General features: G+C 39.6%; 35 protein-coding genes and 6 pseudogenes (1 of these 41 running past the window's edge). 35 read left to right on the top strand and 6 right to left on the bottom strand.

The features are described from left to right. The 22 genes and pseudogenes from V7K32_RS15125 to mtnC form a co-directional block, all read left to right on the top strand. On the top strand, window positions 1–1,410 hold a 1,410-nt coding region (locus tag V7K32_RS15125; RefSeq protein ID WP_334994528.1), incomplete at its 5' end, for a glycosyl hydrolase family 18 protein. Between the two features lie 352 nt (window positions 1,411–1,762). Beyond that, window positions 1,763–3,118 carry an AAA-like domain-containing protein gene (locus V7K32_RS15130; protein ID WP_334994530.1) on the top strand — a complete coding sequence of 452 codons (1,356 nt, stop codon included), beginning with the start codon at window positions 1,763–1,765 and terminating at the stop codon, window positions 3,116–3,118. A gap of 25 nt (window positions 3,119–3,143) precedes the next feature. After that, window positions 3,144–3,367, top strand: a pseudogene (locus V7K32_RS15135) (DUF4158 domain-containing protein); the annotation flags it as partial. A 261-nt stretch (window positions 3,368–3,628) separates the two neighbouring features. Then, a pseudogene (locus tag V7K32_RS15140) lies at window positions 3,629–3,889 on the top strand (Tn3 family transposase); the annotation flags it as partial. Between the two features lie 826 nt (window positions 3,890–4,715). Then, a complete protein-coding gene (locus tag V7K32_RS15145) occupies window positions 4,716–5,225 on the top strand; it encodes an acyl carrier protein (protein WP_334994532.1) in 510 nt (169 codons plus the stop codon). 39 nt (window positions 5,226–5,264) lie between these two features. Then, window positions 5,265–6,461, top strand: a complete 1,197-nt coding sequence (locus V7K32_RS15150) for a DUF3419 family protein (protein WP_334994534.1) — start codon at window positions 5,265–5,267, stop codon at window positions 6,459–6,461. Between the two features lie 34 nt (window positions 6,462–6,495). Continuing rightward, on the top strand, window positions 6,496–7,479 hold the full coding sequence (locus V7K32_RS15155; protein WP_334994536.1) for a Rieske 2Fe-2S domain-containing protein: 984 nt from the start codon (window positions 6,496–6,498) through the stop codon (window positions 7,477–7,479). A 57-nt stretch (window positions 7,480–7,536) separates the two neighbouring features. Continuing rightward, window positions 7,537–8,658 carry an acyl-CoA dehydrogenase family protein gene (locus V7K32_RS15160; protein WP_334994538.1) on the top strand — a complete coding sequence of 374 codons (1,122 nt, stop codon included), beginning with the start codon at window positions 7,537–7,539 and terminating at the stop codon, window positions 8,656–8,658. A gap of 64 nt (window positions 8,659–8,722) precedes the next feature. Further along, window positions 8,723–10,810, top strand: coding sequence for an AMP-binding protein (locus V7K32_RS15165; protein ID WP_334994540.1), 2,088 nt, complete (start codon window positions 8,723–8,725; stop codon window positions 10,808–10,810). A 106-nt stretch (window positions 10,811–10,916) separates the two neighbouring features. Beyond that, on the top strand, window positions 10,917–11,960 hold the full coding sequence (locus V7K32_RS15170) for a 3-oxoacyl-[acyl-carrier-protein] synthase III C-terminal domain-containing protein (protein ID WP_334994542.1): 1,044 nt from the start codon (window positions 10,917–10,919) through the stop codon (window positions 11,958–11,960). 368 nt (window positions 11,961–12,328) lie between these two features. Next, a complete protein-coding gene (locus V7K32_RS15175; RefSeq protein WP_334994544.1) occupies window positions 12,329–14,947 on the top strand; it encodes an aminotransferase class III-fold pyridoxal phosphate-dependent enzyme in 2,619 nt (872 codons plus the stop codon). Between the two features lie 99 nt (window positions 14,948–15,046). After that, window positions 15,047–16,507 carry an NAD(P)-binding domain-containing protein gene (locus tag V7K32_RS15180; protein WP_334994546.1) on the top strand — a complete coding sequence of 487 codons (1,461 nt, stop codon included), beginning with the start codon at window positions 15,047–15,049 and terminating at the stop codon, window positions 16,505–16,507. 46 nt (window positions 16,508–16,553) lie between these two features. After that, a complete protein-coding gene (locus V7K32_RS15185) occupies window positions 16,554–17,249 on the top strand; it encodes a methyltransferase family protein (RefSeq protein ID WP_334994548.1) in 696 nt (231 codons plus the stop codon). Window positions 17,250–17,267: 18 nt separating this feature from the next. Continuing rightward, window positions 17,268–18,920, top strand: a complete 1,653-nt coding sequence (locus V7K32_RS15190; protein WP_334994550.1) for an acyl-CoA dehydrogenase family protein — start codon at window positions 17,268–17,270, stop codon at window positions 18,918–18,920. A gap of 50 nt (window positions 18,921–18,970) precedes the next feature. Further along, on the top strand, window positions 18,971–19,816 hold the full coding sequence (locus V7K32_RS15195; protein ID WP_334994552.1) for an alpha/beta fold hydrolase: 846 nt from the start codon (window positions 18,971–18,973) through the stop codon (window positions 19,814–19,816). Between the two features lie 86 nt (window positions 19,817–19,902). Continuing rightward, complete coding sequence (locus V7K32_RS15200) at window positions 19,903–20,580, top strand: Coq4 family protein (RefSeq protein ID WP_334994554.1); 678 nt, start codon at window positions 19,903–19,905, stop codon at window positions 20,578–20,580. A gap of 110 nt (window positions 20,581–20,690) precedes the next feature. Then, complete coding sequence (locus tag V7K32_RS15205) at window positions 20,691–21,167, top strand: DUF3237 domain-containing protein (RefSeq protein ID WP_334994556.1); 477 nt, start codon at window positions 20,691–20,693, stop codon at window positions 21,165–21,167. Window positions 21,168–21,332: 165 nt separating this feature from the next. Next, window positions 21,333–21,464 carry a ParA family protein gene (locus V7K32_RS28780; RefSeq protein WP_442938749.1) on the top strand — a complete coding sequence of 44 codons (132 nt, stop codon included), beginning with the start codon at window positions 21,333–21,335 and terminating at the stop codon, window positions 21,462–21,464. Between the two features lie 805 nt (window positions 21,465–22,269). Continuing rightward, window positions 22,270–22,920, top strand: a complete 651-nt coding sequence (mtnB, locus tag V7K32_RS15215) for a methylthioribulose 1-phosphate dehydratase (protein WP_334994558.1) — start codon at window positions 22,270–22,272, stop codon at window positions 22,918–22,920. An 82-nt stretch (window positions 22,921–23,002) separates the two neighbouring features. Next, the gene (locus tag V7K32_RS15220; protein ID WP_334994560.1) at window positions 23,003–23,506 is read left to right on the top strand and encodes a 1,2-dihydroxy-3-keto-5-methylthiopentene dioxygenase; all 504 of its coding nucleotides are present in this window, start codon (window positions 23,003–23,005) and stop codon (window positions 23,504–23,506) included. Window positions 23,507–24,072: 566 nt separating this feature from the next. Further along, window positions 24,073–24,945 carry an S-methyl-5'-thioadenosine phosphorylase gene (locus V7K32_RS15225; RefSeq protein ID WP_334994562.1) on the top strand — a complete coding sequence of 291 codons (873 nt, stop codon included), beginning with the start codon at window positions 24,073–24,075 and terminating at the stop codon, window positions 24,943–24,945. Window positions 24,946–25,008: 63 nt separating this feature from the next. Beyond that, the gene (mtnC, locus tag V7K32_RS15230; protein WP_334994564.1) at window positions 25,009–25,758 is read left to right on the top strand and encodes an acireductone synthase; all 750 of its coding nucleotides are present in this window, start codon (window positions 25,009–25,011) and stop codon (window positions 25,756–25,758) included. A gap of 302 nt (window positions 25,759–26,060) precedes the next feature. Here mtnC and V7K32_RS15235 read toward each other — a convergent pair whose 3' ends face one another. From V7K32_RS15235 to V7K32_RS15245, 3 genes and pseudogenes are all read right to left on the bottom strand, one after another. Next, a complete protein-coding gene (locus tag V7K32_RS15235) occupies window positions 26,061–26,351 on the bottom strand; it encodes a helix-turn-helix domain-containing protein (RefSeq protein ID WP_334994566.1) in 291 nt (96 codons plus the stop codon). A 99-nt stretch (window positions 26,352–26,450) separates the two neighbouring features. After that, a pseudogene (locus V7K32_RS15240) lies at window positions 26,451–26,723 on the bottom strand (IS1634 family transposase); the annotation flags it as partial. 3 nt (window positions 26,724–26,726) lie between these two features. Further along, window positions 26,727–27,107: a hypothetical protein gene (locus V7K32_RS15245; RefSeq protein WP_334994570.1), complete on the bottom strand. Its 381-nt coding sequence runs from the start codon at window positions 27,105–27,107 to the stop codon at window positions 26,727–26,729. Between the two features lie 12 nt (window positions 27,108–27,119). Here V7K32_RS15245 and V7K32_RS15250 point away from each other — a divergent pair, with 12 nt between their 5' ends. Both V7K32_RS15250 and V7K32_RS15255 read left to right on the top strand, forming a co-directional pair. Beyond that, entirely contained in the window at window positions 27,120–28,748 is a 1,629-nt protein-coding gene (locus tag V7K32_RS15250) for a hypothetical protein (protein WP_334994572.1), read from the top strand. A gap of 32 nt (window positions 28,749–28,780) precedes the next feature. Beyond that, on the top strand, window positions 28,781–29,536 hold the full coding sequence (locus tag V7K32_RS15255) for a TIGR04283 family arsenosugar biosynthesis glycosyltransferase (protein ID WP_334994574.1): 756 nt from the start codon (window positions 28,781–28,783) through the stop codon (window positions 29,534–29,536). On the opposite strand, the gene V7K32_RS15260 is transcribed toward V7K32_RS15255, so the two are convergent. Continuing rightward, window positions 29,521–30,222 carry a DUF547 domain-containing protein gene (locus tag V7K32_RS15260; RefSeq protein ID WP_334994576.1) on the bottom strand — a complete coding sequence of 234 codons (702 nt, stop codon included), beginning with the start codon at window positions 30,220–30,222 and terminating at the stop codon, window positions 29,521–29,523. The two genes, V7K32_RS15255 and V7K32_RS15260, sit on opposite strands and share 16 nt — an antisense overlap. A 675-nt stretch (window positions 30,223–30,897) precedes the next feature. Here V7K32_RS15260 and V7K32_RS15265 point away from each other — a divergent pair. Together V7K32_RS15265 and V7K32_RS15270 are read left to right on the top strand one after the other, a co-directional pair. Next, window positions 30,898–31,038 (top strand): annotated as a pseudogene (locus V7K32_RS15265) (SDR family NAD(P)-dependent oxidoreductase); the annotation flags it as partial. A 127-nt stretch (window positions 31,039–31,165) separates the two neighbouring features. Beyond that, window positions 31,166–31,864: an HAD family hydrolase gene (locus tag V7K32_RS15270; protein WP_334994578.1), complete on the top strand. Its 699-nt coding sequence runs from the start codon at window positions 31,166–31,168 to the stop codon at window positions 31,862–31,864. A gap of 255 nt (window positions 31,865–32,119) precedes the next feature. Here the strand turns inward: V7K32_RS15270 and glgX are convergent, their stop codons facing one another. Next, window positions 32,120–34,246, bottom strand: coding sequence for a glycogen debranching protein GlgX (glgX, locus tag V7K32_RS15275; RefSeq protein ID WP_334994580.1), 2,127 nt, complete (start codon window positions 34,244–34,246; stop codon window positions 32,120–32,122). A 565-nt stretch (window positions 34,247–34,811) separates the two neighbouring features. Between glgX and V7K32_RS15280 the strand changes: the two genes are divergently transcribed. From V7K32_RS15280 to V7K32_RS15295, 4 genes and pseudogenes are all read left to right on the top strand, one after another. Further along, on the top strand, window positions 34,812–38,978 hold the full coding sequence (locus V7K32_RS15280; protein WP_334994582.1) for a non-ribosomal peptide synthetase: 4,167 nt from the start codon (window positions 34,812–34,814) through the stop codon (window positions 38,976–38,978). A gap of 732 nt (window positions 38,979–39,710) precedes the next feature. After that, window positions 39,711–40,601, top strand: a complete 891-nt coding sequence (locus V7K32_RS15285; RefSeq protein WP_334994584.1) for a LysM peptidoglycan-binding domain-containing protein — start codon at window positions 39,711–39,713, stop codon at window positions 40,599–40,601. A 341-nt stretch (window positions 40,602–40,942) separates the two neighbouring features. Beyond that, window positions 40,943–44,224 (top strand): annotated as a pseudogene (locus tag V7K32_RS15290) (non-ribosomal peptide synthetase); the annotation flags it as partial. 555 nt (window positions 44,225–44,779) lie between these two features. Then, entirely contained in the window at window positions 44,780–46,309 is a 1,530-nt protein-coding gene (locus V7K32_RS15295; protein ID WP_334994588.1) for a glycosyltransferase, read from the top strand. A 268-nt stretch (window positions 46,310–46,577) separates the two neighbouring features. Here the strand turns inward: V7K32_RS15295 and V7K32_RS15300 are convergent, their stop codons facing one another. Continuing rightward, on the bottom strand, window positions 46,578–47,678 hold the full coding sequence (locus tag V7K32_RS15300; protein WP_334994590.1) for an alpha/beta fold hydrolase: 1,101 nt from the start codon (window positions 47,676–47,678) through the stop codon (window positions 46,578–46,580). A 234-nt stretch (window positions 47,679–47,912) separates the two neighbouring features. On the opposite strand from V7K32_RS15300, the gene V7K32_RS15305 reads away from it, so the two are divergent. The 5 genes and pseudogenes from V7K32_RS15305 to V7K32_RS15325 form a co-directional block, all read left to right on the top strand. Beyond that, window positions 47,913–52,625 (top strand): amino acid adenylation domain-containing protein, encoded by a 4,713-nt coding sequence (locus V7K32_RS15305; RefSeq protein WP_334994592.1) that lies wholly within the window; start codon window positions 47,913–47,915, stop codon window positions 52,623–52,625. Window positions 52,626–52,915: 290 nt separating this feature from the next. Then, window positions 52,916–53,270: pseudogene (locus tag V7K32_RS28785) on the top strand (transposase); the annotation flags it as partial. A 46-nt stretch (window positions 53,271–53,316) separates the two neighbouring features. Further along, window positions 53,317–54,504 (top strand): sigma-70 family RNA polymerase sigma factor, encoded by a 1,188-nt coding sequence (locus V7K32_RS15315; RefSeq protein ID WP_334994594.1) that lies wholly within the window; start codon window positions 53,317–53,319, stop codon window positions 54,502–54,504. Between the two features lie 25 nt (window positions 54,505–54,529). Next, a complete protein-coding gene (locus V7K32_RS15320; RefSeq protein WP_334994596.1) occupies window positions 54,530–55,714 on the top strand; it encodes a DUF1822 family protein in 1,185 nt (394 codons plus the stop codon). A gap of 108 nt (window positions 55,715–55,822) precedes the next feature. Beyond that, window positions 55,823–57,671, top strand: the 5' portion of a protein-coding gene (locus V7K32_RS15325) for a CHASE2 domain-containing protein (protein WP_334994598.1). Its footprint extends 530 nt past the window's final position; the window shows 1,849 of its 2,379 coding nt (coding positions 1–1,849); the start codon lies at window positions 55,823–55,825; the stop codon falls past the right edge of the window.

Consider the following 57,671-nt stretch of genomic DNA (forward strand, 5'->3'; position numbering starts at 1 on the left):
ATAGGCATAAGTGATAATTTTACTGTTAATAAAGGAGGATGGACTAGCTTTGACAAGTATCCGCGTCAACTCGCTGATGTGAATGGTGATGGTCGTGCAGATATTGTTGGTTTTGGATATGATAATGTCTCTGTCTCTCTTGCTCAAAGTAATGGAACTTTTGGCCCGGTATCTGTTAATAAAGAAGGATGGACTAGCTTTGACCAAAAGCCACGCCAGCTTGGTGATGTGAACGGTGATAGCAAAGCTGATATTATTGGTTTTGCTCAAGATGGAACTTATGTAGCTCTAGCTAATAATCAGATAACACCACCTCCAATGAATAATCAGTATGTTGTAGCTGGTTACTTACCTTCCTGGGGTATTAGTAGTATTACTAATCCTGAAACTATTCCGGTTAATAAGCTGACACATTTATTCTATGCCTTTGCAGATGTCGATACACAAGGTAACGTTAAACTGAGTCAAGATGGTCAGGATGGTGACATCAATGTACTAAAATCTCTCAAAGCTCAAAATCCCAAGCTAAAAATCCTTGTTTCTATCGGTGGTGCAGGAGAAAATGATTTTTCCTCAGCAGCTTCTACGCCACAATCTAGGATATTCTTTGCTCAGTCTGCCATCAATTTTATGAAAAGTAATGGTTTCGATGGCATCGATATTGATTGGGAATTTCCTAAGAAGGAAGAGAATAGTAATTACACTCAATTGCTAGGTGAACTACGTCAACAACTTAATAACGCATCTACTACAGATGGAAATAAATATCTGCTGACTACCGCCCTTTCTGGTTCTCCCTATCAATTGTCTCCATCAGATTACGCTGATGATCCTTACGATTTAAACTCAACTGTTTTGAAAACTACTTCTGAATATGTTGACTTTATCAACTTAATGACCTATAACTACCACGGTAGTTGGGAAAACACAACCAATCACCAAGCTGCTTTGTATAAAAGTAACAATGATCAATCATATAATAGTGACAAACTCAACGCTGACTGGTCAGTTCAAAAGTATTTGAGTGCTGGTGTTGAAGCTAAGGATATTGTCTTAGGAGTTCCTCTCTACAGTCCCACTTGGGCGGGAGTGAAACCTGGTTCTAACAATGATGGATTGTTTCAAAGTGCTACCCCAGTAAATGATCCACTTTTGTATAGAGATATCCACGATCAAGTGGGTACAAATGGATATCAATATTACTGGGATGATAGTGCCAAAGTTCCCTATATTTATAATTCTCAAAAACAAGAGTTTAGTACCTACGAAGATAAACAATCAGTCCTCGGAAAAGTTAATTATGTTAAAGAACAAGGTCTAGGCGGAATATTTTTCTGGCAACTCGTTGGTGACTTGCCAATCAGCCATTCTGATTCATTAGTTAATGTTGCTGCTGCTAATTTGCTGTAGAACCTTCTTTGCGGTAGTGAGCGGGAAGCCCTCCGGGTTCGGGGGTGACGCTCCTTCGTCGCTACTGCTTCGCTAACGATGGAAACCGCCAAAACTGCGACCCCCTTACCGCTTTGTGTCTACCTTAAAAAAACATTTTTAACAGATTAGATAGGACTGTCATATATATATTGTATTTTATACTACTATATATAGGACTCTTATTTTTTGGGTAAAAAAACTCTGTACAACTCGAAAGAACTGATTTCGTCTTTTTTATTCCCTGCCTACGCAAATAAGCTTAGAAATCAGATTGGATTCCGATACATGAAACTATAGACAAACAACAAAAACAGCTATTTCCTCAGCATCCATGAACTCAAAATTAGCCTTTACTTGGGAGAAAGCTAAACAGGTTATCGAGCAAATTGTCTTCAATAATCTTCGAGAACACCTCAAAGATATTGAATTAGACGTGCTTCGAGGCTCGTGGGAGAGTCTGACTTATGAAAAGATGGCAGAGCAGTACCATCTCTCTGTAAGCTACCTCAGAGGAGATGTGGGTTTTCATCTGTGGCGAAAGCTTTCAGAGGCATTAGGGGAAGAGGTAACAAAGAGTAATTTTAAAGGAGCGCTGGAGAGAGCCTCCCAAAAGCAATTACTTTCAGATATTGATAGCAATGTCAAGCAGCCAAAATCCCCGTTAGCAGAGCTACCATTTCCAGACGGTTCAGTTCCTCTAGGTTCTGCTTTTTATGTGGAGCGAGATGGCCTAGAGTCTGTTTGTTATGAGACAATTGTTAAACCCGCTTCCCTAATTCGGATTAAAGCACCGAAGCTAATGGGCAAAACTTCATTGCTTACCAGGATTCTCGCTCATGCTGAATCCCAGAACTATCAAACGGTATATTTGGATTTAAGTAGTGTAGAACGAGCAATTTTAACGAATTTGGACAAGTTCGTCCGTTGGTTGTGTTTAATAGTTGGTCGAAAGTTAAAGTTAGAAAATCGGTTAAAAGATTATTGGGATACAGAAATTTTAGGTAGCAATGATAACTGCACCGTGTACTTTGAGGAGTATTTATTGCCACAAATAGATTGTCCTTTGGTATTAGGGTTAGATGAAGTCGATCGGATTTTTCCCTATAACCAAGTGGTTGAAGACTTTTTCGGGATGCTGCGAAGTTGGCATGAAAAAGGGAAAATTTCTGAGCAATGGAAACAACTAAGGCTGGTGATTGCACATTCTACCGAAGTTTATATCCCCTTAGATATGAACCAATCTCCTTTTAATGCGGGGCTACCAGTAACATTGTTGGAATTTGACCACAAGCAAGTACTAGATTTGGCTCACCTTCATGGACTGAATTGGAATGATACTCAGGTAAAGGAATTAATGAATATAGTGGGAGGACATCCTTATCTACTGCGATTAGCAATGTACGAAGTTTACACTACAAAGGCAACGCTAAAGCAGCTATTACAAGATGCTTCCACAGAAGCGGGAATTTACAGCAGCCATCTGCGGTGGTACTTAGAGATGCTGCACTCGGAAGAGGCTCAAGGTTTAAAAGAAGCGTTAAAAAAGGTAGTCACTTTAGTTGAGCCAGTGGAATTAGATTCAATGCAAATTTATAAGTTGCACAGTATGGGGTTAGTGCACCAACAGGACAATCAGGTAATGCCTAGTTGCAAATTGTACCGGGAGTATTTTCGCAGGGTGTTGTAAGTAGCCATGCGTAACGTAGAAATAGTACTCTTACTACGATTGGCAAGGACGCTGCATAAAATATCATCGCGCTCAAATCAGGGAATTCTTTGGTTTCTTAAAACCAAAGTTAGCGATGCTAAAGAGTTAACTAATTGGTTAGCCGAACAAGCACTAATTTATGAGTTAAAATTTGAACAGCTAAAACTTGCCGCCGTAGCGAGACTACGGAATTTAAAACTTGAACCACCAACATATTCCAGATTAGATGTTCGATTAATTTGAGATTCTGTTGACTATCTCTCACTTTTTTTGATCATCCCTATTTCTTGAGCAGCAAAAATACTTATCATCCCACTTTCTGGACTTCATTTTGTAATATTTTCATATTCCAAAATCTAGCGATCGCGCAACTACTACAAGCATCGCCCAGTCAACAATAATTGCCAGTATTAATACTTAATAATATGAAAACTTTTGGTAATTATTTTTGCCTTATTTAATAATACATCTTGAAGTGCAAAATATGGGTTTTATGGCAAGGGTGGGGAGATTGCTACGAATCGCTTGTCAGACCAAGAATTAGCTGTTTTATCTCTGCATTTACTCCAGATATCTTTGGTATATATAAATACTTTAATGATTCAGCAGGTTTTGTCGCAACCACAATGGATGCGGTTGATGAAGTTGGAGGATTTGCGGGCGCTTTCACCTTTAATTTGGGGTCACGTTAATCCCTATGGTACTTTTCGTTTGGATCTTAATGTCAGGTTGCCAATTGAGACGGGGTGAATGTGTATAAAAATACTAGTGTTAGGATATCTGAGAAGCTTATAGTCTGAAAGTCATTTATAGCAGTACTTTCAAGCTATATTGCCCCTGGTGACAGCTTCGCTGACACTGTTGGCGAAATATTGCTTAACAATTTTGGCAACGTAATATTGCACGAAAATTCTGGTTACTTCCGCAGGGATAAGATAATTAACATCCTGAACGCTTAGATAAATTGTTACCATGTCGATATTTCTCCAAATTGATTAATTTTCATCACTTTTTAATGTGAAGAAATATTTCGCCAACAGTGTCTTCGCTATATTTACCCCGTATCCCGGCTGAACTCCATTTTAGGTCGCGATCGAGTCAACGAATCGCACTTGCGCGTATCCCGGCTCAACCCCAACCTGATTTATTCCTATTTCTTTAAATTTCTCACCTATCAATCCTGATTTATTATTCTTTGATTAATTTACTACCTAATTTCATATAAAATATTTACCTGACTTTTTCCTATTGTATTTTTGTTGAATTTTGATAAATTAAATATAGTTAATGTAAAGAGTTGATTTTAGATTTGAATCAACTCCCTTATAAACTGGTATGAGAATCATTGGAACAGAAAACTAGGTTAACCTTAAAAGTCTTATTGTGTAAGAATTTTATTGAGGTTTTTAGTAGCTAAATTAGACGTTAAAAAACTAAGTTTTTAACGAATAGTCAAGGTTTTAGCACCTAAAATTTTTTGTGTTATTCGTGTAATATGACTTATCTCGGTTTTCTGTTACGATGCTACTAATACTCGTTTAATTATGAACTATAACGAAAAAAAATATTAAAAGTTATGCCTTATGTTCAAAATTCGCTTGACGATCATTTATTGGATTTTAACCAGGTATTATCTAATCTTTGGGACTTCCAGGTTGATAGCCAAAACATTTGTCAGAACTGGATAAAAGCTTACGAAAATCAACAGCTAACTCAAAATGATCTTCAAAATTATAAGCAGATTATTATTATTTTGAGTGAAATTATTAATCTCATAGAGGAAATAAAAACCAAAATTTACTACGAACAATTGAAAAAGTTGGAAATAATGCAAAAAGTCAAATTGCTGGTAGGCAACCAATTAAATATAAATCCAGATAAAGTAACTGGATTAGCAGATATTGCTTATGATTTAGGAGCAGATTCCTTAGATATACTAGTGGTTGTTATGAATATTGAGCAAACATTTGGAATTAAATTAAACGATGAGTTAAATGGTACATTTCCTACAATTGGAAAACTTATCGTTCGGATTTACCGTAAATTGAATTTAACTAGTTCAATAACTACTCCTATTTCTGTATAAAGTTACTTGACATATACTCCAATTTGAGGAAATCAAAATATGACACATGCAGATGCTCACAATATTGCCATGAGAAGCCTAATTAAAGAAGAAAGTTATATGCAAAAATCTAATAAAGAAAAGTGGATATTATACAGTACCTGCGATGAAGATTCATATTCGGAGTTGCGAGCTTTAGATATTACATCAAACGACAGAGTACTTTGTGTCACAGGTAGCGGATGCCGAACTCTCAGCCTTCTTGCTTGCAATCCCAAGTCCTTAATATCTGTAGATTACTCACCTGGTCAAAATTACCTGCTCGAATTGAAGCTAGTAGCAATTCGGGCTTTATCTTATGACAAGCTACTTCAATTTTTTGGTGTAGAAGATTGCCGTAATCGGTGGGATATATTTTGCTCATTCAAGGAGCAAATATCTCCTCAAGCATTTGCTTATTTTCAAGCCAATCGGTGGGCAATTGGAAAAGGAATTCTTTTTTCAGGACGTCATGAATTATTTTACGTTAGATTCGTTGCGCCATTAATGCGTCTACTTTATGGTAGACAACTGGGGCAGATTGCTCGCGCTTCAACCTTAGAAGAGCAGCGTGACATTTTCAATAAACATATCTCTGGTTTTTTCTGGAATTCTCTGATTCGTATCGGCTTTTCACCCTTGTCAATCAGCCTCATTCTCAACGATCCAAAATATGTCGTGGAAATGAATGTAAATGTTGGCGATTACTTAATAGAACGATTGAATCACACTTTCAATCATCATTTAGTGCGGAATAATAACTGGACTAGTTTCATGTTCTATGGTAGATATCTTGGAAGACGTTGTCTCCCTCACTTTTTACTTGAGGAAAATTATCATGCAATCCGTCAAGCAACAACCAAAGTCGAGATTGTGACAGGCAATCTGATCGAATACATGAAGAAGATGTCAGAGCATTCAATCGACAAGTATTCACTATCAGATGTTACAAGTTGTATCGACAGACAAACTTTTGAAGTTTTAATGCACGAAGTAATTAGAACAAGCGAAAAACAAGGAAAATTATGCTATCGAAATTTTCTGAATAAGCAATTAATTCCATCTGATTTAGAAGAGATTCTCCAGCGTGATAATGAGCTAAACGCCTCGCTCTATCAAGATGATTTAGCATTTGCTTATAGTTTTGAGGTAGCGCAAATTAACAAAACAGAAAAACAAGTTGAAGAAATTAGCCCAGTAGCTGGGATTAGTTGTTAGAGATAGCTGAGATAATATTCAGAGAGTCACGATTATGTGCTTGAATCAAAATATCAGAATTCACCCAATTCCTAATAGCTGGTATCGTGTTTGTTTTAGTAAAGACCTTCGTCCAGGCGAAGTTAAGCCACTGCGTTACTTTAACAAGGATATTGTTCTCTTCCGCACAGAAAGTGGTGAAGCCTGTGTCTTTGATGCTCACTGTCGCCATTTGGGAGCGCATTTAGGTCACGGAGGAGAGGTAAGAGGTGAAGGTATCCAATGTCCCTACCACGGTTGGATTTGGCATAAAGAGGGATACTGCAATCATGTTCCTTACCCTCACAGTGGTAGTAATCCAAATGTTCAAATTGGCAAATGGCCAGTAGCTGAACTTAATGGTACAGTCTACGCCTACTACCACAGTGAAGGAAAACCTCCTACTTGGGAAATGCCCGAATTTCCTGAATTTTCTTCTGGAGAGTGGGTATCTGCAATCCAAATGTATAAACGCAACGTTTCCTGCTCCATACAAGAAATTGCCGAGAATAATTCAGATACTGCACATTTCAGCCATTTACACAAGGCAAGGTTTGGTAAAGTCCTCACCGAATCTCTGGAATTAGATGGTTTGATACGTACTCATATTGCCTCTTATGAAGTTCGAGTACCCATTATATCTAGATTGCTTGGTATCAACGAATTCCATACTACATATCAACAGTATGGATTGGGTTGCAATCGAAATCTTGTCTCTCTCAAAGCTAATGGAAAGACAGTACTAGAATGGCGACTTGTTTGTATGCATACGCCAATTGATAAAGAAAATGCCGAAGCCCTATGCGTCACAAAACTGAAGAAATTCATTAATGTTCCCATCACCCGTTTATTAATAGAACTACTGACCAAGAAAGCTTGCGAAGAAGTTGATAGAGATGCAATGGTTTGGGATCACAAAATTTTTCTGGAGAATCCTCCTCTCTACAAAGAAGAACACAGCATCAACCAATTCCGAGAATGGGTTGAACAATTTTACTAAATTAAATTAACAGGAAGCGAGATCACTACCCACTCACCCTTGAAGCAAAATCTAAAAATGCATTTTTTACACAAAGAACGTGCTACTCTCGAAAAATTTCTACCAACCCTTGATAACCAACTTCAAGAAAAATCTCTTCTTGAGATGGAAGATAAGGAAAGTCCCGCGTTAAAAATTTTTCGTCAACTTGGCGGTCCAGGATTGTTGATTCCACGCGAATATGGAGGGTCTGGTGCTACACCTTTGCAACTCACTCAGATTCAGCGAGCGATCGCCACTCGTTCACCTTCCTTAGCGATCGCTGCAAATATGCATCATTGCACAGTAGCAGCTTTGCTAGAAAGCATTGCTGATGAATCTGTTGCAGAGTTTATTAGAGCTATTGCTGAGAACAATCTCTATTTAGCTTCAGGCTTTGCTGAAGGAAAAACAGGTACAAGTATCTTGTTACCAACTATGAAGTCCCAGCGAGTAGCCGATGGTTTACTTATTAGTGGTAGTAAAAAGCCTTGTAGCTTGTCCGTATCAATGGATTTTTTGACGGCAAGTGCCATTGTTCCCGGTAAATCAGGAGATGAAGATCAGTTAGCATTAGTGATCATTGCAGCTGATTCACCAGGTATTGAGCGTAAACCTTTTTGGAATACTTGGGTTCTTCGTGGAGCAGAAAGCGATGAAATAATCTTAAACGAAGTCTTTGTCCCAGAGGAATTTATTTACTATTTAGGTAAACCAGAGGACTTAGGAAACATCCTGGCTAAGGCTTTTATTTGGGTTGAGTTATTTTTATCCGCTTCCTACTTAGGTGTAGCCAGCGCCCTTGTTGAGCGGGTAATAGCAGAACGTAAAGGTACGCCTAGCGAACGCGCATTGGTGGCAATTGAAGTCGAAGGAGCAATGGCAGCACTCGAAGCTGTTGCACATTCGATTATGCTTGGTGGGAACAGCGACACCGAAGTTGCACAATCTTTATTTGTTCGTTATTCAGTGCAACGTACTATAGAACGAACTGTCGAAACATCAGCAGAGTTACTCGGCGGTATGGCGTTTATTAGTTCTGGAGAAGTTGCCTATTTGCTAGCAGCTTCCAGAGCACTTGCATTCCATCCACCTTCACGGTTGAGTATGGCACCTTATTTAGATGCCTATTTAGCGGGTGAACGTTTAGTGATGCCTTAATTTCACAAGAGGCGAACTTTGCGTCCAATTTAACATAATGACTATTCACTCTAAAATAATTCCAATGAATCAGATAATTACAACACTTACAAATAGCATTTGTATCAACAACAACTTCTCTAATTTGGTTGATCTTTTACGCTATAGAGCTTTACATCAACCAAATCAAACTGCTTTTACGTATTTAGAAGAGCAAGAAGAACTAGAGACAACTTTAACTTATCAGCAACTAGATGCTAAAGCTAGAAGTATTGCTGTATATTTGCAGAATATATCAACTCCAGGAGAGAGAATTTTATTACTCTACCCGCCAGGACTTGATTATATAGCAGCCTTTTTTGGATGTCTTTACGCAGAATTAATTGCGATTCCTCTCTATTCGCCGAGAAACAACCGAAAGATGTCTCGGATTGAGTTAATTATGGAGGATTCTCAAGCACAAATTGCTCTGACAAATAGTCGTTCTCTCATTAATATACAAACATTATTAAATCATGCTCCTGATTTAAAAAAACTACAATGGTTAGCAACTGACGAAATTGATGAAAGTTTAGCTGAACAATGGGAGTCAAAATCAGTCAGAAGTGTTTCTATTGCTTATCTTCAATACACATCTGGTTCTACTTCAACACCTAAAGGTGTAATGATTAGTCATGAGAATGCTTTAGAGAACTCAGCAGAAATAGCCATTTCATGGAAAACAGGGACTGATAGTGTTCTCGTATCATGGTTACCTCACTTTCATGATTTTGGACAAATATACGGGGTGATTCAACCAATTTACAATGGGTTCCCATGTATATTTATGTCACCGGCCTCATTTACTCAAAAACCAATTCGATGGCTAAAAGCAATCTCCGACTACAAAGCTACTCACAGTGGCGCACCAAATTTTGCTTATGATTTATGCGCTGACAAAATCAAACCAGAACAATGTGAAAATCTAGACCTGAGTCGTTGGGAGATAGCTGTAAATGGTGCAGAACCAGTCAGAAAGCAGACATTAGAAAATTTTTATCACGTTTTTGCACCTTATGGTTTCCGTTGGAGTACTTTCTACCCAGGTTACGGACTAGCAGAGGCAACACTGAAAGTGTCATCTGCAAGAAAGAAGAACTCGCCAACAATTTTAACTGTTCGAGCAGATTCACTGACAAACAATTTAATTGTCGAAGCATCATCTGACGAAGCATTTACAAGGACATTAGTTGGATGTGGTAGTACTGTATTAAACTCAAAAGTTGTCATTGTAAATCCTGAATCTCTCACTCAATCTCCATCCGGTCAAGTTGGTGAAATTTGGGTATCAGGTCCTAGTATTGCTCAGGGATATTGGGGACGACTTGAAGAAACTCAGCGCACATTTAGAGCTTATCTAACTGATAATGGAGAGGGACCCTTCTTGCGAACAGGTGATTTGGGTTTTGTCAAAGATGGCGAGTTATTTATCACAGGTCGAATTAAGGATTTAATCGTCATCCGAGGTAGTAATCATTATCCTCAGGATATCGAGCTAACAGCAGAACAAAGTCACGTCGGTTTACGTTCGGGATATAGCGCAGCCTTTGCCATTGATGAGAATGAGCAAGAAAGACTTGTTATTGTTTGTGAAATCGAGCGTAGTTACCTGCGGAAGTTGGACGCTGATGAAGTAATTCAAGCTATACGCAAAGCAGTATCTCAAGAACATGAATTAGAGATATATGCTGTATTACTGCTAAAAACAGGTAGTATTCCTAAAACCTCTAGTGGCAAAATTCAACGTAAGGCTTGTCACACTCAATTTTTAAATAACCAATTAGATGTAGTTGGAGATTGGAAAGATAAGTCAAACAAAAAAATAATAAATGAAGGTAAATTTCCCATGCAAAATAACTTATCCAACATCATCAAATCAGGGACTCAGGATTGGCTAATTTCGTGGATTGCCAAAGAGAGAAACTTAGATATAAAAGAAATTGATCCCGATCAATCTCTTACTTACTACGGTCTTAGTTCCTCGGATAGTATGAATTTACATGGAAATTTAGAAACTTGGCTTGGCTATTCAATTGTTCCTGATTGGTTGTGGGATTCTCCATCAATTGATGCATTAGCCAAGCAAATTTCTCAAACTCAAAATTCGGTTTTTGTCTCTAAAGTTACATCATAGTGGGCTTCTATAAATCCTTTCGCCCTCCTCTTTATTTAAGGAAGTTATTAGGCAAAACCATAACCTCCGATGAGCAAAAAATGTTGTCTTTTTTCCATAAAATCACATGAAAATTGAAGCAATCAAGGCTGCTTTGCCAACAAAGAAACTGACAAATGATGATATTTTGGCATTGATTGAGGAATATAGCCAACCAATCTTTGCAGGAGATTTAAAGGCAGCTTTAAGTAAAATAAATTTTTTCCTTCGCTATTCAGGTTCAGATATCCGTTACTGGTTAGACAAAGACGAAAAGCCAATTGATTTAGTAACTCGTGCTTTTCAAGAAGCAATTATTGAGGCAAACTGCGCCAAAGATGACATAGATTTACTGATCTATACAGGTATTGGTCGAGGATTTATAGAACCAGCAGCAGCCTACCACGTTGCAGCTAGTCTTGGTTTGCAACACGCAGAGTGTTTTGATATCCTCGATGCTTGTATGAGTTGGACTCGTGTGTTGAATATAGTCAATTCACTATTTCAAACCGGTCGTTACAAACGAGCTTTAATAGTTAACGCCGAGTGTAATATGCGTTTCGGTGGAGCAGTTTTTCCTAGTGTTTTCCAACTGCCGAATATTGAAGCTATTGAATGGTCTTTTCCAGCTTATACTTTGGGAGAAGCCGCGACAGCAACAATTGTTTCCTACGATCCAGATCGAGAATGGGAATTTCACTTTAAATCTCGTCCAGACTTGGCAGATTTGTGCAACGTACCTTTAGATGGATACGAAGGTTATTGCACACCTTCTGGACGTATTGGGTTAAATGGGATTAACAAATTTACCTCTTTTGGAGTTGAGTTGCACGCCAATGCCTATCAGGAGTTCATCAATATCTTTAAATGCTTAAAAGCTCCGATTGAGGAGATACGTGCAATTTTCCCCCATGCATCGTCAAAAAGAGAGTGGGACAAAGTTGCTGAAGCATTAGACCTCAAACATCTGCTTTGGCATATTTATCCAATTTATGGAAATCTAGTTTCTGCTTCTGTACCCACAGGCATCGCTTCAGCTATCGAGGCCGGACAGATTAAGCGAGGAGATCGGATTGCTGGTTGGGTTGGTAGTGCAGGTATGTCTTTTTGTGCCTATTCTTTCATTTATTAGATATCTCCAAATTGGAAAACGCAGCTTATAAGCTAGCCACAAAGAGGCTTTGACTGTTTTCGGAAATGTCTATTAATTAAGGAGTTAATAAGAGGGGTATCCCATTTATCTACCTCCTCATATTTTCTTGGTTCTTCAGTACATATTATGCTGGACTTTTAATTAAAGTCCGTCACTTGCGTTGAAAATCAAGCCTTACAGGGAGTTATAGCTTCAATTTTAGAAATTTTCCCTCAAGCGCTAAGATTAACGGCTGTTATTATTGCCCACTAAGGGTTTTAAGCTGATTTACAGACGTATTAATAAGTAATGAAGAGCCATTTTTTTACAAATAACAAATGATTAATTAACAAGAGGTTTAACAGTTCATGTTGTTGCAACTTTTCAAGTTTGTTAGCGTAACTTTTTTTTACCTCTGTGGATATTTTCTGACTACTGTAGGTACAAATAAAGAAGAGCGAATCTCAAAACAAGGGCAATGGATTTACCGCTATCTTCTCTACATGGGACCGATTTACATCAAAATTGGACAAATTTTAGCAACACGTTCCGATTTGATTCCACCAAATTGGGTACAAATATTACGAGAACTACAAGATAATGTACCTTATATGGATGAGGCTGATACAAGGAAAATTATCACCAAAGATTTGCCTCTAGCATTTGAAAACGTTTTTAGTGAATTTTCTTTTCAGCCAATAGCTAGTGCTTCGATTGCTCAAGTTCATAGAGCCACCTTATTAACTGGACAAAAAGTCGCTGTTAAAGTTGTTAAAAAAAATGTTCGTAATCAACTTAAACAAAATCTGGATATTATCCAGTTATTTGTTGCCATCCTTGATTCTGTAGTTCCATCTGTACGAGAACTAGGTTTACCAAAGCGTCTGCAAGAATTAAGAACTTTGCTGATTATTCAAGCAGACATGAAGCAGGAGGCTCAAAATCAGGAAGTAGTATATAACAACTTTAAAAATCATCCTTATGTCAGGGTTCCGGCGATTATTAAAGACCTTTCAACTTCTAACTTATTGTTTATGGAGTTCATGGAGGGAATCCCAGGAAAAGATGTTCACAAAGTTGAATTAAAACGTAATCTTCTCGCTCAAAGGTTTCAGGATACTATTTATACTATGCTTTATATGCATGGGTTATGTCATGGTGATCCCCATCCTGGAAATATCTTTTTTACAAAAGATGGCTCGATTATCCTCCTAGACTATGGCATTACTGTTCAACTAAGCGAAGATGAAAAATGGGGTTTATCATCTTTTTACTACGCTTGTACTCGCAAAGAATGGGATGTAGCTGTAGAGCGTTTTACTCAGCACTTTGTTACAGATAAAGACTACATTAATCAAAACTGGAATCAGTACGCGCAAGAAATCGAAAACGTTTTACAATATCACTTTGATATCAGTACAACGCAATGGTCAACAGTTAGTTATTTCCAAGATGTTAGCAAGGTATTGCGTAAGTATCGCGCACGGTACACAACTAATTTTACAAAAGTTGAGTTGGTCTTTTTATCTTGTGAAGGCTTTGCAAGTCAAATCGATCCCAATATTGACATCTGGGAGAATGCACGTAAGTTTACAGACCGTTACTCTCCTTATATGAATCCAAAAGTCAAAGAAACTTTTGATATTTATTTTCAAAAAACGGCTCCTTCCTCTTTAGCAATGCGCGATCGCGCCGATAATTCCTTAGTCGCACCTACCCACATTAACCGATATTTTTTCCCCAGCACTTATCCAGTATTTGTCAAAAAGGCTGAGAAAAGCAAAATTGAAGACCTTGATGGTAATGTTTTCGTAGACATATCATGCGGTTATGGTCCTCATCTCTTAGGCTACGCCCATCCTGTCATTAACCAAGCAATTTCTGAAGCCCTTACCAACGGATTTGTCAACGCAATTGGGCATGAAGCAGAATTAAGACTAGCCGAAATGCTTGTTGAGGCTTTACCGGGTGCTGAGAAAGCAATCCTCTCCAACTCGGGAACAGAATCCATTTTACAAGCAATCCGTCTGTGCCGGGCTTACAGAAAGAAAGATCGAGTAGCGAAGTTTGAGGGACACTATCACGGATTTTCAGATCAAGGGATGGTTAGTTCCTGGTTTCGCTTTACAGGTGAAAAGTTCAATCCTCAGCCGATTGCCGGAACTCAAGGAACTGACAGTGCTACAGTCAAAAATACTCTTGTTTTGCAATACGGCTACATTGAAGGTTTAGAGCGATTGCGCTCAGAAGCATCTGAGTTAGCCTGCGTTATTTGCGAACCAATGCCTTCGTTACTAGCTAATTACGACGTTGATTTTCTCACAAAACTGAGAGCAATATGTACAGAGTTAGACATTCCTCTAATTTTTGATGAAGTTGTTTCGGGATTTCGGGTAGCCTATGGCGGCGTACAAAACCTTGCAGCAATTTTCCCTGATTTGACTTGCTTAGGTAAAGTAATTGGAGGAGGACTTCCCTGTGGTGCAGTTGTTGGTAAAAAGAACCTGATTGACATTGGTAAAAGTTCTCAAGATCCCTTCTCTGACTATGAAAAGAAAGCCTTTGTTGGCGGAACGATGAGTGGAAACTCAATGACTTGTCTTGCCGGAACAGCTGCATTAACTTATCTCAAAGAACATCCAGAAATATATGTAAAACTTGACAATAACACTAATTGGCTTGCCCAAAAACTCCTAGAAATTGGTCACTTTCACGGTGTACCAATCCAAGTAAAAGCAAATCGTTCGATTTTTTCTTTGACATTTAGTCATAAAACCGCTACTTACTTCCGAGAAAAGCAAGCTGGTAGTAATTTTAAAGTCAATCTTGCTTTAGCATACTATATGCGTAAACACGGCATTTATATGCCCGAACTCCATACCTTAATGTTGAGCGCAGCCCACACGCAAGAAGACCTAGAGCTTATTTGTACTGCCTTCAATTTAAGTTTGCAGGAAATGTTAGAGGATGGGTTTTTTACACTTTAGTTAGGGAATTAAAAATAAAGTCTAATAGAGAGATAAGAAGCTTAATCTCCTTTCTCTATTCCTTATTCCCCCTTTTTCAAACAATACTAAGATTATTTTATGAACTTACTAAAATCTTCCCAACATTCTACTCGTAAATGTAAAGTTGCTGTCATTGGTGCTGGTGCTAGTGGTATTGCTACAGCAAAATGTCTTCTTGAAGATGGTCACGAACCTACTGTTTTTGAAAGCAGCGATCAAGTTGGTGGTGTTTGGGTCTTTAAAAATACTAGTGGACGAGCTTTTAGTACAGTTCACTTCCAACACTCAAAGTATGTTAGTGTTTTTTCCGATTATCCTATGTCGATGGAGTCCAGTGAGTTTCCTCACCATACAGAAGTTCTTGAGTATCTCAATGACTACGTAGACCACTTTGATATTAGAAAACATATCAAATTCAATACAGCAGTCGAGAAAGTTTCCAGAAAGGATAATGATTGGGAAGTCACTGTCAGTTATCCTGACGGTCAATCTACCTTCAATTTTGATGCGATCGCTGTTTGTAGTGGGATTTATAATGATGCTAGATGGCCAAATTTTCCTGGTGAAGATAAATTTAAAGGAATGATTATGCATTCCAAAGATTATAAAGAGCCTTCACTTTTTGCAGACAAAAATGTTATAATTGTTGGCAATGGTCCGAGCGGAGTTGATATTGCAGTCACTGCATCCTATAGCTCTAATAAAGCAATTTGGAGTTACCGTAAAAATCGTTGGTTACTTCCCAGATACTGCGAAAGAATACCTTTTGATTTTATCGTTACTCGCCTGAATAAACATATCCCTTTCCGTCACCAAATCTTATCTTTGATCCACTTGAAAAAGTTTTACCCGATTATGTTGGATCACCAGGCTTGTGGTATTAAACCAGATGTTGGTCCAGAAAAATCGGGTCCTGTTTTTAATGAAGATGCCTTAAATCGCATCCGGTTGGGAGCAATCAAAACAAAACCAAATATCTCATATTTTGAAGAAAATAGAGTTGTATTTGAAGATGGCAGCAGCGAATCAGTAGATATTGTTGTGTATGCAACAGGCTACCAAGTTAAAATTCCTTTTATGGATGAATATTTAGGTGAAGACCATCAAAAAAACTTAAATCTTTATAAGATGGTATTTCCCCCGGAATTACCCAACTGTGGCTTTATCGGATTTGTTTACGGAAACGTCATCTTTCCCACCTCTGAACTGCAAGCACGTTGGTTTTCTAAAGTCATTTCTGGTGAAGTTGAGTTACCATCAAAAGCAGCAATGGAAGCACAAATCCAATACCACAGAAAACATCAGGAAGAAGGCTGGCTTGACAGTGCATACCGTAGCTTGCGCGTTTCAGCTTTTGACTACATGGATGACATCGCCCAGGAAATTAATGCCCTGCCTAAAGTGTGGGAAAACTGGACAATTTTGAAGGAAATTTTCGCAGGTCCAATGCTTTCTACACAATACAGGCTCAATGGACCTCATAAATGGGAAGGTGCTATGTCTTGGATCAAAAAAGTACCCAAGCTAGTTCGGAAGTAAGTTAATAAGCTGACGGCATATAAAGCATCAAATATTCAGGAGTTGGATGATGATTTATAACCAATTTTTAAGCATAAAAGCTATTTTGAGCTTAATAATATATGGTTTTTTATTGATTGGTATACCGCTTTTAGGTTGGGGTATAGATGACTTAACAGAATTTTTGGCAAATCCAGTCAGAGTCATTTTCTTCTTGGCTGTAATGTTGATGAGTTTTGTTTATGCATGCTTGATGCCTCCAAATACTTTAAGTGAAGGGGTGAAAGATAAACTGGTAACTCGTCAAAAAGTCATGTTATGGTTGAGCATCCTGCTTTACGTAATCATGTTTAGCCTCTTGCCATACTGCGATCGCCACAATCTATGGCAAATTAAAGCTGAAAATTCTTTAAGATATGTTGGGCTAGTAATTTTTACTATTGGTGTAATTTTGTCCTTTTGGGGACCAATACACCTCGGTCAACAATATAGTTTCAATTTGACACTTCAAGAAGGACATACATTAGTGACAGATGGACCATTTAGCTATATACGCCACCCTCGTTATCTGGGTTTGATTTTTTGGATTTTAGGAGTTTCATTCATCTACCTTTCAATTGCGGGTTTGGTAATAACTGGGGTAATGACGTTGTTGCTGGCATGGCGAATTTATGATGAAGAAAATCTACTCCAGCACGAGTTCGGTCAACAATGGATAAATTATTGTCAGCAAACAAAGCGAATAATTCCCCTTATTTATTAGACTGAAGACTACAAAATTATGCAGACTAATCACTTAACACCAAAAAACAACTTTAATAATCTTATTAGCCAAGGAAATATAACGCAATCAGATATAAGTAGAGACAGAGCTAATAGCATTATAGAATGGCTGCGTAATTATGCTACTGACCGCATTAATTCCCGCTTGATCGACGAGCGCCGTTGCATACCACCTTATATAGTCCTCGATTTTGGCAATCAGGGAATACTTGGGATGCAAGTACCTGAAAAATATGGAGGTTTAGGATTAAATACTTACGATGCAATGCGTGTTATCGAACAAATAGCTGGTATTGATATTACGCTAGCTACCTTTGTGGTGGTCAATAACTTTCTGGGAATTCGCCCAATTTTACAATATGCAACCGAAACATTTCGTGAAGAACTCCTACCTATCCTGGCTCAGGGGCGCGAACTAGCTGCCTTCGCATTGACAGAACAGGGTGCCGGTTCAAACCCACGAAGTTTAGCAAGTATCGGAATACCAGATGCAGAAGGTGGTTGGCGCTTGAGCGGGACAAAGATTTGGAGCGGTACTGCTTCATGGGCGGGTTTAATCAATACCTTTGTCAAGCTAGTTGATGCTGATAATAAGCCAATAGGAATTGCTGGTTTTGCCTTGCGTCAGGGAACATCCGGCTTACGTCATGGACCAGAAGCCGTGACAATGGGAATGCGCGGCATGGTTCAGAATACAGTACATTTTGACGAAGTACCTGTATCTGAAGTAAATTTGCTAGGGGAAATTGGTTCTGGTATGGCAGTTGCTCAGGACGCAATGTTATTGACCCGGTTGGCGATTGGAGCTAAAAGTCTCGGCGGGATGAAGCGTTGCGCCCAATTGATGCTACGTTATGCAACGCGGCGTGATGTTGCTACAGGTCGCCTGATTGATAATCCGGTAACTTTAGTACGGTTAGGGAATCTAACAGCCGCAATTACAGCATTGGAGACTTTAATAACTCGAATTTCAGAATTAGTCGATAATGGATATTCTGTACCAGGAGAAGCATATATTGTCTGCAAAACATTTGGTTCGGAATGTCTATGGCAAGCCGCTGATAACCTAATTCAACTTTTAGGCGGTCGCGGTTATATCGAGACTAATATCGCTCCTCAAATACTGCGAGATGCTAGGATATTCCGTATTTTTGAAGGTCCCACTGAAACTCTTAATATGTTTCTTGGTTCGTCTTTATTCCAACCCAGGGAGGAATTACAAATCTTTTTCTGCAATAGTCTTAACGCCCCTGCTGTTTGGGAAAGTTTAAAAGGAGCAATCGGACAAATTAATGCACGTTGGTCAGAATCAATCGCTCCCTTTAGCGATCGCACTTCTGCTCGACGTTGGGCTGCACTAGTTGCTGGTGAAGTTGCAACTTACGCAATTTTGCTTGCTGCTTTGCAGGGATCGCATCACCGCAAGCCATTAAATCAATTGCATCGCGGCGCTAACGATTGGGTTCAAGCTCAGTTTGACATTGCGCTCAAAAAAGCTCTTAACGACCAACAACTGAAATCTGCAATGCAAAGTATCGATGAAACTATAGCACTTATATCCAGCTATGCTGAAACAATTGGGGACTTACAACAAACTCTTCCCGGCGAAGATAACTCCCTCGACGAGCTACTACGCCATTCTAATCTCTAATCTGAGATGAAAAAGCAAGCTTGATATTTTTTCACTTACAGGATGATAACATGAGTTTTGACGCTCAAGAAAATAACACCCAGGAATATAAAACTGTCGAGCTATCTCAAGGCGTACTTCATTACAGCGATCGCGGACAAGGACCGATATTAGTCTTTCTACACGGGTTTCTGGTTAACGGACGACTCTGGCGTGATGTTGTACCTCTACTCGAAGGCGAGTTCCGCTGCATTGTACCAGACTTACCGCTAGGCTCCCATGTCCTACCAATGAACCCCGACGCCGACTTAACTCCACCTGGTATTGCTCACTTAGTAGGAAATTTTTTCACAGCCCTCAATTTACATGATGTTACCTTAGTTGGCAACGATACAGGCGGTGCTATATGCCAGTTAGTCATTAACCACTACCCTGAAAAAATATCAAGACTTGTACTTACTAACTGTGATGCTTTTGAAAACTTTTTACCGCTGGCTTTCCGTCCCTTTCAGTATGCCGCTCACATACCAGGCTTTTTCTTTGCATTTGCACAGTTAATGCGCTGGAGTTTAGCTAGACGTCTCTTGTTTGGGCTACTTGCACACAGACCCTTGGAACCAGAACAAGAGTCCTCATACTTTACACCGCTAATTCGTTTTTCTGGCGTGCGTCACGATCTAACCAAAGCTACGCGTGGTATTTCAAATCGTTACACTCTTGAAGCAGCCCGTTCCTTTCCCAATTTTAACAAGCCAGTTTTAATTGTTTGGGGTGAAAACGATCCATTCTTTTCTTATCGCTTTGCTGAACGCCTCACAAAATCCTTCCCTAATGCTCGACTAGAGCGTGTTGCAAAATCGCGTACTTTCGTACCTGAAGATCAACCTGAAGTGCTAGCGCAGTTGATTACAAGTTGACAAGATAAATTTTTCTTTAACCTGCCAAGAATGATTGCGCTTGAGCCAGAATTCATTGTGTAAATTTGATTATCTAATGTTTCCCAATGTCAAAATCTCCCTCCACTATCGATACTGATATGAATCTATCGCTTACTCCAGAACTTCTAAAAGCTCTGCAAGGTTTCGTTTTCATGATCAATGACGGACTAGATATCGACGCATTTTTTGATATTGAGGCTGCGTTAGCCAACCATGAAGTTTCTGCTTCCCAGGCTATTTATCTCAAGTCTAATCCTGAAATCGCTCAACTTTTTGAAGAACAATATATTGCACCGACTCCCAATCTAGAAATATTACTCAAGCTGCCTGAAGATTCCTTAGGCTTTACCTATGCCTCTAACTTGCGAGCATCAAAATTTGAGCAAGAGTTTTATCCCAAAGTCGAGGTTCAAGATGACGTGAGCTATTTAAATATGCGTGTGCGACAAACCCATGATATTTGGCACGCCGTTACAGGATATGGCTACGATGTTGATGCGGGAATTAAGCTGGCAGGATTTCAGGTCGCGCAACTTCACTCTTCGAGTATGGTGGTATTTCTTGCCGCATTGTTCCTGAATACGATCAAGATGAACAGAGATTTCAACCAGATTGTACGTCTCATTCAGGAGGGCTACGATTTAGGGTATCAAGCAAAACCCTTTCTGGCGCAGAAGTGGGAAGAGGCTTGGGAAAAGTCGCTAGCAGACTGGAGATTGGAGTTAAATGTAAATGTCACTTAACTAAATTCTGGGGGCTTAAGTCCCCCGCTTCTAAAAGCATAAAAGCAGCAAGTTTTGTAACGGCAAATTAGACCCCGCCGTCAGGAGCGATGTACACCAAGGAGATACCGATGTCCGAGCTTAAGACCAAATTTTTGTTCGAGGCGAGAATACAGATTCAACCGCCGATGGATGTTGGACAAGCCCCCGATGGGCACCGCATGATATTTATGGCCAAGTCCGGACATTTCGATGGACCGAAACTCAAAGGTGAGGTTATCCCGATGTCCGGTGGCGATTGGTCTAGAATACGGGCCGATGGGTCCGGCGCAATCGACGTTCGTCAATGCCTCAAGACGCATGACGGGGCGATCATTCTCATGACTTATGGCGGACGGATGGTCGCAAGTACAGAAAACTTTGAGTATGCAGTGGATTATTCAAAGCCGGACGATCCGAAGGGCGCAGAGGAGCAATACTATTTCAGGATCAATCCTTTATTCGAGACAGGTGATGAGCGGTACGCATGGCTGAATAATATCGTTGCAATCGGCAAGGGACGCACCGGTGACGGCGGCGTAATTCACGAAGTCTTTGCAGTGAATTAGGTACTTTGTTGACTCTTATCTGCATCAATGTACCAGGATTATTGTTGAGTAAGGCGCAGGCGTTGCTCAAACCCAAAGTAGGCAGTTAGTTAAACGCTTTGTCTATGTTTGGCTATCCGAAATGGAACTATTAAACCTTAATGGCATCAAATCTTAAAAGTCGCCATCTTCAACTTCAAAGGCAGCACTGGGAAAAGCTCCACAGCCCTAAATCTGGGAGCTAGCCTCACCGCCAAAACACGCCAGGTGCTGCTCGTTGATTTTGATGGGCAGCGAACTCTTAGCTTTGGTCTTTAATCAGCTCATTAACCATTGTCCAAATGTTAATTCCCTATTTAATAGGGTGATCACCGCTCCGACAGAATTTGGTTTCACGAATGTTACCGACTCTTGTCTAATCGGCGTCGTTGTATGTGACAATCCGAACGAGTATTTATTCTGGGACGATTACCATCCGACAACCACTGCTGATGAGCTAATAGGAGAATTAGCCTTTTCAGCACTGAAGCCTGAGCCGGTTCCCGAACCTTCTGCTGAATTGGCGTTGCTCCTGATTGGTTGCGTTCTTGGGTACCGGAAACTTGCTCAATATGTTAGCGCTCTTCCATCACTCGCTTGCAGAGGAAAATAAGAAATCTTCTGAACATGAGGTGTCTGGAATAGCACCTCGCATTCGATTCATTAGGGCAATTAATGTGAAAAAGCCAAGCGATAAATGTGAAATGGGAAAAACTCTAAGCCCAGGTTTAAGTAAATTAAAGAATTGGTAAGGTTGAACAACTAGACGTAAATTGTTAAGTAGATTTTTCCAGCCTTTACCCTCGTCCCATGACTGATGCTCTGGAAATTTATTAACAACTCGATCTGTTGGTTCGTGTAGACCTTTATCTAGACAATTATTCAAAACCTGAGCTTGAAGACTGACCAGAAAAGTGGTTAATCATGGCATTGTTAACTTAAAAGTGGTGGTAAGTACTAAGCAAGTTGATTAGCCACAATCGGGATGGATTTTTGATGCGCCCTTCTTCTGGCGAGACTTCCATTCGCCAAGACAATCAAATCGCAAACATCAAATTTCACCAGGGCTTAACCAGGATTGATTATGATAAAGTACAGTGATAAAAACTCCTTTAACAACAATTTTGTAGACTTCAGAGAATCCTTAAGCTGGACGATCACTAATATTCACGCCAAAGGTTGGGCAACAGGTACAGGAGGCAACTTTAGTGTCGTGTTCAATCGAGATCCTCTAACCCTATTGATGGCTCCCAGTGGGGTAGATAAGGGATCGGTGCAGCCTGCTGACTTGATTGAGGTCGATGGCAATGGCAAAGTCATTCGAGGTAACGGGCAAGCCTCCGCAGAAACCCAGCTACACTTGGCGATTGTAGAAGCAACGGGCGCAGGGGCAGTTTTACACACTCATTCTATTTTTAGTACCTTGTTATCTGAAAAATTCTGTAAACAAGGGAAATTGACAATTTCAGATTATGAGATGCTGAAAGGATTGGAAGGTATCCAAACTTACAACGAAACCATCCATGTCCCCATCCTGCCAAATTCTCAGGATATGTACCAATTGCGGCAAGATATCCGCCCTCTGCTGGAAAGAGAACCTTGTCTCTACGGGTTCTGCTTAAGTGGACATGGACTCTATACATGGGGGAATACTCTATTTCAGGCAAGAAGACATTTAGAGATTCTGGAGTTTTTATTTGAGCTAACGTATTGCAAACTCGCGTTACCTGTTTAATGTCTGAGCGACGTATTGTACAGCTCTTAAATAGAGGCTTTGATTAATAATACTACCACATATAGCAAATCTTTAGGCGTTTATGGCTACTCTCAATATCCTTGAGGAACATCGCAAGCTAACTGATTCAGCTGAAATTAAGGCTTATCTCTACAATATCGGTATTACTTACGAGCAATGGCAACTTTCTTACCTAGTAACCAAAGATTCGACTTCAGATGAAATTCTGAATGCTTATGCATCTAAGATTGAAGCAACAAAGCAAGCAGGTGGATATATAACGGCTGATGTTATTGATATAGATGCCGATACACCCAATCTAGACGCAATGCTGGCAAAATTCCGTCGGGAACATTGGCATGATGAGGACGAAGTCCGCTTTATAATTGAGGGTCATGGGGTGTTCTACATCAATCCTCAAACCAGCCCGGTAGTTAGCGTTGAAGTTGCAACTGGTGATTTGTTGGTCGTTCCCAAAGGAACACTGCACTGGTTTGATCTTTGTAGCGACCGCCGGATTCGTGCCATTCGTCTATTCCAAGATTCATCTGGATGGATGCCTCACTATACGGTTTGTATTGCATAAAATCAATGTGGTTAGAAAAACCGTTTGAGAAGCAATACCTCTACCAATTTACGAGGGTGAGTTGATGATGCTATCACTAGACTTGTCCGAAATATTAACTTAGGAAAATAAAAATGGTAAAACGTTTAATTGAGTGTCTACCATTTTCCAATATTAGTTATGGTTTTTGATTATATCCAAAAGTATCCACTACGAACAAAACAAATTTTAGGAATTAGTTACGAACAATTAGAATCACTACTGAATTGTGCCAGAAATCGTCACAACGAATATTAACTCCCTTTTCTCTGAGGTTTGGCAAAAACAATAAGTCCTAAAAATTCCTTTAAGGTTTCCCGCAAGGTTTTTTTACGTATTGCCCGTAATATAAAGGTTTTGACAGTCCAAGCTACCTTGTAAGCTCCACGCTTATTTATGGGGGATTTTGCCAGTTTTTGCCAAAATTTTTGTAGGCTCTTATTTTGGCAAAGGTATTGCCTAACTAAATCTGGTTTCTTAGAAGAGGGGTAATTATTTACAACGAATCATAGCTAGTTGAATTGTTCTTTGAATACAAGGTAAGGATAATGGCTCAGGCAAAAATTGGGATTATTGGTGGCAGTGGTTTATACAAAATGGATACGCTCAAAGATGTGGAAGAAGTGAAAGTTGATACACCGTTTGGTTCACCTTCTGACGCTTTGATACTGGGAACCCTAGAAGAAACGCGGGTTGCCTTCCTTGCCCGTCATGGTCGCAATCACAATCTCTTGCCTTCTGAATTACCATTCCGTGCCAATATCTATGCAATGAAACATCTGGGTGTTGAGTATTTGATTTCTGCTTCAGCTGTTGGATCGCTTAAGGAAGAGGTTAGACCATTAGACATGGTAATACCAGATCAGTTTATTGACCGGACGAAGAATCGGACTTCCACCTTTTTCGGAGAAGGAATTGTTGCTCACATTACTTTTGGCGATCCAGTATGTAATAAGTTAGCTAAGGTCTTAGTGGATGCAATAGCTAGCCTGGACTTACCAGATGTCACCCTACATCGCGGTGGTACTTATGTTTGCATGGAAGGTCCAGCATTCTCGACTAAAGCGGAGTCGCATCTCCACCGTAGTTGGGGAGCAACTGTGATTGGGATGACCAACTTGCCAGAGGCGAAGTTAGCTAGAGAAGCAGAAATTGCTTATACAACATTAGCTATGGTAACTGATTATGACTGTTGGCATCCAGACCATGCCAGTGTGACAGTTGAGATGGTGATTGCCAATTTGAAACGCAATGCAGTGCATGCACAGAAAGTGATTCAGGAAACAGTACGGCGTCTAAAAGAAAATCCACCCCCCTCAGATGCTCACTCGGCTTTAAAGTATGCAATTCTTACTCCAATAGATAAGGTTCCTGTAGCTACAAAGGAGAAATTAGAGTTATTCTTGAAGAAGTATTTTTGATAAATCCTTCACTATCAATAGAGCATTTTAGTAGCGATTTAATTGCAGTAAAGTTTCCAATCTATGACAGTTACTTATCAAGGTACGCCGCTTAAAGTTATTCTGACTGACATTGAGGGCACCACAACCGATATTGCTTTTGTTCATCAGATTCTTTTTCCATACTCGGCAAAATATTTACCAGACTGGGTGCGTAATCACTTAGAATGGCCGATTGTTCAGCATACCCTGCAACAAGTAAGAGAAATTAGTGGCAAATCACATCTTGACGTGGAAGGTTGTTTGACCGAGTTGATGATCTGGCATACTGAAGACCGCAAAATTACTCCATTAAAAACCCTACAGGGGTTGATCTGGAAAGAAGGGTATGACAGTGGCAAACTGAGGGCTCACGTGTATCCTGATGCTGTTGAATGTCTTAACCGTTGGTACGCTGCAAGCTTAACACTAGCTGTCTATTCTTCCGGCTCCATCGCTGCCCAGAAATTGTTGTTGGGAAACACTTTAATGGGGGATTTAAACCCCTTATTCTCTATGTACTTTGATACAAATACAGGAAGCAAAATACAAAGTCAATCTTACCTTACCATTGCACAGAAATTGTTTGTTCTACCGCAAGAAGTTTTGTTCCTGTCTGACTTATCGGAAGAGTTATCTGCTGCCAGTAGTGCTGATTTAAATGTTTGTGGGTTAAATCGGCAAAATACAGGATCTGATAATAACTTTATGTATGTGGAAAACTTCTTGCAAATCCCTCTTCAAGGTATTGAGTTAGGTCGAGGGGGAGTATTATCTCCCGCCCCTCCCGTTTAGAACCGGACGTGCGGTAGGGTAGGTAGCTAGCGAGTTACCAGTATTGGCACTTTTCCAACCACCTCCCAGGGCGGCCGCATCATATCAATAAGTAAAGTCTATTCTCAATAGACTAAAAAATAATGTCATTAAATCTTGCTTATTGCTAAAAATTTAGGCGTTGGCATAGCCCGCCGCAGGCATCGCTTTGGGGCTTATACCAATTCTCTATGAAGATGCATAGAATAAAGCTTCATGAAAGAGAGCTTCGAGCATAAAATCATAACTTGTCAAAGAGGAGATTACGAGAGAAGACATTTGAGCTAACTCATGTTCAACCCGTTGGCGCAGTTCTTGTAAATTAGAGAAGCTTTCCCCTTTGAACTGGCGTTTAATAAACGTCCCCCTTGTCGATACTTTTGCAACCAGCGTGTTACCGTTGAGCCATCTCTGCCCAACATGCGGCTTAGTTCCTGATGCTGTGTTGCTTGTCCTGTTTTTATCCACCACAGAAGAAGCAACCGTTCTTTCTCAAAAGCAGTCCGAGCCTTCTTGAGACTTTTAGACAAATATTCAGCGCTCTCACTGATTTCTAAGTTAAAAGGGCGTCCCATTGCTTGCCAAGCAGTGTTTAATTTTTACTATCACACTATTCTATAGTTCTATGCACCCTCATATAGAATTGGTATTAAAAAATAATTAAACGTGAAATCCTGATTTTTTCGTTGGTTCTTAACCTTCGTTGTAATCAAGAGTAATTTCATCATTGTCTCCACTCGTTCGGGATTTTTCACAAAAAGACTATCTGCAAAAAATAAAGGATCTTTGATAAATCTAAATCCTCGTTCTGAGGATTGCTGTTGTTTATATATTCTCAGAATGTCTGGGTACTCTAACTCTGTCATCTCCAAAATATTATTGGCTAAAATAAATCTCCCAGCTTGGTTTTCATTTGACACAATTAATTCCTGATTTTCTCTTAATTCACTTTAAACTCTATAAATTACTTTCTCCTCTTTGATTTTCCTCGCAATAATTTTTACTTCAGAGAAAAACAGAATAATTGTAGTTAGCGCGGGTGTGTGGGCGGAAAATAGCTTGTTCATGGTCGGATTTTCCAGATTTAGTATTAGTTGGCGTTGATTTATTTCTGAATAGTTATCTTTTTCTATCCACTCAAAAGCTAGAGAAAGATCCTTGATTATTGCTGCCCAGAGTTTAGGCGGCTTGATATTAAGTGCTGATTGAGTGACAGCGTGGGTATTAATTGCGATCGCACATTCCATCATGGCGGTGTAGCAGTCAAAAGCCAGATGGTTGCATTCTCCTTTGATGCGGTTTTTAATACGAGTATTTGAAGTATTCCACAAAAATATAAGGACTTGTTAGAGGTTAAGGTGCGATCGCTCTACCAAATTGGTCAAGGTGAATGGGATAGCGAGGCTTATTTAGGGCAGGGATTGACCACTTACGTTAACCTGTATGACTTTGCTAAAGATTCAGAGGTGAGAGCGATCGCAAAATCTGCCCTTGATTGGTTTACTGTAACTGGTGCTTTGAAATATTGGCCTGGTGGATTTGGGGGGCCATCCAAACGTGATTATAGTGAGGGTAACTGTGTATGGTGTTCTGGTGCAGCCCAGGCGTTAGGTTTGTACTTTGGGGATTCACCAGTGCAGGATACTAACCAAAATCCTGATTTAGTTCACCTCATCACTAGTAGTTACAGACCACCAGCCGTAGCTGTAGCACTAGCAAGGAAACAGTTTACTAAACCACTGGAACTGTTGAACTCAAAACCACAGTATGAAAATTCGTTGCCTGGGAGAAACAGTCAGCCACAGTTTTATGAGACTTTGTATTTTGGCCACAGCTTCCAGCTTGGTACTTTGGCACAAGGTAGCGGCGGGGATTGGAACGGGTTTAAGCTCATGTCTTACAACTCACACCGGGGCATTGACTACTTCATCGCAGCGACGGGAACAGACCCCACCAAAATATCAACTTCTTCGGTTGGTAACAATGCTGTTGCACAGTATCAAAACCTTGCAATTTGGTTGAATGATAAACCTGCACCGTTCCAGTTTTTCTTACCCAAGTCTGCACAAATCGAGTTACAAGCAGGAAAAATGTTTGTCAAGGTTGAAAAGACTTGGTTAGCGATCGCTCCAATTAACCTGCAACTTGGTGCTATTAACAGCAATCTGAACCATTACCCTGATGAGCACATTTTAGCTGCTATTGGGACAGGTCAAGGAGTTAGCGGCTTTACTTTAGAAGTTGGAGAAAGAGAAAGCTACAGCAGTTGGGAGGACTTTAAACGGCCAGTTTTGATTAATTTCAAACTCAAAATTAATAACAGCGATGCCTACGGCGGTAAACTACGCCAAGCTGAGTATTTTTCCTCTAAGAAAAAGGTGAAGTTACAGCACCAGGGACGAGAATTGCCCAAAGTTTGGAGAGATGGGCGTTACCATGATTGGCGAACTCATTATGATGTTTATCGTAGTGAGCCAGCCCAGTCTTGTTGTCTCAACAAAGAGGGACTGGCGAACCCGGAGGGCGACACTAGCAACATGAATAAAGCGCGAAATGCGCTTTGCGGGAGTATCCCCGTGGACACTTTCGCTCCTATTTATCAAGCTTGGAAGGGTGGGAAGCTGGAAGTAATAGCTAATGGGAATATTTTAAAGGGAGCAATGCGATTTTGTCAGGTTGGGGAAAAACGGTGCGATGCCTTACTTGGGCTAAGTCAGCAATATCTATCATTTACTAATAGGATATTGCAATATACAACCCTTGCAGCTTATCCAGTTTTTTTGCTGTATCAGACAGTTTTGGTAGCGATATCTTTTTATGTTGTGCAATGGAATTTAGATATAGCAGCAAAGTTTTTAATTATTAGTACAGCAACGGTTTTAATCACAAATATTTTCTATGAAATTTTAATAAAACGTCTCAACATTGTCCGATTTCTCTTTGGGCTAAAGCATATCAACATCAACAAGTAAAATAAAGATAACAATAAAACTACTAAATCGGTATGTCTCAAGTTTCGATTATCATTCCTACTTTAAATGAAGCAACTAACTTAGGGCGGACATTGCGCCAACTGACTTTACTTAATCCTCCTGCAATTGAAGTGATAGTGGTAGATGGTGGCAGCGAAGATCAGACGCTGACAGTTGCAAAGCAAATTTTTGAGTCATTTAATCAAACTTTGAACGTACAAGTTCTTTCATCCCAACAGCCAGGGCGTTCTCTTCAGATGAACTATGGAGCATCAGCAGCAACTGGAGATATTCTTTGCTTTCTTCATGCAGATACTTGGGTTCCAGATGATCTAATCAGCGTCATTAACAAGACTCTCGCAGAACCTACCGTTGCCTGTGGGGGGTTTATTTCTCTGATGTCAGGATCTCAAACAACTCGTTGGGGCATCTCTCTACATAATTATCTAAAAACTTACTACGCACCACTATTATTTAAACCTCACCTATTTTTTCGAGGATTGCGTCTGTTGTTTGGAGATCAAGTAATGTTCTGTCGTCGGATTGATTTTTGGGATTGTGGCGGATTTGATCAGGCATTGCCGATTATGGAGGATGGAGATTTATGCTTGAAATTAGTTAAAAAAGGACGTATTTATCTGGTGAACCGTATTGTTCAATCCTCAGATCGTCGCATAGCCAAATGGGGTAGCTTCAAAGCAACTGCAATTTACCTTTACATTGGGTTTTTGTGGGGGATTGGCGTTGATGCAAATTATCTCAAACAGTTTTATCAAGATATTCGCTGATTTAAACTCCAGTCATAATGAAGATAGGATATCGGCGTTGAAGCATTAAGTGGATAGTCTGTTTTCAAGTATGAGCGAATGTATTCGGGAATGGAGGGTACAACTTTTAAAAAATCTTGACGATACCACTTGAAGATTTTATTACAGTAAAGTGTTTTACTCTCCATGTCATAACGGACTTTTTCAGGGTTATTTATGAAACGACGTGCATCTTCGTCTAATTGCTGAATAACTTGCTCAGGAAAGTAAGCTCCCGAACGTAGTAAAGGACAACCAACTGAAGCACAAACGATCGCAAAATGAATTCGTGGCTCCTGCAATTTGTCCCGCAGAATAGAGTTCTCAATTTCAGCTAAACTGTAACTTTCCCCAAAGATAGAATAAGTGCGACGTTGGAAAAACCACAAAAAAGCTAACCAGTTGGGAATCCCTAAAATTCGCGGACGAATCGATTCTATGGGGTATCTCTCTAAAATTGTCGAAATGGTGAACGCATTGTATAGGTTGATCCACAATGCTAATTGCTCGATATTGCCGCTATTAGATTTAAAAGCCAGATTTTTTTTGCTCGACAACCAATCTGCAACTGCTTGGGGTTGCTCCTTTTTCCAAGCAACATAGTCTACACGACCCTGTTGATCAACATACTGACGCAATAATCTGTCCCAAGGTTCAAAATCAATCATTATCGCTGTGTTGATATATTAGCCGTTGTTTTTACCTATAACAATCAAAATTGATAAATAGGGGGCTAAAAGTAGGTATTTTTAAACTTACCAGTGATTTTCTGTTTTACGAATGATTTAGGATTCTTATACATTATAAAGTCAATAGCAAATTAAGCCTAGATAATTTTTTTGACTCTGCTTTTATCAAAGCTACTTCTATTACCAAATATTTGCCTCTAGCTATGGAGTATTTGAAGGCATATATAAATAATTGTCCAAGTTAAGTTTATATGTAATTAGTGATACAAATGAAAAATACTTAGAACGCAGCAATAATTGGCATTAGACCTTTTGCATAAATCAAACAATTTGAATCCCCACCCCGATGCTTTGGCGGGGTGGGGTATTTGGGACTTCCTTTTTAAGGAGGATTTCAAGTTTTGGATACCTCAAGTACCATTTTTAAACCCATATTCCGCACTTCGCTTTGTAGCACGCTAATATTGCAGTTATGGGGCAAATGGTAGTTGAATAGCGATCGCTAAAAGCCTAGTAGATAGCAGTGTTAATACTTAATTAAAACAATAGTTTTTTGTAGCATTTATTGAAGTATTAAGAAGGTATGACATTTTGAAGTGCGGAATGTCGGTTTAAAACAACCTCTAAGACGCACAAGAAAAAGCAACTGACATTATGACAAATACAGCAATTATTACAGGAGCATCGCAAGGAATTGGCAAAGCTACAGGATTATTATTTGCCCGTCACAACTATGATGTTGTGTTGGCAGCTCGTCAACTTGACCGTTTAGAAGCTACTGCTGCACAGATACAGATACGCGAACTTGAACCAGAAGCGATCGCTTTGTTTGACTCTGCCATTGGAAGTAACAACCAAGGTAGAGGTTATGGCAACAACTTTTTAGTAGTGTAGAGGCGTAAAGTGACCTGGAAATTTATCAATGGCATATCAGGGCGTAATTTTGGATGTAGATGGGACGCTTGTTATCAGTAATGATGCCCATGCTCAAGCTTGGGTAGAAGCATTTGCATCATTTGACTATGAGGTAGAGTTTGAGCAAGTTCGACCACTGATTGGCATGGGAGGCGACCAGATTATTCCTAAATTTGCGCCAGGACTTTCTGATGAAGAAGGAAAAGGTAAGGAAATCGCCGACAAACGCAAAGAACTGATCATCAAAAAGTTTGGGGCAAATCTGACTCCCGCCGGTGGGGCGCGGCAACTAATATTAAAGATGCTATCTGTTGGGTTGCGTCTAATCATCGCTACTTCAGCATCGAGTCAAGAACTGTCAGTGCTGCTCAAAGCTGCACAAGTTGATGATTTACTCAGTCAAGATGAGGCGGCAACATCTAGCGATGCCGAAGCTTCTAAACCTGCCCCAGATATTGTGGAAGCTGCTTTGAGTCAGTTGAAGATGCAGCCATCCGAGGTAGTGATGCTGGGCGATACTCCCTATGATATTGAGTCTGCAAATAAAGCTGGTGTTGGCGTGATTGCGTTTCGTTGCGGTGGTTTTGATGATGGTCAATTAAAAAATGCGATCGCAATTTACAACGAGCCTGCTGACTTGTTAACACATTATGACACCTCACCTCTAGCACCCAAAGCATTAAAAAGTGGTCAAGCAAAAAACTGATTTATACTTGACCCCATGTTCGTAGGGGCATGGCACTGCCATGCCCTTACCACTAACTGATAATTTAGTTCGAGTAATTCCCCCAAAGTCTTATTGTTGCGTCTACTAAGCACTGGGGATCAGCTACGTTGGGCAGTTAGGCGATCGCACTTGGTTAAAATCGCTAAAACCATTCTCTAGTAAGCATTTCGCCTTTTCAGATAAGTCTATTGCACCCAACTGAAAACGGCTATAACACTTGATATTTTTGTGCTACTAAGCAAGACGACGTAACACCATGATAGAACGGTCTGTAACTGGCACAGTTTGCTCACCCATAATTAATTTTCCTGGGCTAATAAAGCGAGGTTCGTTGGTGTCAATAACTATTTCCCATTCCCTGTTATTAAGAACATTGGGTAAGGCAAACTCAATCGTTTCGTAGTGAGCATTAAAAAATACCAGAAAGCTCTCATCAATAATCCGTTCACCACGGCGGCCAGGAGTAACAATGCCCTCGCCATTCAAGAAAATTTCCATAGCTTTGGCATAACTAACTAGCCACTGCTTTTCAGTCATTTCGCTGCCATCCTCATTAAACCAACCAATATCACTGATCCCAAAACCGTGAATAGGACGGCCTTGAAACCACTTCCGCCGTCGAAATACTGGATGCTGATGACGAAAACAAATGAGTTCGCGGCTAAAATCTAGGAGTTCGGAATTAGACTTTTGTAAACTCCAATCACGCCAGGAAATTTCATTATCTTGGCAGTAGACATTGTTGTTACCCTTCTGAGTGCAACCAATTTCATCTCCTGCTAGTAGCATGGGTACGCCTTGCGACAGCATTAGAGTTGCTAAAAAGTTGCGTCGCTGACGTTCGCGTAAGCGGATTACGTTTGGGTCATCGGTTTCTCCTTCTACACCGCAATTCCAAGAGCGGTTATGGCTTTCCCCATCCCGGCTATCTTCGCCGTTAGCCTGATTATGCTTTTCGTTGTAGCTGACCAAATCATTGAGCGTGAACCCATCATGAGCAGTGATGAAATTAATACTGGCACTAGGATTACGCCCGTTTGCTTGGTAAAGGTCAGGGCTGCCAGTAAAACAATAAGCAAATTGTCCGAGGCTATCATCTTCACCACGCCAAAAATCCCGGACAGTATCACGATATCTGCCATTCCATTCAGACCAACGTAAAGGAAAATTGCCAACTTGATAACCGCCTTCTCCCAAATCCCAAGGTTCAGCAATCAGTTTCACATCTGCCAAAACTGGATCTTGATGAATAATATCAAAAAAAGCTGCGAGATTATCTACTTCATATAGTTCTCGCGCTAATGCCGAAGCTAAGTCAAAGCGAAAGCCATCAACATGCATTTCTGTTACCCAATAGCGCAGGCTATCCATGATTAACTTCAGTACTTGGGCATGACGCACATTCAGAGAGTTGCCGCAGCCTGTGAAGTCCATGTTGTGACGGGGATCATCTTTAATCAAGCGATAGTAGACAGCATTATCGATGCCTCGCAGTGACAATGTTGGCCCTAAATGATTGCCTTCGCCAGTGTGGTTATAAACTACATCTAAAATTACTTCAATGCCAGCAGAGTGTAAGTCTTTGACCATCTGCTTAAACTCGGTGACTTGTTCTCCGAGTGAGCCACTAGCACTGTAACCAGAGTAGGGTGTCAAATAATTAATGGAATCGTAACCCCAATAGTTTTTCAGTCCTTTATCTACCAGAAATCCTGGAGAGGATAAAAAGTGATGCACAGGCATCAATTCTACAGATGTGATTCCTAGTTGTTGAAGATATTGAATTGCGGCTGGATGTGCCAGCCCTGCATAAGTACCACGTAATTCTTCTGGAATTTCTGGGTGTAGCTTAGTAAAGCCTCTAACATGAGTTTCATAAATAATAGTTTCGTGCCACGGTATAGAAAGTAGTTTGTCGTCTCCCCAATCAAAAGACTGATCGACAACAATACACTTCGGCATAAATTCGCCATTATCTAAATCAGAAAAAGCTAGGTCTTGTTCTGGTGCATCTAAAGAGTAGCCAAAATTAGCTGGACTATCGCTAATTTCCCCATCAATTGCCTTAGCATAGGGATCAATTAGTAGTTTATTAGGGTTAAAGCGATGACCAAGTTCTGGCGCCCAAGGCCCATGTACTCTAAATCCATAGCGTTGCCCTGGACCTACTCCTGGTAGATAAGCGTGCCAAACAAAATTATTTTTTTCTGTTAAATGCAAGCGAATTTCATGATTATCAGCATCAAATAAACAAAGTTCTACGCCTGTTGCATTTTCGGAAAATAAAGCAAAGTTGGTACCTTTGCCATCCCAACTAGCACCCAAGGGATATACATTCCCAGGCCATATAGCTACATACATAAGTTAAGTACCAAAAGCTAATTTTAGTGTTAATAACAAATTTGGAAGATGTGTTTAATAGTAATTTTTAGAAGTTCATTTCAAGGTATCGGCTAATAAATTTGAATTAACTAAATATTACTACTTTCTCATTAAAAATTTTTAAAACTGGATAAAAATAACTTATTTCACTTTTCGGCAATAATAAAGATTTTATATTAACTCAAAATCTTGGTATCGTCCTTATTCTTGCTAGACTCATAAATTTACTAACAAGTTTATTTGCAAAATTTTTACCTTTCTTAGGTTACAAAAAATCACAAATATCTATATCTACCAAAGTGAATAAATTTATTTATACCAAGCTGTATATTTACTTAAAACATCTTTTGTGAAAATATAGATGCCAATTTTTTATTGAGTTATTGTTGTAGCATTTATATGTAGTAGCAAGGATGATTTACAGTGATAAGATGTCAAACATGGGTTGCTTTTAGCGAATGCGCGATCGTTGTGGAATAAATAACTTTACAACATCAGCCCTCTGTCTTCATCCTCTTTCTCTTTTTTTAACAAAGATATTGTTATGAGCCAGTATATTTTCAGTAGCCTCACAGATGATGAACTGAATTTTTCTGAAGAAACAGAGGTTTTTGTCTTCCCCACTTCTTTCGCCCAGCAGCGATTGTGGTTTCTCGACCAATTAGCACGGGGCAATCCATTTTACAATGTGTCAACAGCACTTTGCCTGAGAGGTTCCCTCAACTTTACCGCCTTAAAGCAGACATTTAACGAAATTGTGCGTCGTCACGAAACCTTACGCACTACGTTTGTGATAGTAGAGCAGCAACCAGTGCAGGTAATTGCACCTAGCTTAACCATACCTCTTCCCCTAATAGATATACGCGATTTCGACCAAGAACGTGAGACACAAGTACGCCAAATTGCAACCGCAGAGGCTCAACATCCTTTCAATCTCACCACTGGGCCATTGCTGCGAGTGAAGCTGCTACAAGTAGATGAAGCAGAATATGTGCTGCTGCTAAGTCTACATCACATTGTTGCTGATGGCTGGTCAATTGGGGTACTGATTAGAGAACTGGGGGTATTATACAAAGCTTTTGTAGAAGATAAAGCATGTCTGATGTCTACGCTTCTGCCAGAACTACCCATTCAGTATGCAGATTTCGCCCAATGGCAACGGGACTGGCTGCAAACAGTGGGGGAAAATGGTTGTTCGCCTTTAGAAATGCAGTTAGCTTATTGGCAAAAGCAATTAGACGGGATTTCGATGCTGAATCTTCCTACCGACCGAGTAAGGCCAGCAGTTCCAACCTATAGGGGTGCAAAACAATTTCTAGAACTACCACACTCCTTAACTCAAGCGCTAGAGGCACTTAGCTACCAAGAAGATGTAACCTTATTCATGATTTTGCTTGCAGCGTTTCAGACTTTGCTCTATCGCTACACGCAGCAAGAGGATATTGTAGTAGGTTCAGCGATCGCTAATCGCAACCGTAGCGAACTAGAAGGGTTAATTGGTTTTTTTGTCAATAGTTTGGTGCTACGTACCGATTTATCAGGGAACCCGACGTTTCAAGAATTATTAAATCGAGTGCGAGAGGTAACTTTAGGAGCATACAGCCATCAGGATTTGCCCTTTGAAAAGCTGGTGGAGGAACTTCACCCAGAGCGAGATTTGAGCCGCCATCCCTTATTTCAGGTCGTATTTAGCTTACAAAATACTCCCATTGAAGCGCTAGAGTTACCTGGGTTAAAGCTTTCGTTATTCGACTTCGACAGCAAAATTGCAAAGCTTGATTTAGAGTTCCATCTGTGGCGAGACTTGGAAACTCTGAAAGGACAAGTGGAGTATAGTACTGATTTATTTGATCAAAGCACCATTACGCGAATGCTGGGGCATTTCCAAATACTGTTAGAAAGTATTGTCGCCAATCCAAAACAGCGTATTTCAGATTTAGCTTTGCTTACTGAAAGAGAACGACAGCAGTTATTAATTGATTGGAATGACACTAAGAAAAGTTACCCAAATAGTAAGTGTTTTCATCAGTTATTTGAAACACAGGTGGAAAAAAGTCCTGATGCGACTGCGATAGATGCACGCTCCGCGAGCGCACTAGTATTTGGTAATCAACAACTTAGCTACAAAGAGTTAAATATACGCAGTAACCAACTGGCAGATTATCTTAAAAAAATAGGTGTAAAAACTGAATATTTAGTTGGTATTTGTATGGAGCGATCGCCAGAAATGATAATCGCCATATTAGGCATCTTCAAAGCTGGTGGCGCATACCTACCTTTAGATCCCAGCTATCCTCAAGAGCGTCTTAAATTTATGTTAGAAGATGCACAGGTTTCTGTATTGCTAACACAAGAAAATTTACTTCAGCATTTTACAGAATTCTCAAATCCAATTATTAGTATAGATAAAGATTGGGCAGCTATTACACAGCATAGCCGAGAAAACCCAAACAGTTGCGTAACACTTGAAAACTTAGCTTATGTCATCTACACCTCTGGCTCAACAGGGCAGCCAAAAGGCGTTTTAATAGAACACCGAGGGCTGTCTAATTTGGTAGCAGATCAGATTGAGGTTTTTAACTTACAACCGAGTAACCGCATTCTGCAATTCGCATCATTGAGTTTCGATGCCTCAATTTTTGAGATTGTAATGGCATTGGGAATAGGAGCAACCCTTTATTTAACAAATAAAGAATGCCTTATCTCTGGAAAAGCTTTGCTCCAATTTTTACGCGAAAAATCTATTACCCACGTTACCCTTACACCTGCGCTTTTGGCCGTTTTACCTACAGAATCACTCCCTGCATTACAAACAATTATTTGTGCAGGCGAATCATGTTCTGAGGATATAGTAAAACGTTGGTGGAGTCCTAGCCGTAGGTTCTTTAACGCTTACGGCCCTACTGAAGCAACCGTTTGGTGTACTGTTGCCGAAATTAAATCTGTGAGTGAAAAACCGCCTATAGGTCGCCCAATTGCTAACACTGAAATTTATATATTAGATAAGCATTTACAACCTGTACCAATTGGAATTTTAGGTGAATTATACATCGCTGGTGATGGACTTGCACGAGGCTACTTAAACTGTCTTGAATTAACTGGCAAAAAGTTTATTCCCAATCTTTTTAATGGTAATAAAGGAGCAAGGCTTTACAAGACGGGTGATTTAGCCAGATACCAATTATCCGGTAATATCGAATTTTTAGAACGTATCGATAATCAAGTAAAAATTCGCGGCTTCCGCATTGAGTTGTCAGAAATTGAAACAGTTCTAAGCCAGCATAATAATGTAGAAAAAGCAATTGTAATTGCTCAAGGTAATCTATATGATAACAAGCATTTAGTAGCTTACATTGTTTCTAAGTCACCGCCAGAGCAAACAATTATTGAACTACGCCAATTTTTAAAAGAAAAATTACCAGAATACATGATACCAAAAGCTTTTGTAATTCTGGATTCTCTGCCGTTAACAGCTAATGGCAAAGTCGATCGTTATGCACTAAAAGCAGTTGATCCTCACAGCCACTTAATAGATAAAACCTTTATTGCTCCTCGTACTCCAACTGAGTCAACCTTGGTAAAAATCTGGGCTGAAGTACTTAAGGTTGAGAATGTAGGAATTCATGACAACTTTTTCGATTTGGGAGGTAATTCGCTGCTGGCTATACGTTTATTAGACCAGATAAACAAACAGTTTGAGCGTGATTTACCCTTATCTAACCTGTTTTTAAATCAAACAATTGAAAATTTAGCCATTTCTCTATCTTCTAAAACAGATTCTCTGGCGTGGTCTCCTTTGGTTACAATTCAAGCAAATGGCTCAAATCCACCTTTCTTCTGCGTTCATCCAATCTTTGGTGTTGTCTTCCCTTATTATGAATTAGCTCATCAATTGGGGGAAAATCAACCATTTTATGGACTACAACCTATTGGAATTGATGGAGAAACCCCACTAACCCGCATTGAGGATATAGCTAGCCAATACATTGAAGCATTGCGCTCAGTACAACCGAAAGGCCCTTATTTTATCGGAGGTTGGTCTTTCGGAGGATGGGTTGCTTTTGAGATGGCTCAACAACTTGAAAATTCTGGGGAAGAAGTAGCTCTACTTGCTGTGCTTGATACTGTAGCGCCAATTAAGAGCAATCTACCTTCTTTGAGTAATGCTTTAAAGTTTATTTTTACTACAGTAGTGCCATATATGTGGCCTTTTTTCCTCGATTATTTGTATCTAATTACTGCTCCTAGTAAAAAGCAAATTAAGAGTTTAACTTCTCGATTTTATAATTTTCAGCAGTTGATGCGATACTCCCAAAAGGAGTCGCTAAGGCGATCGCTCCAAAAAAATCTGTTCTCGCACTTCACCCAAAAGGAGGATGCCACAGTCAACCTTATATCTGAAGAATCCAAGTTAAGACTTTTAAGTGAGTCGGCAATTGTCCCTATGCTTCGTGTCTTTTATGCCAATAGCCAAGCAGTTCTCAACTACATTCCGCAAGTCTACCCTAAGCGAATTAATCTTTTCAGAACAAGAGTTCAGTTAAACGTTACTGAGCCAGAGCCGAGTATGGGTTGGGATCAGTTAGCTGTGGAAGGAACGGAAATTCATCATATTCCTGGCAATCACCTAACCATGCTGAGAAAACCCCATATTCAGGTTCTCGCCGCACAGTTAAGAGCCTGTATTGAGAAAGCACAAACTTTAAAATAAGGATGGATTAATATAGCAATTCATAAAGCTGAACTCATACACCTACCGCGATCGCTTTTCCCATTCCGGGAAAAATCGTGCCTGCACTACTCTCGCCTCTATTCAAGCGAGGAAACTATTTGAACCTGATTTATTCCTATTTTTTTAAATTTTTCACCTATAAATCCTGATTTTTTATTTTTTGATGAATTGTATACTCAATTTTATATAAAATATTTACCTGACTTTTTCCTCTTGTATTCTAGTTTAATTTTGATAAATATAGTTAATGTAAAGAGTGTTTCCTCTTAACGTTGGTTGTGAGCAAGAGTAATTTAAATGCGTTTGCTCTACAGCACCACCTGCTTATATTCCTACCAAGAGGTAGCTTATCGGTAGTGACTTATATAAGTGTATAGTAGTGATAATGGTTTACTATTGCCTCTAGACTGTTTTTTGGCAGTATAAACATTCTGATTTTTACGAGATGTAAAAAAAGTCGGTTGCAAATATGGGTTGAAATGAGTAAAATTAACCATAGCTGTAACAATAAATAGTTACGCTACAAAACGCCCATTACTTAACTTGTATTTGACTTAGACAAGTGTATAAGTTAATTGGACTTGTATTGATTTCAAAATATAAGTAAGAAAAACAACCAATTAACTTGATTTACTTCTTCTCCTCAACAGAAATTCTCACAATCAAAAGCTACGTTCGTAGTAATCACAAACCTATTCACTACAAAATTATATGACTTCATTCTTCAAAATAAAAACATTCACACACAGAATCAAGAATTTTTCCGCTATTGGAATAGTGATTTTTTCATCTTTAACTGCATCATTTTTATTACCTGAATTGAGCGATGCTATTTTCCAAAAAAATGATGATGTTGCACAAGCACAGCAGGGAAATATAACATATACAGTCGCACCTGGTGATTTTTTATCAAATATTGCTGAGAGATTTTATGGTGATGGTAGTGAAGCTTCGTGGAGAAGAATTTATGAAGCTAATCGGTCTGTAATTGGGTCTGATCCTACTCAGCTCACGGTAGGAATGGTACTTCTTATACCTGAAGCCAATCAATCTCAGTCCAATAGTGGTAGCAGGGGTAGTTTTCAGGATATGCTACTAGCCTTAGGACGAAGAGAAACAGGACAAGAAAATCCACCTTATAATATTGAGAACCAGTTGGGTTTTATTGGCAAGTATCAATTTGGTGAAGCTCTATTAATTGATCTTGGATACTATCAAGCTAATTTTTATTATGGCAATGGTGCTAGTAGAAATGAGTGGCAGGGTAGGTGGACAGGAAAAAATGGTGTTAATAGCAAGCAAGATTTTTTAAATAATCAGAATAATGTGCAAGAAGCGGCTATTCAAGAAGCTTTCGCATTGAACTTAAATCGAATCAACAGTCAACTTGGACAGAATGGACTCTCCGTAAGACAATTTATCGGACAACAACGAGGAGGAGTCGTTATCACAATATCTGCAATTCTTGCAGCTGCTCATCTGCGTGGCGAAGGAGGGGTTGTCCAACTCCTGCTGAATAACCAGGTTTCTCAAGATGAAAATGGCACTTCTATTCTCACTTATTTAAGAGAATTTGGCGGATTCCAAACTCCGTTCGACTAAGCAAAATAGAGGTCTCAGCAAATACATTCTGGGACAATCCCTAGTTTATGACAATCTTATCGCCGGATGCGTTGCAAGGCGCACGTCCAGTTCTGAGGGGGCGGGATTATAGCGATATAGTCCTCCTACCCGACCACGGTGATGCTATATTTATCACTTAAACGAGTTGCTCAACATTGTAATTGACCGTTTAATTTGCCCAACCCGCTTGCGTTTATCGTAACGGTGCTTGGCTTTTACGTTGAATCCTTACATAAATAATTTTTTATAACAAACCGCAGAGGTAAGAGAGACGCAGAGAGAATAAAGAGAGATTTTCATGAATGATTTAGGATTGCTATATGTCTTCTGAAGAGGTTTTCGTCTTTCCAGTATCTTTTGCCCAACAACGGTTATGGTTCCTCGACCAATTGATCCCTAACAATACTATTTATAATGTGCCGACAGTAATTCGCTTAACAGGTTCACTTAATTTAACGGCACTGGAGCAGACTTTTAACGAAATTGTGCGTCGCCATGAAACCTTACGCACGACATTTATAGTATTAGATGGGCAACCTCTACAGGCGATTCCTGCGGAAAGCTGCGCTAACGCACCCAGCTTAACAATACCTATTTCTGTATTAGACCTCCAGCTACTGCCAGATGGTAAAAGGGAGGTTGAAGTAAACAACATTATTAACGCAGAGATAGAAGATCCCTTCAATTTATCCTCCGGGCCATTGCTGCGAGTGAAGTTGCTTGTGCTTTCCAAGACAGAATATATTCTATTACTGAATATGCACCACATTATCTGCGACGATTGGTCTATTGGGGTGCTGATTCGGGAACTGGGAACACTATACACAGCTTTTGCACAAAACCAGCCTTCCCCTCTATTAGAACTGCCTCTTCAGTACGCTGATTTTGCCCACTGGCAGCGCGAGTGGCTGCAAGGAGAAGTACTGCAAACGCAATTAACTTATTGGCAGCAGCAATTAAATGGTATTTCTATGCTGCATTTGCCTACCGACAAACTAAGACCAGCTATACAAAGCTATCAAGGAGCAACACAATTTTTTGAGTTACCAAAAAAGCTAACTGATGCACTAGAAAAGCTTTCGCAGCAACAAGGAGTTACCTTTTTTATGACGTTGCTGGCAGCATTTAAAACTTTGCTCTACCGCTACACATATCAAGAAGATATTGCGGTAGGTTCGCCAATTGCTAACCGTAATCACACCGAAATTGAGGGACTAATCGGTTTTTTTGTCAATGCTTTAGTACTACGCAGCAATTTATCTGGAAACCCAACTTTTAGAGAACTTTTACACAGAGTCCGAGAGGTAACACTAGGAGCTTATAGCCAGCAAGATTTGCCATTTGACAAGCTAGTTGAAGAACTGCATCCAGAACGGAATTTGAGCCATCATCCGTTATTTCAAGTAGTATTTAGCTTGCAAAATGCGCCAATGTCGGCACTAGAACTGGCTGGATTAGTGCCTAGCTTTATGAATATTGATTTAAAAAAAACGCGCTTTGACTTAGAACTACACCTATGGAAGTGTTCTGATGATTTTAGGAGCTTATGGGGTGCAAACTGGGAGTATTCTGAAGGACTCCGTGGTTTAATAGTTTACAACACAGATTTGTTTGAGAAAGCTACCATCAGCCGGATGCTGGAACATTTTAAAACTCTGTTGTCAAGCATTGTCGCTAATCCAGAACAATGCATTGAAAATTTACCACTATTAAGTGAAGCGGAGCTACATCAGGTATTAGTGGAATGGAATAATACTAATGTAAATTATCCTCATGATAAGTGTATCCATCAATTGTTTGAAGAACAGGTACAGCATCATCCTAATTGTATAGCAGTAATCTTTGGTAACGAGCAACTCACTTATCAAGAGTTAAATAATCGCAGCAATCAACTAGCACAATACTTACAAAAAATCGGGGTAGTGTCAGAAATTTTAGTAGGTATTTGCATTTCACAGTCTATAGAAATGATAGTAGGCTTATTAGGCATTTTGAAAGCAGGAGGAGCATATCTACCTTTAGATTCCAGCTATCCTCAAGAACGCCTAAAGTTTATGCTGGAAGATGCACAGGTTTCAGTATTGCTGACACAAGAAAAGTTGCTAAAGTCTTTTGAATGCTTCTTAAATCCAATTATTTGCATAGATAAAGACTGGGAAATTATTACTCAAGAAAATAAAAATAACCTTGAAAGTAGCGTTACATCTCAAAATTTAGCTTATGTTATTTACACTTCTGGCTCTACAGGTAAACCCAAGGGAGTAGCTATAATTCACAAAGCTGTAAATCGGTTAGTGTGCAATACAAACTATATAAAATTGTCACCATCAGATAAAATCGCCCAAGCCTCAAACACTTCTTTTGATGCAGCGACATTCGAGATTTGGGGAGCGCTACTTAACGGCGCTCAACTTGTGGGTATTAGTAAAGATGTAATCCTTTCGCCTGATGAATTTGCATTACAGCTACAGCAAAAACAAATTAGTGTTTTGTTTTTGACAACAGCTTTATTTCAACAGATTGCTAGAGATATTCCGCAAGCTTTTGCTTCATTGCGATATTTACTATTTGGTGGCGAGACTGTTAATATAAGATGGGTTAAAAAAATTATCAAGTATGGTGCGCCAAAGCATTTACTTCATGTTTATGGACCTACGGAAAATACAACATTTTCATCTTATTATTATATTCCAGAATTACCAGAAACATCTGTATTTATTCCCATTGGTCGCCCGATCGCTAATACACAAATTTATATATTAGATACCCATTTACAACCTTTGCCTATTGGCGTTACTGGTGAATTATATATTAGTGGTGATGGTTTGGCACGAGAATATCTCAATCATACGGCATTAACTACTGAATACTTTATTACAAATTATTTTACTAATAATTCAAAAACACGACTTTATAAAACAGGTGATTTAGCCCGCTATTTACCAGATGGCAATATTGAATTTTTAGGACGGATTGATAATCAAGTAAAAATTCGTGGATTCCGCATTGAATTATCAGAGATTGAAGCGGTTTTGAGTGAACATCCAGCAGTGAGAGAAACAGTAGTTATTGCTGATGAGGATATACCTGATAACAAGTATTTGGTAGCTTATATTGTTATTAATAGAGAACAAGTATCAAAAATTACATCTATATTGCGCGATTTCCTGAAAGAAAAGTTACCAGAATACATGGTGCCAAGAGCATATGTGGTAATGGAATCAATACCATTAACAGCTAATGGCAAAGTAGACCGTCGTGCTTTACCTAGACCCGATATAGTAACTTTCGATAAATATGATTATGTGGCACCGCGATCGCAAGTTGAAGAGTTACTTACAGAAATTTGGGCTAAAGTCCTGGGAAAAGAGCAGATAGGCGTTCATGACAATTTCTTTGAATTAGGGGGTCATTCTCTACTAGCTACTCAGTTAATTTCCCGAATCCGAGATACCTTTCAAATAGATGTAACTGTACGTAATTTGTTTGAAGCACCGACTATTGAACAACTTGCTAAGTGTATTGATACAATGTTTTGGGCAGCAAAAGGTGCTGATAAAATTGAAATTACAGCACAAGAGCGAGAAGACGTTGAATTTTAAGGATAAATATTACCTTATTATTATTATTTATGTCATCCGGTATATGTGCGCGAGCCGCAGTAGCGATTAACTTAAACATTAGACATCTCCGATAATGAATGTAGAGACGCGAAATTTCGCGTCTCTACAGGGGTTTCAGGTTACGCATATCTAATTTCTGGAGATGTCTATTAGGAAAATGCGCGAACTGGCTAAGTTTAGGCTAAAGGGAATCAATAAAAGCCCTTTGACTTAATTTTTCATGGCATTTAAACCACGTCTATCTTGAAACCTATAGTTCTTCGATGATGAAAAGGATTTGCCCTCATCCCCCAACCCCGAATCCCAGATTTGGGATTCGGCGAACCAGAATTTCAAACTCCTTCTCCCAGATTTGGGAGAGGGATTTAGGGAGAGGGTGAAAACTACGGTTCTCAACTAAGATTTGGTTTATATACAGCCTCACTGCCTGCGTTTTCCAGCCTTGGGAGTTTTTAACAAGCTCACTAAGCTTTTATGCTGCCGTCTTCAGGCAAAAATCTCTAGTAGAAATCAACCTGTATTAGGAAGTGGGCGATGCACATTGGATTTCTCAACCCTCAAGGCAATTTTGATTCACCCAATAGCCACATCACGAAACACCCAGATTTCGGGGGTCAGCTAATCTACGTTAAACAAGTCGCCATAGCTATAGCTCAAATGGGTCATAAAGTTGATATTATTACCCGTCAAATTATTGACCCAGAGTGGCCAGAGTTTGCCGAAGCAATTGACACTTATCCAGGGATCGATAACGTCCGCATTATCCGCTTACCAGCTGGGTCAAAAGAATTTCTCTCTAAAGAGTTGTTATGGCCTCATCTGGTCGCTGATTGGATACCCAACATCTTGAAATTTTATCAACACGAAGGTGGCTTACCCGATGCTATGACTGCTCACTACGGCGATGGAGGAATGTGTGCCGTTCTAATTGAAGAGGAGACAGGCATACCTTTTACCTTTACTGCTCATTCTCTCGGCGCTCAAAAGATCGACAAACTGGAAGCCACCCCAGAAAATCTCACAGGGATAGACGAGCAATTTAATTTCAGATATCGCATTTTAGCCGAACGCTTGAGCATGAATCACTCGGCTATTAATATCACCAGTACACGACAAGAACGCTTTGAACAGTATTCTCATCAAGTGTATAGTGGTGCAGTGGATGTAGACGACGACAACCGCTTTGCAGTGATTCCACCGGGAGCAGATTTCTCGATTTTCGGTGCAAAGGCCCGTTCGGAAAATGAGGAAGCTACCCAAGAGTTGATTCAGGAGCGATTAGCACGGGACATTGCAGAAGCTCGTCGAGATTTGCCCGTCATTATAGCATCCAGTCGATTAGAGCCGAAAAAAAACATATTGGGGCTAGTGCAAGCCTTCGCAATGAGTCCAACACTTCAGGAACGAGCTAACTTGATGCTAATTACAGGGGGGCTGGACGATCCTTTACGAGAGGAAAGTAGTGATGGCATGGCTGAAGAGGTATTGGCTCCGATTCGGGAAGTAGTCAAAGAAAACGACTTGGGGGGCAAGGTGAGTGCCTTTGGCTTGTCAGATCAGTCTCAAGAGTCACTAGCAGCAGCCTATCGGTTTATGGTAAAACGGCGCTCAGTATTTGCGCTGACCGCACTCTACGAACCCTTTGGGCTTGCTCCCTTAGAAGCAGCAGTTGCAGGTTTACCAGTGGTAGCAACTAAGAACGGTGGCCCGAGCGAGAGCTTTCGACAGGGAAATAAGGAATATGGCGTACTCGTTGACCCAGAAGACCCTGCTGATATTGCCCGGGGATTGGAGCGGTTGCTATGTGATGCTCAGGAGTGGGAGTATTTTGCCCAAGCTGGTCAGCAACGGGTGCTGAAAAAGTACACTTGGGAGTCTACTGCTGAAAACTATTTGACTTTGCTTGAGCAGATTCTGTCTTCACCAGAAAGCCGGCCTCGGGCTGAACTCCTTCCCATCCATCCCTACTTCCGTAATCCAGAATTGCAGACCGATGTTTTTTTGGAAGAATTAAGCGACCTCTACTTTGGAAGTAATCAAAAGGTACTAAGCAATGCGGATTAAATAAACTGCAAAACTGGGGTTAAAGCAGAAGTTGCTACAGAAAAAGTGGAAGTTCTTACTCTTAAGGCGGAAGTTGCTACAGACTGCGCGAAACACGAAAATGTCAACACTAAGGGACTTCCAAGAAATAAATTACTCAAATAAACGAACCTTATTAGACACAGAGAACACAGAGGAATAAAGAGGAAAGAGTTTTTTGGGTATTTTTTTATTTGCAAGTCCCTAGAGCAATATTTTTTGATGGATGCTAAATGTGTGATTCAGGGAGCTATGAGCAGCCAGCGCAAAACGTGCTGACTGCTTCGGCAAACTGTTGGTTTTGTTCCATCAATGCCATGTGTCCACCTGGTTTTAGGGTGACTCTTTCAGAGTAAGGTAATTCTGCTTTCATGCGATCGCTCGCCACAGGTTTAGTTGCTATATCTGAAGCCCCACACATTACCAATACAGGCACATTAATACTTGCAAGTGTGTCTGTTTCGTCGAACTTCAACATTCCCAGTGTGCCACGAGCCAGAACACCAGGCGAACCCAATGCTGATAAGAAAGCTGCAAAATTTAGTTGACCGCGTGTTTCAGTACCCGTAAATCCAGATAGTTCGACGGTGATATACAGCGAGCCATTGAAATACGAGAGCCAAGTCATCAACCAAAAAATAGGCCACAACACGATAGTCAGGTACAACACAGGTTCGAGTAACGGTTTCTGCAATTTACGTACCAGATTGCTAAAGATACAAGTTTTTACCGGATTGGTGTAAGTAGTATCTACAAGAATTAAGCCAGCCACCCGACTCCCTAATTGCTCTGGAAACAGGCGACAAAATGTCAGGTTAATCATCCCACCCATGCTATGCCCCAACAAGATAACAGGTTTATCCCCTGCTATGGCAATTACAGCTTCCAAGTCACGGGCATATTTTTCTATAGAGTGATCGTTGTTTTTCGGTTTGGCGGATTTTCCTAACCCTGGTAGATCCCAAACAATTATTCGGAAGCGATCGCTCAATTGTCGCTTGGCATAATACCATATAGTACTGTTTGGTCCCCAACCATGTGAGAAAATAATTGGTTGACCATCTTCAGGGCCAAAAAACTCTACTTGTAACACGCTCCCATCTGGACGTAGCAAACGCTGCACGGTTTTGCCTCGCATAAAGTTGGGTTCTTCCGCTCCAGGACGGCGCAGCAGCGGCAAACTGATAAAACGACCTCCAAAAGTCCACAGAACCATTACTAGTCCAGCCACTAAGTAGGATGTTCCTACAAGTTCTCGTTCGTACCACTCATAGAAAATATAGATTCCCCCGCCAAGTACCCCAACAGACAGCAGTTGAACCAGCCATACAACTAGAAAATTATGAGGCATGAATATCATAAACCTAAACCTTATTATACCTTGTTAACTGCTTTTAGCTTCATACCATAGTTAGAATCATCCAACTTTCACTCCCAAGAATGATTTATACATTGTTGTAAGTGTGATAAAAATGCTGGGTTAGTTGATAAACAGTCTAAAGTGGCAAAAATAATTATTAACAAACAATATTCCTTCTGCCTCCTGCTTTTTATTAAATAACAACTGTTCCAAAGGGGTGTAATTTTGAATACAGTTGAGCTATTGTCTTATCTTCGCAGCTTAGATATTAAAATTTTTATTGATGGTGAAAAGTTTCGTTGTAACGCGCCTGAAGGAACTCTTACACTAGAAGTGCGTGCAGCAATTCAAGAGCGGAAAGCAGAAATTATTGAATTTTTAAAAGCAACTAATCGTACTAATAAGCAGAGCTTTAGACCTCTGGTACCTATTTCACGGTCGGAAAATCTTCCCCTCTCCTTTGCTCAACAACGGCTGTGGTTTCTTGACCAATTAATCCCTAATAATCCTTTCTATAACATTCCAGTAGCACTACATTTAACAGGTTCGTTAAATAAAGCCGCGCTAGAGCAAAGTTTTAACGAAATTGTGCGACGACACGAAGCTTTACGCACCAATTTTGTCATCCAGTCAGGGCAACCAGTTCAGCTAATTAATCCGGCGCTAACTATTACTTTACCAATAATAGATTTACGGCAACTGCCACAAGCCGAACGAGAAATACAAGCACGACAACTCACTAACCAAGCAGCTCAACATCCTTTCAATTTATCAACTGATTTGTTGCTGCAAGCAAAACTGCTGCGGTTGGATGAGACACAATACATCCTGCTGCTGAATATGCACCACATTGTTTCTGATGGTTGGTCTATTGGAGTGCTGATTCAAGAGATAGCAGCACTTTACACAGCCAATGCTTGCAATCAGCCTTCTTTTCTGCCAAAACTTACAATCCAATATGCAGACTTTGCATACTGGCAACGCCAATGGTTGCAGGGGGAAGTATTAGAAAAGCAACTTAATTACTGGCAAAAGCAATTAGACGGTATATCTATATTAAATCTGCCAACCGACAGGCCAAGACTAGCTGTTCAAACTTACCAGGGTGCAAGGCAACCTCTGCAATTATCAAAAAGTTTGAGCGAAGCACTTTTAGCTCTCGGACAGCAAGAAGGGGTAACTTTGTTTATAACCCTACTAGCAGCATTTAAAGTTTTACTTTACCGCTACACACAACAAGAAGATATTGTAATTGGTTCACCTATTGCCAATCGTAACCGTAGTGAAATTGAGGGATTAATTGGTTTTTTTGTCAATAGCTTAGTATTGCGTAGCGACCTATCAGGAAACCCAACTTTTCGAGAATTATTAAGTCGAGTCAAAGAGGTAGCTTTAGGGGCTTATGCTCATCAAGATTTGCCTTTTGAAAAACTCGTAGAGGAACTGCATCCAGAGCGTAATTTGAATCAAAATCCGCTATTTCAAGTGGTGTTTGCCCTGCAAAATGCGCCTATGTCAGCATTAGAGTTAACTGGTTTAACTTTAAGCCCGTTACCATTTGATACGCATACAACACGCTTTGATTTGGAGTTCCACCTCTGGGAGGCAAATATTCAAAATGGTTTATGGGTAGATAGCTCAGAAGGAATTAGTGGTTTTGTAGTTTACAGCACTGATTTATTTGATGACGCTACTATCACCAGGATGTTAGGACATTTCCAAACATTGCTTGAGGGTATAGTTGCAAATCCAGAACAACGAATTGCCCAATTACCACTTTTAAGCAAATCTGAGCTACATAATTTATTAGTTGGATGGAATAATACTCAATTAGATTATCCTCAAGATAGGTGTATTTTTCAGTTATTTGAGAGTGTTTTAGAACAGAATCCTAATGCGGTCGCACTAGTATTTGGCGATGAAAAACTCAGCTATAAAGAGTTAAATATACGTAGTAATAAACTTGCACATTATCTAAAAAAATTAGGAGTTAAAACCGAAGTTTTAGTAGGACTATGTGTAGAACGCTCTTTTGATATGGTAATCGGGATGTTGGGCATTTTGAAAGCAGGTGGAGCTTATGTACCTTTAGATCCAAGCTATCCATCTGAACGTTTAAACTTTATGCTTGAAGATGCTCAAGTCTCAGTTTTATTAACTCACGAGCGATGGCTTGAACGTTTGCAAAATAGTAATTCAAATATAATCTGTTTAGATAGAGATTGTAAAATTATTGCTCAAGAGATTGAAGATAATCTTCATAGCGAAGTTGCAGCAGACAACCTTGCTTATGTTATTTATACCTCTGGCTCAACAGGAAAACCTAAAGGCGTGCAAATTGAACATAGAGGATTATTAAATCTGGTTTTTTGGCATCAAAAAGCTTTTACAGTTTCATCTCTTGACCGAGTAACGCAGATAGCCGGGGTTGCCTTTGATGCTTGTGGCTGGGAAATTTGGCCTTACCTTAGTGCTGGAGCAAGTATCTATATTGTAGATGATGAAATCAGGCGATCGCCTGAATATCTCCGAGATTGGTTAATATCGCAAAAAATCACAATTTCTTTCTTACCAACACCTATAGCAGAAAAGGTTCTATTATTAGATTTTCCTGAAGATGCCGTTTTCCGAATATTACTTACAGGTGGAGACAAACTAAATCAATATCCTTTAGCTTCCCACCGTTTCCAAGTATATAATAATTATGGGCCTACAGAGAACACAGTTGTTACAACTTCTGGTCATATTTCTGTTAAGAATAAAGATAATTTAGCACCTGCAATTGGTGGTGCGATCGCCAACACCCAAGTTTACATACTAGATAAACATTTACAACTAATACCCATTGGCGTGTCAGGAGAGTTATATATAAGTAGTGATGGATTGGCACGAGGTTATTTAAACCGTCCTGATTTAACTGCTGAATGCTTCATTTCTCATAGTTTTACTAATAAGTTAAAAGCCCGACTTTATAAAACAGGTGATTTAGTTCGCTATCGAGTAGATGGCAACATTGAGTTTTTAGGCCGCCTCGACGAGCAGGTAAAAATTCGTGGCTACCGAATTGAGTTAGGCGAAATTGAAGCAGTGCTAACTCAGCATCCAGCAGTACAGCAAACTGTAGTAATAAGTCGTGAGGATGAAGAGGAAAAACGCCTAGTAGCTTATGTGATACCGAAAGCTGAATACAGCAGTGAGCAGGAGAATGTGCAATTAATGCAATTGCAGAATGAGCAGGTTTTGCAATGGCAGATGCTCTATAACGAAACTTATAATCAACCTGCTGCTGATTCACATCCAACATCCAATTTTATCGGCTGGAACAGTAGTTACACAAATCAGCCTATTCCAATAGAGCAGATGCATGAGTGGGTGAATAACCAAGTAGCACAAATTTTAGCTTTACAACCCAAGCAAGTGTTAGAAATTGGTTGTGGAACAGGTTTAATTCTGTTCAGAATTGCACCTCACTGCACTAAATATTGGGGAACAGACTTTTCCCCAGTTTCACTTAACTATATTCAGCAGCAGTTAGAAAAGCAAAAAATACCCCAAGTAAAGCTGTATCAGCAAATGGCTCTTGACTTCGATAAAGTAGAAACAGCAGCTTTTGATGCAGTAATTCTCAACTCAGTTGTACAATATTTTCCTACTATTGATTATCTGATTCGTGTATTAGAAGGTGCTGTGAGGGCGACTGCTCCGGGTGGCTTTATTTTCATAGGAGATGTGCGTAATTTGCCACTATTGCAAGCTTTTCATGCGTCAGTGCAACTCTATCAAGCTGAACCTTCCCTCACCCGTTACGAGTTGCAGCAACGGGTTAAAATGCAAATTTTCCAAGAAACAGAGTTGGTGATTGACCCAGCTTTTTTTAGTGCAATAAAGCAATACTTTCCCCAGATTAGCCATGCAGAAATTCAACTGCTGCGGGGACGCCATTGTAATGAATTAACTCAATTTCGATACAATGTGATTCTTCATATTGGTGATGAAACTATTAATAGTATTGGAAAATCTTCAATGTTAAACTGGTGTGAAGATAATTTAACAGTGTCAGCAGTGCATCAGTTCTTAATTGAAAATCAACCAGAAAGATTATCTATTAACAATGTGCCTAATGCGCGAGTAATGGCAGCAGTTAAAATAGCAGAATGGCTATCAGATGTAGAAGGCTTTAAAACTGTAGGACAAATGCATAAAGCTTTGCAAGAAATCGAAAATTTAGGAGTAGAGCCAGAAGATTTTTATACACTGGATGTACCTTATAGAATTGAAATTACCTGGTCAGATTTAAGTATTGAAGGACGCTATGATGTGGTTTTTTTACGACAAGATAGAATAGGTAAGAGAACTACTTTTCCACATAACACGGCTAACTCTCATCCCTTACAATCTTACGCCAATAATCCCTTACAAGCCAAAGCTGCGCGTAAATTAGTGCCGCAGTTGCAGACTTATGCAGCCCAAAAACTGCCTGATTACATGATGCCATCAGCTTTTGTAATATTAGAATCTTTACCTCTAACTGCTAATGGTAAAATCAATCGCCGCGCTTTAAGAGCATTCTATGATGCAATTAAGCCCCAATTATCTGAAAATTACATTGCACCTCGGACTCCTGTTGAACAAGTGCTGGTGAAAATTTTTGCTGAGGTTTTGGGACTTAAACGCGTAGGAATTTATGACAATTTCTTTGAATTAGGTGGTCATTCATTACTGGCAACTCAGCTTGTCTCTAGAGTGCGCGATGCCTTGCGTGTAGAGTTACCTTTGCGTAGCGTATTTGAAGCACCGACAATTGCACAAATATCTAAGATAGTGGAAAGCTTTAAAGAAAGCAATGCTCAAAGTCAAGCGCCAGTTTTAGTGCCATTATCGCGTGAAAGTCGGCGGATTAAGTTATCTTTCTTAAACGAAGAGACCAAGAGGCGTTAGGGACTTGTAGAGAAACTAAGATAAGTAAGTGGCCGCAAATAATCATCACTGGCTCGTAGTTGCCCTAAAGCGCAAGAGGGCGCAACTACGAGCCAAATACAGAGATTTTACTTTTCGTTACATAGTTTGGTTTTATCTTGCCTACCTACTCACCAAAACCAATTCCACTAATAATATTATAGATTTCACATTATGGTTCCGATAAATAAGGAATTAGATACACAGAAAAAAAGAGGAAGACGAAATACACAAAAGTTAATAAAATTCAAAGACATCAAAAAAAATTCAAACAGGAGCAAATATTAGAAGGATTAAATAAAACTAAATATGTTTTACTTAAAAAATGAGCCACATTTAAACGAAAATAAAAAAAATAAACTTATTAAGGTTAAAGGTGTATCTCCTAGCCTAAAATTAATGCATGAATTAAAAGACTAAGATAGTAACAATACTCTTATCCGATGGTTTAATCAAATAGTAGCTTACTTTGATAATAGGACAACAAGTGTTGCTGTTGTTCGCGTAGCGTTCCGCAAAAAAGGCATCAATAACAAACTTAAACTAATTAAGCGTTCAGCTTATGGGTTGACAAACTTTAATAATTTTATAATAAGATGCTTATTAAATTGGCATTCTAATTATTAGTTTAGCATAAAAAGTACTGAATAACCTAAATTTTTGTAAACTGCTTATGCGTCCTCGTCAAAAAATTACCCTGATGTTCTCAACCTTCGTTGACTTAGAAGGAGACAGATTCAGCAAATGGTTGATTGATATCAAACTGCATCGAAATATTCAAAATTGCTTGGAGTCTTCACCATTGGTCCCTAACTCAGAAAATTTTTGGGCGTTACATTGGCACAAGTGCTGGCGAGAGGAATCTAATAGCCTTGCTAGAATGCATTTATCTGCTTATTTACAGGAACCAAATTATTGGGCTGCTAAAAAAACAATTGCCAAATTTACAAATAGTCAACATAGCCTAGCAGATTATTTTCAAATAGCGAATGCTGAAATTGAAACAATTCTCAAAAATTTTAATCTAGAAAAATGCTCTAGCTTCAAAGCCTATGCTACTATGGCAGTTCCCAGTCGGCTAAAAGATATTTTACGCCAACGCAAAGAAGCTGATATTTGCACAAATTGGGGATTATTACGCAAAGTAAGCAAAAAGCAGTTATTAGAAGCTCTTGCTCAAGCTGGATTATCACCTATTCTAATAGCCCAATATCGACTAGCTTGGACTTGTTTCAAAGAACTGTATGTTCAAAACCAACCAGGTGGCACAAAGTCATTACCAGAACCAGAACCCCAACTTTGGGGAGCTATTGTCAACCTCTACAACCGTGAACGCCAAAATCACTTAACTCAACCTAGTCCACAATGCACGAGAGAGAAAATTGAACAGTGGTTAACCCAAGCAGCTATGTACGTGCGTGGTTATTTGTATCCACCTGTTAGTTCTCTAAATTTAGCGATATCAGAAGATGATACAACAACTTTTGATTTGCCAGATCCATTCTCTGACTCATTAATTGCTCAGATGATAGCCCAAGAGGATGCCCAAAATCAACAAAATCAACAATCTCAGATTGAAGGTTTTTTGTTAAAAACTTTACAAGGTTTTGAAGCAAAAACTCAGGAAATACTTAAACTTTACTACCAACAGGGGTTGACTCAGCCACAGATTGTAGAACGCCTACAAATGAGTCAGCCTACTGTTTCTCGCCGACTCTTCAAAGCTAGAGAATTAATGCTAGCAGCGTTGAGCCAATGGAGTCAAGACACGCTTAATATTTCTGTGACTTCCAACCTAGTTAATGATATGAGTAGTGCTTTGGAAGAATGGTTGAAAGTTAAATATGGGGAATCTCGCTGACGTTATGAAAGATGAGGTAGTAAAAATGACTTCTGCTTTTACAGAACCGCAGGAACTATTGTTAGAAATATCACCATCATTACAGACAATTTCTTGGCAAGAATGCCAAATATACGCCACACCTAGCAGTCGCTGGCGTGCTTACATGAATCAAATTTGCCTTCATGGGTTTTTGAATTGGGTAAAAGCTGAATATGTTCCAGAAGCAAGTATCTGGAACAGTTCCCCTGGTATTCCTGCTTTTTGGGAATTTGTCAATGGCACAGCAATTTTGTTAAAGGAAAAGCGAGTCGTTTTAATTCCCAGCGAGGCAATTGATGATAGGGAGTTAGAAGTTCCTCAAGAATGGGTAGACATTCCCAGTTGGGCAGCAGACTATTATTTAGCAGTGCAAGTCACACCAGATGGCGAGTGGGTAAGAATTTGGGGCTACATAACCCATAGTAAACTTAAATCACTGGCAGACTATGACCAAGTAGATAAGACTTATTGTATAGATGCACGGCACTTAATTAAAGACCTTAATGCTTTTTGGATGACCTACCAATTTTGTGGAACAGAGGAGATGAAAGCAAACATCGCTCCACTACCAGAATTATCGGCTGCTCAAGCAGAAAATCTTGTGCAACGCTTAAGTAATTATTCTGTAACATTTCCTAGACTTGCAGTACCATTTACAACTTGGGGAGCGCTACTAAAGAATGAGCAGTGGCGGCAGCGTTTGTACCAACAAAGGCTGCGAACGCAATTTTCACAAGTACGCGTGGATCTCAGTCGTTGGCTGGAGCAGATTTACGATGCTTCTTGGCAAGCTATAGAGACTTTTTTTGAGCCAAACTCCAGTAGCCTAGCTTTTAATTTCCGTACTTCTTTCGGGTTAAATGCTGCCGCTATCAAACGCGCCAAGTTAATTGACTTGGGAATGGAAATAGAGGCTCAAAAAGTTATTTTATTAGTTGCCTTAATACCAGAAGCTAACCAACAAGTTAGTATTCGCGTGCAGCTACATCCAGTTTGTAATCAACTTTACTTACCTGTTAATATCAAGCTAGTTTTACTTTCAGAACAAGGGGAAATACTTCAACAAGTACAAGCAAGAATTCAAGATATATATGTGCAATTGAAACTTTTTGATGGAGAAGTGGGAGAATGTTTTAGCATCCAGGTTGCTCTTGATAGTTGTCAGATTACAGAAAATTTTGTGATTTAGTTATTAAGAATTATACTGAACAGGTTTTCTAACAGCCGCGCACAGCGGAGTCGAACTAACATTCATTAGTAAACAAGTTAATCAAGAATGGCAAGGTTCACTTAACTTATGAGTAAGCTAGTTGTCTTCAGCTTCTTGGGAGGAGATTTAAATCAAGGATTTCCTGTTGTCACGGCTCAACTTTGGTGTCATAACCAATTTGTACCCGTGAAATTAACAGGGAGTCTACCACCAGCACCAGAACTAAGCGAACTGTACCGCAGATGGCAGTTACTCTACGCAGCAGTTCATCAACGGCTGGTTAGCAATCACCGGATAAAAGTACATTCGCAAGACATAACCAATATTTCTGTCAATGACTTCGATGAAGTGTGTGAACAGCTACAAGCCAATATTAATGCTTGGTTAAAATTTGAGTCATTTCAGAATATTGAGCGGCAGTTGCGAACTCTACTCAGTCGTAATGATGAAATTAGAGTAATTATTGAAACAAATATAGTTATACTGCATCGCTTGCCTTGGCATCTGTGGCATTTTTTTGAAGATTACCCGAAAGCGGAATTAGCTTTAAGCAATCATGAGTATGAATCCCCTCAACTATTACAAAAATCTCCTACAGGTAAAGTCAAAATTTTAGCAATTCTAGGCAATAGAGTTGGTATTGATATTGATAAAGATGCCTCTTTATTACAAGGTTTAACAGATGCTAAAACTACCTTTATTGTAGAACCAACACGGCAAACACTTGATGAGTATCTATGGAATCACGATTGGGATATTCTCTTTTTTGCCGGACATAGCAATAGTCTCGCTGACGGAGAGATAGGGAAAATTTGCATCAATCAAACAGAAAATTTAACAATTTCGCAGTTAAAAAATGGACTTAAAACAGCAATTAGACGCGGTTTGAAACTGGCAATTTTCAATTCTTGTGACGGAATTGGTTTAGGACGAAATTTAGCTGATTTAAACATTCCCCAAATGATTGTAATGCGGGAAGGAGTGCCAGATTTAATAGCGCAGGAATTTTTAAAAAACTTTCTTACCGCCTTTGCAGATAACAAACCATTTTACTTGGCTGTGCGAGAAGCGCGAGAAAGACTTCAAGGACTGGAAAATGAATTTCCTTGTGCCAGTTGGTTGCCAGTCATCTGTCAAAATCCTACAACTGTTCCTACTACGTGGCAAGAACTGTGTGGTAATGTTGATACTAAAGTTGTAGATGAAGTTTCGACAAAAGGTAAAATTGAGACACCAAAATTGAAACTTTGGACTGTACTGCTTAGTACTTTTATTGTGGCTATTTCAACAGTAGGTTTGAGATACTTGGGAATCTTTGAGAAAATCGAACTGCAAAGTTTTGATCAAATGCTACGGTTACGACCTAAGGAAAACCCAGATCCAAGGTTGATAATTGTAGAAATTACTGAAAAAGATATTCAATCACGACAAGAGACGACTAAAGGAATGAAATCCATTTCGGATAGGACGTTAGCTAAATTGCTCAACAAGTTACAAAAGTATCAACCGCGAGTTGTTGGACTGGATATTTATAGAGACTTCGCTGACCCCCCAAATAAATCAAATTTAATACAACTTTCGACTGAACTTAATAAAAATAATGTTGTTGTTGTCTGCAAAAGCCGCGATAGTAAATATGACCCTCAAGGTGTTAAACCTCCGAAAGACGTATCTATAGGAGGTCAGGGTTTTACCGATGCAATTCAAGACCCAGATGGTATCATCCGTCGCCAAATTTTGATGATGTCACAAGAGCCTTCTTCGACTTGTACAACGCCTTATTCGCTCTCGTTGCAATTAGTTGCTCGTTACTTATCTTACGAAAATATTCAACCTAAATTTAATGAAGATTATGTACAGTTTGGCTCTAAAGTATTTAAACGCTTAAAACATAGTCGCAGTGGTGGCTATCAACAAGGAGTTGATTTAGGTGGAA

Origin of the sequence: Nostoc sp., from assembly GCF_036917635.1 — a bacterium.
GTDB lineage: Bacteria > Cyanobacteriota > Cyanobacteriia > Cyanobacteriales > Nostocaceae > Nostoc.

What these genes read in the sequence shown, in the direction of transcription:
- V7K32_RS15185 (WP_334994548.1), top strand. Translation starts at nt 16,554, where the DNA reads ATGATGATTTATAACCAATTTTTAAGCATAAAAGCTATTTTGAGCTTA.
- V7K32_RS15225 (WP_334994562.1), top strand. Translation starts at nt 24,073, where the DNA reads ATGGCTCAGGCAAAAATTGGGATTATTGGTGGCAGTGGTTTATACAAA.
- V7K32_RS15220 (WP_334994560.1), top strand. Translation starts at nt 23,003, where the DNA reads ATGGCTACTCTCAATATCCTTGAGGAACATCGCAAGCTAACTGATTCA.
- V7K32_RS15255 (WP_334994574.1), top strand. Translation starts at nt 28,781, where the DNA reads ATGTCTCAAGTTTCGATTATCATTCCTACTTTAAATGAAGCAACTAAC.
- V7K32_RS15160 (WP_334994538.1), top strand. Translation starts at nt 7,537, where the DNA reads ATGCATTTTTTACACAAAGAACGTGCTACTCTCGAAAAATTTCTACCA.
- V7K32_RS15295 (WP_334994588.1), top strand. Translation starts at nt 44,780, where the DNA reads ATGCACATTGGATTTCTCAACCCTCAAGGCAATTTTGATTCACCCAAT.
- V7K32_RS15285 (WP_334994584.1), top strand. Translation starts at nt 39,711, where the DNA reads ATGACTTCATTCTTCAAAATAAAAACATTCACACACAGAATCAAGAAT.
- V7K32_RS15170 (WP_334994542.1), top strand. Translation starts at nt 10,917, where the DNA reads ATGAAAATTGAAGCAATCAAGGCTGCTTTGCCAACAAAGAAACTGACA.
- V7K32_RS15235 (WP_334994566.1), bottom strand. Translation starts at nt 26,351, where the DNA reads ATGGGACGCCCTTTTAACTTAGAAATCAGTGAGAGCGCTGAATATTTG.
- V7K32_RS15165 (WP_334994540.1), top strand. Translation starts at nt 8,723, where the DNA reads ATGAATCAGATAATTACAACACTTACAAATAGCATTTGTATCAACAAC.
- V7K32_RS15200 (WP_334994554.1), top strand. Translation starts at nt 19,903, where the DNA reads ATGTCAAAATCTCCCTCCACTATCGATACTGATATGAATCTATCGCTT.
- V7K32_RS15175 (WP_334994544.1), top strand. Translation starts at nt 12,329, where the DNA reads ATGTTGTTGCAACTTTTCAAGTTTGTTAGCGTAACTTTTTTTTACCTC.
- mtnC (WP_334994564.1), top strand. Translation starts at nt 25,009, where the DNA reads ATGACAGTTACTTATCAAGGTACGCCGCTTAAAGTTATTCTGACTGAC.
- V7K32_RS15320 (WP_334994596.1), top strand. Translation starts at nt 54,530, where the DNA reads ATGACTTCTGCTTTTACAGAACCGCAGGAACTATTGTTAGAAATATCA.
- mtnB (WP_334994558.1), top strand. Translation starts at nt 22,270, where the DNA reads ATGATAAAGTACAGTGATAAAAACTCCTTTAACAACAATTTTGTAGAC.
- V7K32_RS15190 (WP_334994550.1), top strand. Translation starts at nt 17,268, where the DNA reads ATGCAGACTAATCACTTAACACCAAAAAACAACTTTAATAATCTTATT.
- V7K32_RS15145 (WP_334994532.1), top strand. Translation starts at nt 4,716, where the DNA reads ATGCCTTATGTTCAAAATTCGCTTGACGATCATTTATTGGATTTTAAC.
- V7K32_RS15280 (WP_334994582.1), top strand. Translation starts at nt 34,812, where the DNA reads ATGAGCCAGTATATTTTCAGTAGCCTCACAGATGATGAACTGAATTTT.
- V7K32_RS15205 (WP_334994556.1), top strand. Translation starts at nt 20,691, where the DNA reads ATGTCCGAGCTTAAGACCAAATTTTTGTTCGAGGCGAGAATACAGATT.
- V7K32_RS15130 (WP_334994530.1), top strand. Translation starts at nt 1,763, where the DNA reads ATGAACTCAAAATTAGCCTTTACTTGGGAGAAAGCTAAACAGGTTATC.
- V7K32_RS15150 (WP_334994534.1), top strand. Translation starts at nt 5,265, where the DNA reads ATGACACATGCAGATGCTCACAATATTGCCATGAGAAGCCTAATTAAA.
- V7K32_RS15315 (WP_334994594.1), top strand. Translation starts at nt 53,317, where the DNA reads ATGCGTCCTCGTCAAAAAATTACCCTGATGTTCTCAACCTTCGTTGAC.
- V7K32_RS15180 (WP_334994546.1), top strand. Translation starts at nt 15,047, where the DNA reads ATGAACTTACTAAAATCTTCCCAACATTCTACTCGTAAATGTAAAGTT.
- V7K32_RS15300 (WP_334994590.1), bottom strand. Translation starts at nt 47,678, where the DNA reads ATGCCTCATAATTTTCTAGTTGTATGGCTGGTTCAACTGCTGTCTGTT.
- V7K32_RS15260 (WP_334994576.1), bottom strand. Translation starts at nt 30,222, where the DNA reads ATGATTGATTTTGAACCTTGGGACAGATTATTGCGTCAGTATGTTGAT.
- glgX (WP_334994580.1), bottom strand. Translation starts at nt 34,246, where the DNA reads ATGTATGTAGCTATATGGCCTGGGAATGTATATCCCTTGGGTGCTAGT.
- V7K32_RS15270 (WP_334994578.1), top strand. Translation starts at nt 31,166, where the DNA reads ATGGCATATCAGGGCGTAATTTTGGATGTAGATGGGACGCTTGTTATC.
- V7K32_RS15155 (WP_334994536.1), top strand. Translation starts at nt 6,496, where the DNA reads ATGTGCTTGAATCAAAATATCAGAATTCACCCAATTCCTAATAGCTGG.
- V7K32_RS15195 (WP_334994552.1), top strand. Translation starts at nt 18,971, where the DNA reads ATGAGTTTTGACGCTCAAGAAAATAACACCCAGGAATATAAAACTGTC.